72 protein-coding genes and 1 tRNA gene (1 of these 73 only partly in view) are annotated in these 54,573 nt (G+C 38.3%); 17 read left to right on the top strand and 56 right to left on the bottom strand.

All coding sequences use genetic code 11. The annotated features are described in order from the left end of the window. Nucleotides 1–31 precede the first annotated feature (31 nt). The 39 genes from AC4CUY_RS12055 to AC4CUY_RS12245 form a co-directional block, all read right to left on the bottom strand. Nucleotides 32–676 (bottom strand): tail assembly protein, encoded by a 645-nt coding sequence (locus tag AC4CUY_RS12055; protein ID WP_490774164.1) that lies wholly within the window; start codon nt 674–676, stop codon nt 32–34. Beyond that, nucleotides 669–1,412 (bottom strand): C40 family peptidase, encoded by a 744-nt coding sequence (locus AC4CUY_RS12060; RefSeq protein WP_419314376.1) that lies wholly within the window; start codon nt 1,410–1,412, stop codon nt 669–671. Before AC4CUY_RS12060 ends, AC4CUY_RS12055 begins: the two co-directional genes overlap by 8 nt. A 2-nt stretch (nt 1,413–1,414) precedes the next feature. Further along, entirely contained in the window at nt 1,415–2,203 is a 789-nt protein-coding gene (locus AC4CUY_RS12065) for a phage minor tail protein L (protein ID WP_490774165.1), read from the bottom strand. After that, entirely contained in the window at nt 2,187–3,125 is a 939-nt protein-coding gene (locus tag AC4CUY_RS12070; protein WP_490774166.1) for a pyocin knob domain-containing protein, read from the bottom strand. The genes AC4CUY_RS12065 and AC4CUY_RS12070 overlap by 17 nt, the downstream gene beginning before the upstream one ends. A gap of 49 nt (nt 3,126–3,174) precedes the next feature. After that, nucleotides 3,175–3,513: a phage tail protein gene (locus AC4CUY_RS12075; protein WP_490774167.1), complete on the bottom strand. Its 339-nt coding sequence runs from the start codon at nt 3,511–3,513 to the stop codon at nt 3,175–3,177. Next, the gene (locus AC4CUY_RS12080) at nt 3,510–7,739 is read right to left on the bottom strand and encodes a tape measure protein (protein WP_490774168.1); all 4,230 of its coding nucleotides are present in this window, start codon (nt 7,737–7,739) and stop codon (nt 3,510–3,512) included. The genes AC4CUY_RS12075 and AC4CUY_RS12080 overlap by 4 nt, the downstream gene beginning before the upstream one ends. A 66-nt stretch (nt 7,740–7,805) precedes the next feature. Then, nucleotides 7,806–8,249 (bottom strand): hypothetical protein, encoded by a 444-nt coding sequence (locus AC4CUY_RS12085; RefSeq protein WP_180644721.1) that lies wholly within the window; start codon nt 8,247–8,249, stop codon nt 7,806–7,808. After that, nucleotides 8,246–8,782 (bottom strand): hypothetical protein, encoded by a 537-nt coding sequence (locus tag AC4CUY_RS12090; protein WP_180644722.1) that lies wholly within the window; start codon nt 8,780–8,782, stop codon nt 8,246–8,248. Before AC4CUY_RS12090 ends, AC4CUY_RS12085 begins: the two co-directional genes overlap by 4 nt. A gap of 77 nt (nt 8,783–8,859) precedes the next feature. Beyond that, on the bottom strand, nt 8,860–9,180 hold the full coding sequence (locus tag AC4CUY_RS12095) for a hypothetical protein (RefSeq protein ID WP_373996374.1): 321 nt from the start codon (nt 9,178–9,180) through the stop codon (nt 8,860–8,862). Then, nucleotides 9,111–9,527 carry a hypothetical protein gene (locus AC4CUY_RS12100; protein ID WP_419259456.1) on the bottom strand — a complete coding sequence of 139 codons (417 nt, stop codon included), beginning with the start codon at nt 9,525–9,527 and terminating at the stop codon, nt 9,111–9,113. Before AC4CUY_RS12100 ends, AC4CUY_RS12095 begins: the two co-directional genes overlap by 70 nt. After that, entirely contained in the window at nt 9,527–10,000 is a 474-nt protein-coding gene (locus tag AC4CUY_RS12105; RefSeq protein ID WP_490774169.1) for a phage tail tube protein, read from the bottom strand. Before AC4CUY_RS12105 ends, AC4CUY_RS12100 begins: the two co-directional genes overlap by 1 nt. Before the next feature lie 61 nt (nt 10,001–10,061). Then, a complete protein-coding gene (locus AC4CUY_RS12110) occupies nt 10,062–10,256 on the bottom strand; it encodes a hypothetical protein (protein ID WP_234622636.1) in 195 nt (64 codons plus the stop codon). Between the two features lie 76 nt (nt 10,257–10,332). After that, the gene (locus tag AC4CUY_RS12115) at nt 10,333–10,695 is read right to left on the bottom strand and encodes a DUF3168 domain-containing protein (RefSeq protein ID WP_490774170.1); all 363 of its coding nucleotides are present in this window, start codon (nt 10,693–10,695) and stop codon (nt 10,333–10,335) included. Next, nucleotides 10,692–11,156, bottom strand: coding sequence for an HK97-gp10 family putative phage morphogenesis protein (locus tag AC4CUY_RS12120; RefSeq protein ID WP_314341388.1), 465 nt, complete (start codon nt 11,154–11,156; stop codon nt 10,692–10,694). Before AC4CUY_RS12120 ends, AC4CUY_RS12115 begins: the two co-directional genes overlap by 4 nt. 2 nt (nt 11,157–11,158) lie before the next feature. Then, on the bottom strand, nt 11,159–11,491 hold the full coding sequence (locus AC4CUY_RS12125) for a phage head closure protein (RefSeq protein ID WP_314341387.1): 333 nt from the start codon (nt 11,489–11,491) through the stop codon (nt 11,159–11,161). Between the two features lie 8 nt (nt 11,492–11,499). Further along, complete coding sequence (locus AC4CUY_RS12130) at nt 11,500–11,790, bottom strand: head-tail connector protein (protein ID WP_004817444.1); 291 nt, start codon at nt 11,788–11,790, stop codon at nt 11,500–11,502. Continuing rightward, nucleotides 11,787–13,217, bottom strand: a complete 1,431-nt coding sequence (locus AC4CUY_RS12135) for a phage portal protein (protein ID WP_314341386.1) — start codon at nt 13,215–13,217, stop codon at nt 11,787–11,789. The genes AC4CUY_RS12130 and AC4CUY_RS12135 overlap by 4 nt, the downstream gene beginning before the upstream one ends. 11 nt (nt 13,218–13,228) lie before the next feature. Beyond that, nucleotides 13,229–13,393 (bottom strand): hypothetical protein, encoded by a 165-nt coding sequence (locus AC4CUY_RS12140; protein ID WP_314341385.1) that lies wholly within the window; start codon nt 13,391–13,393, stop codon nt 13,229–13,231. A gap of 85 nt (nt 13,394–13,478) precedes the next feature. Then, a complete protein-coding gene (locus AC4CUY_RS12145) occupies nt 13,479–14,810 on the bottom strand; it encodes a phage major capsid protein (protein WP_234622629.1) in 1,332 nt (443 codons plus the stop codon). After that, nucleotides 14,807–15,403, bottom strand: a complete 597-nt coding sequence (locus AC4CUY_RS12150; RefSeq protein WP_234622628.1) for an HK97 family phage prohead protease — start codon at nt 15,401–15,403, stop codon at nt 14,807–14,809. Before AC4CUY_RS12150 ends, AC4CUY_RS12145 begins: the two co-directional genes overlap by 4 nt. A gap of 57 nt (nt 15,404–15,460) precedes the next feature. Beyond that, nucleotides 15,461–17,119 carry a terminase large subunit gene (locus tag AC4CUY_RS12155; protein ID WP_419259761.1) on the bottom strand — a complete coding sequence of 553 codons (1,659 nt, stop codon included), beginning with the start codon at nt 17,117–17,119 and terminating at the stop codon, nt 15,461–15,463. A gap of 7 nt (nt 17,120–17,126) precedes the next feature. Next, the gene (locus AC4CUY_RS12160) at nt 17,127–17,666 is read right to left on the bottom strand and encodes a terminase small subunit (RefSeq protein ID WP_490774171.1); all 540 of its coding nucleotides are present in this window, start codon (nt 17,664–17,666) and stop codon (nt 17,127–17,129) included. 191 nt (nt 17,667–17,857) lie between these two features. Next, the gene (locus AC4CUY_RS12165) at nt 17,858–18,628 is read right to left on the bottom strand and encodes an AAA family ATPase (protein ID WP_490774172.1); all 771 of its coding nucleotides are present in this window, start codon (nt 18,626–18,628) and stop codon (nt 17,858–17,860) included. Further along, a complete protein-coding gene (locus AC4CUY_RS12170; protein WP_315075545.1) occupies nt 18,570–18,860 on the bottom strand; it encodes a hypothetical protein in 291 nt (96 codons plus the stop codon). Before AC4CUY_RS12170 ends, AC4CUY_RS12165 begins: the two co-directional genes overlap by 59 nt. Further along, nucleotides 18,853–19,017 carry a hypothetical protein gene (locus tag AC4CUY_RS12175; protein ID WP_315075547.1) on the bottom strand — a complete coding sequence of 55 codons (165 nt, stop codon included), beginning with the start codon at nt 19,015–19,017 and terminating at the stop codon, nt 18,853–18,855. The genes AC4CUY_RS12170 and AC4CUY_RS12175 overlap by 8 nt, the downstream gene beginning before the upstream one ends. Before the next feature lie 67 nt (nt 19,018–19,084). Further along, on the bottom strand, nt 19,085–19,264 hold the full coding sequence (locus AC4CUY_RS12180) for a hypothetical protein (RefSeq protein ID WP_490774173.1): 180 nt from the start codon (nt 19,262–19,264) through the stop codon (nt 19,085–19,087). Nucleotides 19,265–19,306: 42 nt separating this feature from the next. Next, a complete protein-coding gene (locus tag AC4CUY_RS12185) occupies nt 19,307–19,531 on the bottom strand; it encodes a hypothetical protein (protein WP_004725001.1) in 225 nt (74 codons plus the stop codon). Nucleotides 19,532–19,586: 55 nt separating this feature from the next. Further along, entirely contained in the window at nt 19,587–19,757 is a 171-nt protein-coding gene (locus AC4CUY_RS12190; RefSeq protein ID WP_314341063.1) for a hypothetical protein, read from the bottom strand. Between the two features lie 12 nt (nt 19,758–19,769). Continuing rightward, on the bottom strand, nt 19,770–19,913 hold the full coding sequence (locus tag AC4CUY_RS12195; RefSeq protein WP_490774174.1) for a hypothetical protein: 144 nt from the start codon (nt 19,911–19,913) through the stop codon (nt 19,770–19,772). Between the two features lie 453 nt (nt 19,914–20,366). Continuing rightward, the gene (locus AC4CUY_RS12200; RefSeq protein ID WP_490774175.1) at nt 20,367–21,329 is read right to left on the bottom strand and encodes a hypothetical protein; all 963 of its coding nucleotides are present in this window, start codon (nt 21,327–21,329) and stop codon (nt 20,367–20,369) included. 199 nt (nt 21,330–21,528) lie between these two features. After that, nucleotides 21,529–21,605, bottom strand: a tRNA-Arg gene (locus AC4CUY_RS12205). A 379-nt stretch (nt 21,606–21,984) separates the two neighbouring features. Further along, complete coding sequence (locus AC4CUY_RS12210; protein ID WP_490774176.1) at nt 21,985–22,290, bottom strand: hypothetical protein; 306 nt, start codon at nt 22,288–22,290, stop codon at nt 21,985–21,987. A gap of 210 nt (nt 22,291–22,500) precedes the next feature. Continuing rightward, the gene (locus AC4CUY_RS12215) at nt 22,501–23,031 is read right to left on the bottom strand and encodes a hypothetical protein (protein WP_490774177.1); all 531 of its coding nucleotides are present in this window, start codon (nt 23,029–23,031) and stop codon (nt 22,501–22,503) included. Next, a complete protein-coding gene (locus AC4CUY_RS12220; protein ID WP_419259018.1) occupies nt 23,028–23,222 on the bottom strand; it encodes a hypothetical protein in 195 nt (64 codons plus the stop codon). The genes AC4CUY_RS12215 and AC4CUY_RS12220 overlap by 4 nt, the downstream gene beginning before the upstream one ends. A 95-nt stretch (nt 23,223–23,317) precedes the next feature. Further along, complete coding sequence (locus tag AC4CUY_RS12225; RefSeq protein WP_490774178.1) at nt 23,318–23,758, bottom strand: hypothetical protein; 441 nt, start codon at nt 23,756–23,758, stop codon at nt 23,318–23,320. 2 nt (nt 23,759–23,760) lie between these two features. Next, a complete protein-coding gene (locus tag AC4CUY_RS12230; protein WP_490774179.1) occupies nt 23,761–25,206 on the bottom strand; it encodes a replicative DNA helicase in 1,446 nt (481 codons plus the stop codon). Then, nucleotides 25,203–26,201 carry a hypothetical protein gene (locus AC4CUY_RS12235; RefSeq protein WP_490774180.1) on the bottom strand — a complete coding sequence of 333 codons (999 nt, stop codon included), beginning with the start codon at nt 26,199–26,201 and terminating at the stop codon, nt 25,203–25,205. Before AC4CUY_RS12235 ends, AC4CUY_RS12230 begins: the two co-directional genes overlap by 4 nt. Further along, a complete protein-coding gene (locus AC4CUY_RS12240) occupies nt 26,201–26,476 on the bottom strand; it encodes a hypothetical protein (RefSeq protein WP_490774181.1) in 276 nt (91 codons plus the stop codon). The genes AC4CUY_RS12235 and AC4CUY_RS12240 overlap by 1 nt, the downstream gene beginning before the upstream one ends. 50 nt (nt 26,477–26,526) lie before the next feature. After that, a complete protein-coding gene (locus AC4CUY_RS12245; protein WP_490774182.1) occupies nt 26,527–26,766 on the bottom strand; it encodes a transcriptional regulator in 240 nt (79 codons plus the stop codon). 125 nt (nt 26,767–26,891) lie between these two features. On the opposite strand from AC4CUY_RS12245, the gene AC4CUY_RS12250 reads away from it, so the two are divergent. The 12 genes from AC4CUY_RS12250 to AC4CUY_RS12305 all read left to right on the top strand — a co-directional run bounded on the left by AC4CUY_RS12250 (nt 26,892) and on the right by AC4CUY_RS12305 (nt 32,460). Then, nucleotides 26,892–27,584, top strand: coding sequence for an XRE family transcriptional regulator (locus AC4CUY_RS12250; RefSeq protein ID WP_490774183.1), 693 nt, complete (start codon nt 26,892–26,894; stop codon nt 27,582–27,584). A 223-nt stretch (nt 27,585–27,807) separates the two neighbouring features. Next, entirely contained in the window at nt 27,808–28,287 is a 480-nt protein-coding gene (locus AC4CUY_RS12255; RefSeq protein ID WP_490774184.1) for a hypothetical protein, read from the top strand. Then, nucleotides 28,280–28,573: a hypothetical protein gene (locus AC4CUY_RS12260; RefSeq protein WP_490774185.1), complete on the top strand. Its 294-nt coding sequence runs from the start codon at nt 28,280–28,282 to the stop codon at nt 28,571–28,573. The genes AC4CUY_RS12255 and AC4CUY_RS12260 overlap by 8 nt, the downstream gene beginning before the upstream one ends. Then, the gene (locus tag AC4CUY_RS12265) at nt 28,570–28,812 is read left to right on the top strand and encodes a hypothetical protein (RefSeq protein ID WP_490774186.1); all 243 of its coding nucleotides are present in this window, start codon (nt 28,570–28,572) and stop codon (nt 28,810–28,812) included. Before AC4CUY_RS12260 ends, AC4CUY_RS12265 begins: the two co-directional genes overlap by 4 nt. After that, the gene (locus AC4CUY_RS12270; RefSeq protein WP_419318441.1) at nt 28,805–29,038 is read left to right on the top strand and encodes a hypothetical protein; all 234 of its coding nucleotides are present in this window, start codon (nt 28,805–28,807) and stop codon (nt 29,036–29,038) included. The genes AC4CUY_RS12265 and AC4CUY_RS12270 overlap by 8 nt, the downstream gene beginning before the upstream one ends. Next, the gene (locus AC4CUY_RS12275) at nt 29,035–29,616 is read left to right on the top strand and encodes a hypothetical protein (RefSeq protein ID WP_490774187.1); all 582 of its coding nucleotides are present in this window, start codon (nt 29,035–29,037) and stop codon (nt 29,614–29,616) included. Before AC4CUY_RS12270 ends, AC4CUY_RS12275 begins: the two co-directional genes overlap by 4 nt. Then, entirely contained in the window at nt 29,616–29,972 is a 357-nt protein-coding gene (locus tag AC4CUY_RS12280; RefSeq protein ID WP_490774188.1) for a hypothetical protein, read from the top strand. Before AC4CUY_RS12275 ends, AC4CUY_RS12280 begins: the two co-directional genes overlap by 1 nt. Beyond that, nucleotides 29,962–30,510: a hypothetical protein gene (locus AC4CUY_RS12285; RefSeq protein ID WP_490774189.1), complete on the top strand. Its 549-nt coding sequence runs from the start codon at nt 29,962–29,964 to the stop codon at nt 30,508–30,510. Before AC4CUY_RS12280 ends, AC4CUY_RS12285 begins: the two co-directional genes overlap by 11 nt. Before the next feature lie 13 nt (nt 30,511–30,523). Beyond that, on the top strand, nt 30,524–31,099 hold the full coding sequence (locus AC4CUY_RS12290; RefSeq protein WP_490774190.1) for a hypothetical protein: 576 nt from the start codon (nt 30,524–30,526) through the stop codon (nt 31,097–31,099). A 10-nt stretch (nt 31,100–31,109) separates the two neighbouring features. Beyond that, on the top strand, nt 31,110–31,922 hold the full coding sequence (locus AC4CUY_RS12295; RefSeq protein ID WP_490774191.1) for an ORF6N domain-containing protein: 813 nt from the start codon (nt 31,110–31,112) through the stop codon (nt 31,920–31,922). Between the two features lie 2 nt (nt 31,923–31,924). After that, a complete protein-coding gene (locus AC4CUY_RS12300; RefSeq protein ID WP_419259040.1) occupies nt 31,925–32,212 on the top strand; it encodes a hypothetical protein in 288 nt (95 codons plus the stop codon). Continuing rightward, nucleotides 32,209–32,460, top strand: coding sequence for a hypothetical protein (locus AC4CUY_RS12305; protein WP_314341034.1), 252 nt, complete (start codon nt 32,209–32,211; stop codon nt 32,458–32,460). Before AC4CUY_RS12300 ends, AC4CUY_RS12305 begins: the two co-directional genes overlap by 4 nt. Here the strand turns inward: AC4CUY_RS12305 and AC4CUY_RS12310 are convergent. Both AC4CUY_RS12310 and tkt read right to left on the bottom strand, forming a co-directional pair. Further along, the gene (locus tag AC4CUY_RS12310) at nt 32,435–33,385 is read right to left on the bottom strand and encodes a tyrosine-type recombinase/integrase (protein ID WP_490774192.1); all 951 of its coding nucleotides are present in this window, start codon (nt 33,383–33,385) and stop codon (nt 32,435–32,437) included. The two genes, AC4CUY_RS12305 and AC4CUY_RS12310, sit on opposite strands and share 26 nt — an antisense overlap. Before the next feature lie 171 nt (nt 33,386–33,556). Continuing rightward, nucleotides 33,557–35,545: a transketolase gene (gene tkt / locus AC4CUY_RS12315; RefSeq protein ID WP_490774193.1), complete on the bottom strand. Its 1,989-nt coding sequence runs from the start codon at nt 35,543–35,545 to the stop codon at nt 33,557–33,559. 569 nt (nt 35,546–36,114) lie between these two features. Here tkt and metK point away from each other — a divergent pair. Beyond that, complete coding sequence (gene metK, locus AC4CUY_RS12320) at nt 36,115–37,281, top strand: methionine adenosyltransferase (RefSeq protein ID WP_004719464.1); 1,167 nt, start codon at nt 36,115–36,117, stop codon at nt 37,279–37,281. A 258-nt stretch (nt 37,282–37,539) separates the two neighbouring features. On the opposite strand, the gene AC4CUY_RS12325 is transcribed toward metK, so the two are convergent. Further along, nucleotides 37,540–37,791 carry a hypothetical protein gene (locus tag AC4CUY_RS12325; RefSeq protein WP_336954235.1) on the bottom strand — a complete coding sequence of 84 codons (252 nt, stop codon included), beginning with the start codon at nt 37,789–37,791 and terminating at the stop codon, nt 37,540–37,542. A gap of 294 nt (nt 37,792–38,085) precedes the next feature. Between AC4CUY_RS12325 and AC4CUY_RS12330 the strand changes: the two genes are divergently transcribed. Next, nucleotides 38,086–38,274: a hypothetical protein gene (locus AC4CUY_RS12330; RefSeq protein ID WP_336954290.1), complete on the top strand. Its 189-nt coding sequence runs from the start codon at nt 38,086–38,088 to the stop codon at nt 38,272–38,274. Here AC4CUY_RS12330 and AC4CUY_RS12335 read toward each other — a convergent pair. Further along, complete coding sequence (locus tag AC4CUY_RS12335; protein WP_166782296.1) at nt 38,271–38,900, bottom strand: LysE family transporter; 630 nt, start codon at nt 38,898–38,900, stop codon at nt 38,271–38,273. The two genes, AC4CUY_RS12330 and AC4CUY_RS12335, sit on opposite strands and share 4 nt — an antisense overlap. Before the next feature lie 475 nt (nt 38,901–39,375). Next, nucleotides 39,376–39,942 carry an FxsA family protein gene (locus AC4CUY_RS12340; RefSeq protein ID WP_336954236.1) on the bottom strand — a complete coding sequence of 189 codons (567 nt, stop codon included), beginning with the start codon at nt 39,940–39,942 and terminating at the stop codon, nt 39,376–39,378. Between the two features lie 311 nt (nt 39,943–40,253). Here AC4CUY_RS12340 and ruvC point away from each other — a divergent pair, with 311 nt between their 5' ends. Next, nucleotides 40,254–40,799 (top strand): crossover junction endodeoxyribonuclease RuvC, encoded by a 546-nt coding sequence (ruvC, locus tag AC4CUY_RS12345; protein ID WP_336954237.1) that lies wholly within the window; start codon nt 40,254–40,256, stop codon nt 40,797–40,799. A 110-nt stretch (nt 40,800–40,909) separates the two neighbouring features. On the opposite strand, the gene AC4CUY_RS12350 is transcribed toward ruvC, so the two are convergent. The 4 genes from AC4CUY_RS12350 to AC4CUY_RS12365 are packed head-to-tail and all read right to left on the bottom strand — an operon-like array spanning nt 40,910 to nt 43,934. Continuing rightward, the gene (locus AC4CUY_RS12350) at nt 40,910–41,251 is read right to left on the bottom strand and encodes a hypothetical protein (protein WP_336954238.1); all 342 of its coding nucleotides are present in this window, start codon (nt 41,249–41,251) and stop codon (nt 40,910–40,912) included. Beyond that, the gene (locus AC4CUY_RS12355) at nt 41,244–42,128 is read right to left on the bottom strand and encodes a hypothetical protein (RefSeq protein ID WP_490774194.1); all 885 of its coding nucleotides are present in this window, start codon (nt 42,126–42,128) and stop codon (nt 41,244–41,246) included. Before AC4CUY_RS12355 ends, AC4CUY_RS12350 begins: the two co-directional genes overlap by 8 nt. A 50-nt stretch (nt 42,129–42,178) precedes the next feature. After that, nucleotides 42,179–42,451: an acylphosphatase gene (locus tag AC4CUY_RS12360; protein WP_336954241.1), complete on the bottom strand. Its 273-nt coding sequence runs from the start codon at nt 42,449–42,451 to the stop codon at nt 42,179–42,181. Between the two features lie 7 nt (nt 42,452–42,458). Then, nucleotides 42,459–43,934 (bottom strand): NAD(P)H-hydrate dehydratase, encoded by a 1,476-nt coding sequence (locus tag AC4CUY_RS12365; RefSeq protein WP_490774666.1) that lies wholly within the window; start codon nt 43,932–43,934, stop codon nt 42,459–42,461. 46 nt (nt 43,935–43,980) lie between these two features. On the opposite strand from AC4CUY_RS12365, the gene queG reads away from it, so the two are divergent. Together queG and bioB are read left to right on the top strand one after the other, a co-directional pair. Then, nucleotides 43,981–45,075 carry a tRNA epoxyqueuosine(34) reductase QueG gene (gene queG, locus AC4CUY_RS12370; RefSeq protein WP_419359587.1) on the top strand — a complete coding sequence of 365 codons (1,095 nt, stop codon included), beginning with the start codon at nt 43,981–43,983 and terminating at the stop codon, nt 45,073–45,075. Between the two features lie 305 nt (nt 45,076–45,380). Continuing rightward, entirely contained in the window at nt 45,381–46,370 is a 990-nt protein-coding gene (gene bioB / locus AC4CUY_RS12375; RefSeq protein ID WP_336954246.1) for a biotin synthase BioB, read from the top strand. Nucleotides 46,371–46,480: 110 nt separating this feature from the next. On the opposite strand, the gene AC4CUY_RS12380 is transcribed toward bioB, so the two are convergent. The 8 genes from AC4CUY_RS12380 to AC4CUY_RS12415 form a co-directional block, all read right to left on the bottom strand. Beyond that, nucleotides 46,481–48,373 carry a M48 family metalloprotease gene (locus AC4CUY_RS12380; RefSeq protein ID WP_490774195.1) on the bottom strand — a complete coding sequence of 631 codons (1,893 nt, stop codon included), beginning with the start codon at nt 48,371–48,373 and terminating at the stop codon, nt 46,481–46,483. Nucleotides 48,374–48,458: 85 nt separating this feature from the next. After that, on the bottom strand, nt 48,459–50,003 hold the full coding sequence (gene purF / locus AC4CUY_RS12385; RefSeq protein WP_336954248.1) for an amidophosphoribosyltransferase: 1,545 nt from the start codon (nt 50,001–50,003) through the stop codon (nt 48,459–48,461). A 24-nt stretch (nt 50,004–50,027) separates the two neighbouring features. Then, a complete protein-coding gene (locus tag AC4CUY_RS12390) occupies nt 50,028–50,621 on the bottom strand; it encodes a CvpA family protein (RefSeq protein WP_336954249.1) in 594 nt (197 codons plus the stop codon). Nucleotides 50,622–50,624: 3 nt separating this feature from the next. After that, nucleotides 50,625–51,629: a quinone-dependent dihydroorotate dehydrogenase gene (locus AC4CUY_RS12395; protein WP_336954251.1), complete on the bottom strand. Its 1,005-nt coding sequence runs from the start codon at nt 51,627–51,629 to the stop codon at nt 50,625–50,627. Between the two features lie 89 nt (nt 51,630–51,718). Continuing rightward, nucleotides 51,719–52,198, bottom strand: coding sequence for a type II secretion system protein M (locus AC4CUY_RS12400; RefSeq protein WP_419820286.1), 480 nt, complete (start codon nt 52,196–52,198; stop codon nt 51,719–51,721). Continuing rightward, nucleotides 52,198–53,340 (bottom strand): type II secretion system protein GspL, encoded by a 1,143-nt coding sequence (gene gspL / locus AC4CUY_RS12405; RefSeq protein WP_336954254.1) that lies wholly within the window; start codon nt 53,338–53,340, stop codon nt 52,198–52,200. Before gspL ends, AC4CUY_RS12400 begins: the two co-directional genes overlap by 1 nt. A 38-nt stretch (nt 53,341–53,378) precedes the next feature. Next, entirely contained in the window at nt 53,379–53,834 is a 456-nt protein-coding gene (locus AC4CUY_RS12410; protein WP_336954255.1) for a SixA phosphatase family protein, read from the bottom strand. A 91-nt stretch (nt 53,835–53,925) separates the two neighbouring features. After that, nucleotides 53,926–54,573, bottom strand: the 3' portion of a protein-coding gene (locus tag AC4CUY_RS12415) for an NAD(P)H-dependent glycerol-3-phosphate dehydrogenase (protein WP_336954256.1). Its footprint extends 426 nt past the window's final position; the window shows 648 of its 1,074 coding nt (coding positions 427–1,074); the start codon falls outside the window, past its right edge; its stop codon occupies nt 53,926–53,928.

Here is a 54,573-nt window from a genome sequence, read left to right on the forward strand (position 1 = left end):
AAAAAGCGCTTAATGCGCTTATATTCTTAAATTATTTCTTTCCACCGCTGCTGCCACCGCCTGTAAAACCAGCATCTGCAGAACTAAAAGTATCTACTGCAAATTGACCAGCATTTACAATGAATCCACCGACTTCGCGCTGACCATAAAGAATAGGAACTGGATTGCCTTGTGCGATTGTGGTGACTGCTCCACCAAATCCCTTGTTTGCCCTGTTTCCATCTTGATTTTGATCTTCCTCGTCCATCTTTGGCATCATCATTTGAGCAATACCACCAACCATCATACCAACGCCAGCAGCAATCATACTCACACCAATCTGAGCCCCGATACCTGTCCATCCTGCAACATATCCAATTACCGCACCAGCAACCACCATCACAGCACCCAATATAGTTTGCAGAACTCCATTACCACCAGCACCAATGACTTTAGGCACAATCTTGATAACTTTGGCACCAGTTTCAAAATCAATCTGATCCTCACTGATATTTTCATCATCTTGAAAAACAGCAAAGCTAAGTCCGTGTTCATGAGCGGTTAGCATGAATTGTTCAAAGCCGGGCACTTGGACTGATAGTGCTCTTACAGCTTCACGGGTGCTTTCAACAGCAAGCTTAAATTCCTTACCAAACTTCTTTCCCAGTACGCCATATAATTTGATCGTTTTAAGCATTCTTATGCCTCACAATTTTAACAACACGCTCTTGCCATTGTTGCCCAAAGATTTCACGCACTGACTTTCGACCATAAGGATGATGTAGGATTAATGGTCCACCAAAACAACTCGTGCTTTCTTCTGATTTGAGTTGCCATTGATCACCCAGCCAAATTACTGCGTGGTTCGGGTGTTCTGTACGGCCAACATTGCACACCAACATATCGCCATACTGCGGTTGACTGACTTCATAAAATCCCGCTGCATCTAGGTTTTCTATATAAAGCGATTTATGATCTTTATCACTCCACCAATTATCCAAACGCTCAAAATCAATGAGTTTGATATTCAACTCACGACGATAAAAATCACGAACAATTGAATAGCAGTCTTGGTAGCCATGATGATAGTCACGACCAATGAGTGGGGCTTTATAGCCACAGGGTTCATAGACTTGAAAATCAACTTCAGGATATGCACAAATTACCCATGGCATTTCATGAAGCTCAATTTGTAATAAATCTAAATCAGAAGCACGTGCTGTAGCATTGGGATGTGAATGGACATAGGCTTGAATCTCACCTTGATCTTCAGCATTCGCCAAGTCTTCATGATGAATTTGAAACTGACCTTTTTCAGCGACATTACGGCATGGAATATACTCACCAGAAACAATAACCCCGCAACATTCTGCGGGGAAACATTGTTCAGCATGAGATAAAATCGCTGCTTTTAGTTTTTTATTTAATTTCATTTTTACACCATTGAAGATGCAGGGAATCCACCAAAATGAAGCTCATTCTCTCGGCAACGACAGCCTGATGTTCGGTAGTTACATCGATCTAAAGCTGGATTGTCTGTTGATTCATCTTTTTCAGTAAACATTGCAGATCCGATATATCCACACTCTTCACTTCGATATTCCCAATTGCAGTAGTTTGAGATTTGCCGTGTAGGGATTTTTAGCCCTTCAAAATCCACGGGATTAGAAAGTTCAAACGTCACTTGCTGAGCATTTTCAGAAGTCTTTTGTTCAATGAACCAAATCTGCTCGCGCTTCTCACTTGGATTAGCCGTAGCATTACCAGCACTAAAGTTTTCAGCATCAAGATATTTGGCTAATGTAGTAATGACTTTGATTTTTGCACCAGCAAAATCACCAAACTGTAAACAATATGCAGTTACCGCACCTTGAATACCTTTGATATTATTTGCCATGCTGAGTGTCGGTGCTGAGGCTTTTCCATCACTTCGCATTTCTAAGCCTGATACTTGCAACGCCATTGGCTCAAAAGTCTGACCATTAAAAATAATATTACGATGCCATACCTTTTCATTACCAATATCAAAGGCTTTGCCGATTGAGCCAGTATCAGAACCAATTAATCCATCTGATCCAATCGAGCTGTAAATCTTTTCCCAGTCTTCATAAGAAATATGTCCGTGGAAACGTAAAACGCCAGCTCCTAATGCGCTGGCGTCTAACTCAAATAATGTGATTAATCCATCTACATAAAGCTTTTGAAAATCACTGTTCAGAGTCATTTTTCAATGCCTCCGCTACAGCTTGAGCCAAGTTAGTTGGTTGAAAATCTGCAGGTGTATTTGAAATTTCAATTTCAGGCTTTGGTAATTCTTTTAATCGAATGTCGATCCAACGCCCCATTGGAATATCACGAGGCTTTTCAAGATTAGGGACAATATCACCTGTTTCTTCATCAAACTTTTTAGCAAAGGTTTTAACTTCAATGGTTTTATCTTCAAGTTGCTGATATTGCACGGCTACCAAAACATTTCCATTAGCATCTTTTGGCATCTCGATATACCAGCCATTAACAGAGAAACCTTCTGTATTTTTTAACAGGTAATGACCAATATCTACTTTTTCAAATACAGGTTCTTGTTCTAATGCCTCATCATTGGGTTCTATTTTTTCCGCAAAAAGCTTAACAATGGGTGAAGCTGCTTTAATAAAGCCATTTGAATCAGTAGATGTATTTGAACTTGTTAAAAACTTGAACCAAGCACCCCATGTTGTTGCGCTAGATGCTGAGCGAATGTAGTGGTTTTTTCCATCAACACCTGAAAATATTTGCCAACTGTATGAATAATTGTTATTTGTAATGTGATAACCACGAATTGCACCATATCCCTCTGGAGTTCCACTACCTTGCCCATTATTTACATTGTAATAGCAATCATACCCACCACCTTTACCTACTAAAAAGTTATAGAGCTCTGTTGGGTTTTTCGGAGAAACATCAGACATTGATAAATCACCAATAATCTTTTTACCTAGTCCAAACGCCCCAACCTCCATCACATTTCCAGCGGCTGTACCAACCAATCGACTCGCAGCATGCGTGTTATTGGTGAAATTTTCATTTAGTTTGGTGCCAGTCGAACGAAAGGTATCACCACCTGCGCCACTCGGTGCAGTGCCTAAATTAATTGTCTGGATTGTCATATTTTTCTCACTAAAAAGCCCCAGCTAGTGGGGCGTGAATTTAACTGCATTAAAATTGCTGATAGAAAGTTGTAGAAATTCGCCAAATATCACCACCAAGTTTGACTTCTTGATATTGCACATCAGTTTTTACACGGACTAGACCATATTTAGGATGCTGCCAAAGGAATGAATCAGCGCCTTGGTGATCATCAAAAAACTGTTTAATCTCTAAAATTTCTGCTGCATTTGAAGTTCTCTGATAGGCCCATTCACCTTTTTTATTGTTAATTCCAACACTAACATGTTGTTCATAACCATCACCGAACTGATTTGAAAGTACCTTAAACTTTGTTATAGAACTGTTTCCCTCAAAATCAGTACAGTGTTCAAATAATCTATTACTCATTTAGATAATAATCCCCCTTGCCGCTTCTCTTTCATAATCACGGCTCGTACAGCATTGCCAATCGCATCACCAAGTTGCTTTTGGTTTTGAGTATTGCCGCCTGAAGTATTTACGCCTGAGTCGGTTACGTTTACTTGGATTGTGATGTCTCCACCTCCACCGCCATTATTAATCATATTGGTAAGTGCTTTATTGTCTTGTGGATTTAAGACACGCTCACCCTTGCTCAATAACCATGTGCCTTCTTCAGGAACATTAGCGATACCATCGTGGGCCATACCAGTTAAGGCAACACCTTGGATTGCAGACATTAGATCATTGGTTTGGACGACTGTAGCTGCTGCCGCTGCCATTTTCTGCCAAATGGTTGTATTGGCTGGATCATTCCAAGCCGCCATTACAGCGCCTTTAGCATTCAAAATTGCACTTGATAAGACAAAGGCTTTCTGCATTGCAAACGCAACCTTATAACCTGTACTCTCCTTATCACCGTAAGCATCAAACATTGATCCCATCATCCCAAACATTGCGCCATATCCTGCTAAGGATGCGGCTTGAGTTTGGTTTTCAAGGTCTCGATGTTGTTGGTCATAGGTTTGTGCAAGAGCAAGTTTTGCATCCTGATATTCTTGCTCGATCTGAAGTAATTTATCCTTCTTCTCTTGTTCACTCAAAATGTCACTTTTGCTTATTGCTAAAGATCCAGTATTTAAATCATCACCAAGTTGAGAAAAACCATCCTGCTGCTGTCTATTTAAATCCCATTTCTGATAAGCGAGTGGACTTAAAGAAGATTGAGCAATTGCCTCAACCCCTTTATCTCTTATTGAGTAAAGAGGATTATTGATGTTGTCGAATGCAGCTTGACGAGCATCAATAATATCTTGAGTTGCTTGATAGTCAGCTTTTACTCGATCGTCACCAGCTTTAATGTAGTTTTCTACATCTTCCTGATATTTTACCTCCTGAAGAGCTAAATGATCTTCCATCGCCTTTGGATCTTTAGCAAAAGTCTCTCGAATCTTCTTAACTTGCTCTGAGTTATTGTTTTCAAGCTTTTGCCAGTCATTGTAGAACTCAATCAAAGCAGTTCTTTCTTGAGCAAGTTTTTCTTTATAACTGGCTAATTTCTCCAAGCTCTTTTGCTCGTCAGAACCCTCAATAAAAGATATAGATCCACTAAATGCAGCCTTCCATGCCTCTTCAGCTGATTTACCAGAAGCAATCGCTTGTGTATAAAGCTCACGACTAGCCTTTAAAGCGTTTTGAGCTTCTTTAACGCTAATACTTGCTTTATTCCCAGCCTTACCATCGTAATAAGACTTACCAGTCACAGGGCTGGCAACAGAAGCAAATTCTTTCGCTAAATCTAGATTTGCAGCATAAAGATTATCACTCTTACTCTTAATGTAATCTTCAATACTTCCACGGTCTTTCTTGGCAGTAAGCAGATACTGCTGAACTATACGCTCTTGAACATTTGCATTAAATTTTTCAGCAACAGATACAATACCAGCATCAATAGCACCTTGAAGTGTAGAGGGTATATTTTGATATTTTCCAGCTGCGAATATAGAACCATTTTTTTGCAATGCTCTAATTTGCCCAACAGTCATATCAACTAGATTTAATTTTGATCCAACGCTGTCGCCTGCCTTGCCCTTGTTGAAAGAGTTATAGTTCCCCTCTCCACGAGCAATCACAGAATCAATTGTTTTGGAGTTAATGGTTTTTTTGCGTAGTTCATTTTGCTTTTCAAGCTCTTTATTTTGAGCTTTAATCGCATCAGCTTTGGCATCCTCTGTATCTTTCATTTTTGCAGATATATCTGCAATCTTCTTCATCTCAATGCCAGTTTTAGAGTGTGCAAGGGTTGGATCAAAATTAAGTGCTTTTAGAACTGCCATTCGTTCTGCAATTTTATTTTCACTAAACCCCATTTTCTGCATTTGTGCTCTAGCAGCCATTTCCTTAATGTTCGATAAGGCGGTTTTACTATATTCAGCATAAGCCTTTTTAGTTCCTTCAATGGCGCTCTTTTCTCGCTCATGTGCTGCCGTTCGCTCATCTGTAGATTTCACTGAGTTTCCAGTTAATCCATTTAGTTCCTTAACCTTACCAGCAAGAAGATTCACTTCTACTTTAGACTTGTCTGTTTTGGTAGCATAGTTTTGCAAACTGCTCAGAATACTGTTTGGTAATTCAGCTATACCATTAAACCGCTTAACAGCATTTGTTGCTGAAATTTGGTTTAGTGAATAATCTTTAATTACTTTATTTAGGTTAGTAATTTGCTGTTCACTGCCACCATTTAATCTTACATATTCAACTTGAGCTTCAAGAGAATCAACAAGACCGTTTTTTAAGTCTAGAAAGTCTTTAGTTGCGATTCTAGTTAATTCAGATTGAGTTGCTATTTGTTGGTTTAACTTTTCATTAACAACAGTGTGAGCACCTGATGTCTGAGACAGTAAATCTAAAGCTGTTTTATTTTGATTGATATTTTTTCTTGCATCAGCTACAGCACCCGAATACTCAACAAGTTTATCAATCTGATCTTGAGAAAACCTCCCTGAAATTACCATTTTTTGCAAAATAGCACTTGCATCACCAGCACCAGTTTTAATGGATTCAATAGCCTGCTTATATTGAACATAATCATTACCAGAGATTTTAAAAAGTTCTTTTTGAAGATAAGCAAATCTAGTCATTGAGCTTGCTGCGTCATCAATTGAATCATTTTGACTATCAATCTCTTTGCGCAAACGAACACTTTCAACCTGAGCTTGTACAGAATTTAACTCTAGATATTTCTTGGTTAAATTTTCAACTGAGTCAGATTGAGTTGCTAAGGACTCTTTGACCTCTTCTGCACTACTGCTCAAATAATAAAAAGCCGCAGCAGTAGCGGCTATAGCAATACCCATTGGACTAAATAAGGCCATTAGTGCAGCTTTACCTAACGCTAATCTACTTGTAACTGCTGCTTGAGCTGTAAGTGCGGCAGATAATCTGGCAGAAGATGCCGTTTGTGCTGTTTCGGCAGCAGCGATTTCTAGCGCAACCTGTGCTTGTAATTGTCCAAGTTGAGCCATACGAGTCATGGTTGCCATGCGACCCTGATTCGTAATCTGCTGTGATAATCTAACTTTTTCAAGTTCGATTTCAGCCATGATTTGCGTATGCGTTGCCTTGGCGTTTATTAATGTGATTTCAGTGCTTCGAGCCTCTGCAGTTGCAGATGCTACTTCTGCCTGAGTTGCAGCAATGTTTGCTTGTCTTTCTGAAAGAGTCGCATCAATTTTCGCAAACAACGAGTATGTTGCATTAGTTGCGGACACTGTCGCGCCTACCATTGCTTTTGCTAAAACCCCAACTGCAATAGCCGCACCTGTGTTGGCAATCGGCTCAATATTATCAGCAACCATTTTTATAGATGATGCTAAAGTTTTTGCCGCCCCTGAGCCTGAACCAGCCTCACCAACAAATTTAGTGACAGAATCATTTAACTGTGTAAATGATTGAGCAATTGTAAAATCTGTTTTAGAAAATAGATTGTCTACAGATGTTTTGGCATTATTAAGGGCTTTGATTACAACATCACCAGTTAATTGGCCTTCGCCTGCCATTTTACGCAGTTCGCCAATGTTTACCCCTAAGCCTGTTGCGATTGCTTTTAATAATGCTGGGGCTTGTTCTGCGATACTGTTAAATTCTTCCCCACGCAATACACCTGAAGCTAAAGCCTGTCCGAACTGCATCAACGCTGCTTCTGCACTCGCTGCGCTCGCACCTGAAATTGAAATGGCTTTTGAAACCGTATCAGTCAATGAAGCTGTTTGCTGCATGGTGATACCAAGACGTGAAGAGTTTTCAGCAAAACGTTGATAAACTTGCGCAACCGAACCCCAAGATTGCGCTGTGGCTTGAGCGATATTAAAGGTATCTTGTGTTGCAGTACTTAACTCTTGCTGAGAATTAGTAACAAGCTTTAATCTGTTTTGTAAGTTTGTATAGCTATCTGTATAAGCAATAACTTGATGAATTGAGAATGATCCTAATGCTGCAACTGCTAACCCTTTTATTGCTTTAGTTGCGCCATTTGTGCTTTGCTCAATACGTCCTAATTCTCGACTAGCTGTATTGGAAGCGTCACGCATACCCTGAGTAAAATTGCCTGTACGACAAATCAAATCAAGTGTTAATGATCCTAGTTTTGTTGCCATTTACTTTTCCTCAGGCAATAAAAAACCACCTTTCGGTGGTTTTGGTTTATTTAAAATTAAATGGTATTAATATTTAAGCTTTAGCTTCACTTGATCTACATTTATCAACTTTAGGCAAATTGATTCTTTGTCAGCAACTTTTCTATTAATCCATTGATTATCAAACTTTAATTCTTTAAATGTTTTTTTTGAGAGTAGCTCACCAGTTGCATTTATAGTGTTTTGAAGAGTGGTTGCATATGCAATTTTATCCAACTTTATTAATGATGAATCTGAGCACGTTATTTTCTCATAATTTGTTTTTGGCGTTTTGCAGTTAGTTGGGGATTTTAATTTCCAAGCAGAATCATCATAAAAATAATCCCAATCCTTCGAACTATCCTTAGCTATTGTTTTGTCTAAAATTAAATTTTTATCAGCTTCTTTTAATAATGGCAAACACTCATTATCAAACGCAAAGGCAGTGCCACTTAACCCCACCAACAAACCTAAAAGAAGAATCTTTTTCATATCAAATCACTCACATTTTTAATAGCCAGTTTAACACCATATTGACCTTCATCAATATCATCATCCCAACCACCATTAATGACAGCATCTACAGTTCTATTTATTCTTTTTCCTGCAAGTTTTTGCGCATCACCACGAGATAAGTAACCAACTAACAAACCATTGATTTCCACTTTTACAGCATTCTTATCAAATTTATTGGTAGGTTCAGATGTTATTCTTGCAGTACATTCATGAAATTTTGATATTTCTTCTTTTGGTCCAGCAATTTTTTTTAAATTTTGCTGATAAGACCCTTCACCCACAATGTTAAAATTATAGGTTGTTGTTGATCTTGATTTTATTTTCGGACTATTAACCCTATTAATTACATTATCAGGCAGACGACTACCTGAGAATGCATCATCACCATCTATTTTTGTTAAGTCAGTAATACGAGAAGTGTCAAATTTTATTGGTTTAACTTTAGCTCCGTTAAAACCAATAAAAACCAAAACTGCAATAATAAAAACTACAAGAATGATTACCCACATACCCCACCCTAAATTATATATTTAGACCAAGATACTAATTATTGGGTTAAAAAGAAACCTCCCGAAGGAGGTTAGATTTACTCTGCACAAAGGCTTTCCATGTAATCCTCAAGCGTGACTTCATCTTTTTGCATTTTACTTTCTTCGTGAGGCATGAAATCAAAGGCATTAATACTAGTGCCTTCTTTCACTTTAAATCTTGTGTAATGCGCTATCCAGTTGCCAAACGCTTGCTCAATCCGACGACCAAAAAATAGAGATCCATACTTTTTACGGTAGGATCTCCATAACATCAATTCAGGGTTTGAGATATTGGCTTTGGCTTCAGCTATTGTTCTTCCGCCGATGCCGTTGATGACAAGCTCACACCAGAATTCTTCTCCTTGGTTGAGATCCAATTCTTTCCCGAGAAGTTCACCACCGAATCAGCTGCTTCATACAAGGCATCAATCACTTCTGATGAAACTAAACCTGTGTCATTAATTTTTGGGAAGAATTTAGTTTTTTCATCTTCATAAATGATTTGATGAAGTAAAGCTTTACGGTACTGATCAACAGTTAGCCCAGTACTATTTTTCACCTTCCAAACATCGGTTGCAGTGGCCACTTCATCATGGGTGAGAATCTTTACAAGAACTTCTCCTGTAAATTCTTTGCCCTCTAAGTCAAGAAATTTAATAGTCTTCTCAACAAAAGTACCAATGCCAACAGCCTTTTGAGTGGCCTGTAATGTCAACTTTGCCATTATGGTGTCACCTCACGACGAGTCATAGTCACCTTAGAGGTACGAACAATGGTGAAGTCATAGTTAATCACCGCATCAACTTCAATGTCATTTGGCGCAGTATCATTCATATAACCTTTAAATGACCACCAGTTACGATCTTCAGGAAGATCAATTCCACTTCCAACTGTGTAAGTTGGTGGTGTTTTTGAGTGGCTCGAGCCAACATACCAGTCTTTAACTTCACCTGATTCCGCAATTTTCAACAATTCGATGTGACTTGCATTTTCATCATCTAAATTGATACCAATGCCTGCCTCACCCGGATCACGAATCCCACGGACATATTGCTTACTTTCCGCATCAAGACAAGTAACATCAATCTTCCCAAAGGAATCCTGACCAAATTTAAAGTTTTTAGGGCAGACAAAACGAACAATCGCCCCGTTGACTACAGTGAATACTTGCGTACCCTGCGTTTTAGTTTCTGCCATGAGTAGATCTCCTCTTTAGGCATAAAAAAACCACCCGAAGGTGGTAGTTGGTTTAAATAATTTAGTTTTCTGAATTTGGTTTAACTGCTTCATTAAAGTTCTTAGAAGCATTGTTTAAAGTATTTTTTGTACGTTGAAACACTTCGCCATCTTCGGTGGCATCAACAGGAATCATTACAGCATCAACAACAGCGGTCACAGGAGTTACAGCAACTGAAACGGCTGCTTTGGTTAAACTTTCAAGCATTCCAAACATGGGTTTCTCCGAGATTTAGGTATAAAAAAACCTCCTCTTAAGGAGGTCTAGGTTAAAAATTCTTTGTGTTTAGCGTTTATCGATCAAACCACCAGTTCGCATCAAATCCACGACCAAAAATGTTGGTATCAGCAACACGTTCGACATGGTTTGGATGCAAGTTGGTGATTGTGCAAAGTGGGTCTAAAACAACACTGATTGCTTTTCTAATTTCAGATGCTCGTGCTCTCTCGATGTCATAAACAACAAGCTGATAAGTTAGATGATCAATCTTTGGTGGACAATCCAAATTGTGATTAGGTACACCACCTACCAATGACCACACCACATAAGGAAATTTTGTTCCATTTGGCGCAATATCTTCATAGATTCGATTGTTAACTAATGCAACAACATCAGGTGACGCTTGTAGTGTTTTAAAGATTGGTAAAATGTTCATGTGGAACTCGCTAAAGCTTTGTCGATTTCGTCATTCAACATTTGAACAAACTTATCTGTGACTGGTTGGATATTGTTTGCCAGAGCTGGGCGCATGAATGGTACGGCTGGATTATTTACAGATCCAAATTCAACCCAACGCCAGTGCCTTGTATCACCACCACTTAAATTAGGTGGGTTTGGGTTTGAAAACGATGCACCACCTCTCACACCTACTCGGATTTTAATATCGCTGAAGTTTCTTGTTTTTCCATCTCGAACAGAAATGTTTTTCCAAATTTTCTCACGTGTTTTAGGATCATCAATCAGCTTTGCATTATTACGCGCTGCAGCTCGAACAATATTCGCGGCTTGTCTTAATGACTTGCGAACCATTGATTTTACTTTGCGCGGATTATTGAGGCGTTCTAGTTTGGATTGGAGTTGATCTAGTCCTTGGATATCGAATTGAATATCAGCCATATCTACCCCAATAGTTTCAGCTCAAACGTCACATAAATTTCAGCGTTTTCATTGTCAGGTTTAGGTGGTGAAACGATCTGAAAAGTCTGACCTTTCCATAACACACGCATTTCTGTTGTGATATCGGTACGTTTGCGAATCTTTAAGCGCGCATTCGTTTCTGATCCTGCTGCTTTGGCATTTATTGTGTCTTTTACAGAAAGGAATTCCACCTTAGACCACAACTTTTTGTATTCAGACCAAATAGGCTCAAGTTCATTGTTATATTCATCAACTGGCGTGATTTTTTGTTGGATGGTTACTCGGTGGAGTAGTTCGCCTGCTCGCTGTCCCATAGATCACCTCAAATTGCTGTAGGTTTTCGATAATGAAACAATAAGGACTGCACAGGCATTGGAAGATAATTACCGTTTACTGGTGTTTCACTCTCAGCATTACGGTGCTTATCCCAAAATCCACACAACAACAAAATGGCTTGATGAATTGCCTTAGGATATTCAGATTCAAATTCATCTGTGATGTAGTTTTTAACCACTGAATCTGCTGCGTCTAAATACCCCTGCAACATCATGTCATTGTCATCATCGTCATAGCGCAAATGTTCTTTTAGGGTTTCTAAACTAACAATACTCATTCATCACCCCATTTCTTTTGAGCCAATTTGAAATTTTCATGATTAAACTCGCCAGAATGTTCATTTTCGCAGTGCCAAAGTGAACCATTCTTTGTGACAAAATCACCTACTTCATAACTAGATTTTTGATTAAATACACCTTTATACAGAGATTTTGGTTCTGCTACTGGCTGATTTGAAGTGTTGGTTTTACTAAATGGATCTTCTTGTGCATCACGTTTGGCTAATGCTTCCAGTGAGAAGTTTTGCTGTTGAATCATTGGTGAGTCACCACCAGTCACAGGCAAGTATCCTAATTTCTGTCTCGCTTCATTTGGCGAGAAAATACCAGCACTTATACCATCCTTAAAATATGCAATTTTACTGGTTGAATCCATGCGAATAAGAACATCAAGATCAAGGAACGCTTCAACTTTATAGTCTTGCAGATTCAAACCCTCATCGAGTAGATTTTCCCGTGCTTCAATATATGACTGTAAGCAATCTGAATAGTAGATTTCATTCAAATCTGAAACTTTGGTTGCACCTTGCACATCCGTTACACCAATCTTGAAAGGTGGGACATTAAAGGCTGTACAAACGATTCGGGCTGACATATTAAGTTGTTCAATGAGTTGGCTATCTGTTGCCTTCATGCCAATGCTGACATACTTAGCACCATCTGATAAAAGGCCAGTTTTACCAACATTAGCGCCACCATAATTAATATCCCATTTAGTCTTAATCTCTAAAGCTTTTGAAGCATCCAATGCACCAGGTACTTCAATAACCCCACCCGGTCTTGAGCCATTTGCAAAGAAATTTTTGGAGTTTCTGAGAATTGAAATACCTTGCTCAGATGCCAATGCACAAGCCATGATTGGGGTTAATCCAACTAATGGATGATAAAGCGCATTAATACGATCATGGATTATTTCAGATGCTGGAATAATCACATTGTCAGTCTGTGTTAGTCGATCATTACTGAGTTGATAAAAAATCTCTCCATTATCATCGACCAATGTAGTCACAAAATCAGGATTTAGAATAACTAGCCGATATAGTTCACCAAATGCATCACGCACTTTAAAAATATAGGTGTTTCCACGTAACAATAAGCTTTGTGTCCATTGCTCATTGAACTGTTGCCAATTCTGATAATGATTTGGCTTTCTAAAAACACGAACTAACTCTTTTGGTGTTAAGGCATCAACTAAAACACCATCTTTTTTCTTTTTTAACAGTACTGGCATCTTGCCAATATCTTTAGAAATAAGACTGATACACGCAAATACAGCATAAAAGGCTGTCATATCTTCACGTGTAATTTCTTTATTTTCCTGCCATGCGCCTGAAAATGGCTCTTGAACAAAAAGACTATTCCAAGTGCCAGCATTACGGGCAGTTTGATAGCTCTTTTTGCCTCTAAACCAGTCAAAAATACCCATAATTAATGCCTTTATTCTTCGGTTTTAGATGGTTTTGCCTTTGATGCTGGCTTCTTTTGCTCTTGATAAATCTCAGCAAAATTCAATTTAATAAGGACATTTGCTTGATGATCTTGAATTTCTTTCACATCACCCACTTTTGAGTCATGTGTATCTTTTAAATATTTAATTTTCATAGACTGTTCCCATAGCTAAACATTTTGATTGCTTAGATATGAAAACAGCCCCAATTAAGGAGCTGTTTTGTTTAATCATTATCGATTAAGGCGTGTAATCGATATAGGCTGCCGCAATTGCACGACGTTTAGCCCACGTGATGAACTTCTCTACACGAATGGCAAATTTGTTTTCTTGCCATAAGTTGTGAGTCGTAGATCCATCAACCAATGTTGCTTGATCACTGTAAGCCACATCAACACCGCCATCTTGAGCAACCAGTAATTCACTCATTTTCACAAGAATTACCTTGTCTCCAATAGACTGTGAAGTGATAACTGGAATACCAAGAAGTGAACGGGCAGCACCAGCAAAGGTCATGCCGTTAAAATACGTATTCCCTAAAGGATCACGAAGCAAAGCATACTGCATTGCACGTGTTTCACTCATAAGGAAATATGCATTATCGGTGGTAAGATTCGCAGCAACGAACGTGGTGATAAGTTTTAGCAAATCAGCTTCAATTTGAGCGCCACTTGTGCCTGATGGTTCAATTGCAGTCACCCCATTCAAGATGCCTGCAGGTGTAACATCTGTTTGTGCTTGTGCACCAAGGAAAGTTGTATCAATTAGAACTTTACTTGCTTCAATCAAATCATTTAACACAAGTTGGTCAATTGCTGGATCTGCTCGACGAAGAAGTTCTTGCGTGTAAACAGTGATTGCAGCAAGTTTATGCTCTTTGATTTCAATACTGCCAAATGTTGGATTGGTTAAAGGTTTTTTCTGACCTTCACCCACCCAAGATGCGGTGCCACCCGTTAATTGGCCATTAATTTTCACATTGAATGGAACAGAGCGAAAACCTTTCAATTTATCGAAAATTGTTGCATTGCGAAGCAATTCAAGGAAATCACCCTTATATGTATCTTGTTGGACTAAAGGCGCTGCAAATCCAGCATCAGTCGTTGTACCAAGTGTTGCTTTTTCAATGTACTGAATCGTGTCTTGGCTATAACCAAGTTGTTTGGCGGCTTCCACAACTGTAAGAATGTTGCCTTGCTTTTGTTCATGGCATGCAAGCATTTTTGCTCGGGCAAATTGAGCGAACGGAACGCCTTTTGGAAGATTTGACGAAACTTCAATTACAGCTTTTTTAGGATTTGGATTTCCGCCAGCAGAATTTGCTGCTTCTTCAGGATTGGCACCTGCCACTGGTGTAGCGGTTTGAGCAGCTTGTTCGGATTGCTTGATCATATCTTTTACACGATCAATGTTTTTCTGAATAGTCGCAATTTCAGCGTCTATAGCTTCAATTTGCTTTTCATCTTCTTCACCTGGTGTTGAACCACCATCCAACGCTTTAGTGACAATGTTCTGCTTTTCAAGATTCTTAGCAGCCAAAGCATCAAGAAGTTGTTTTAAATATTTATTCATACTAATTTTACTCCACCCTTTGTTGGGCTATTAAGTTTTACAATTACGTGTTTTTGCTCAGATGAATCGCCATCTGAAACGGTTTTCTGAGGTTGTTCGCCCAACGCGGCTTTGTATTCCTCGAAAGCTTTTGAATAATCTGTTGCACTCTCGCGATTGCATGGGATAGTCACAAGTGAAAGCTCGTACCACTCCCAATCGTTGAATTGGATGCCACCACCTTTGATGAATTCGGCTTGTTCCCAATCAGCCAAGAAGCCAACAGATAAACCTTTGACTAATCCATATTTAAGGCTTTGATAGGCTTCATCGACTCGGGCTTTTAAGTTGCCTTCTTCAGCAATTTCAGGAAGATGAATTTCAACTTCAATGCCTTTATCTGTGACTTTGGCATCAATTACCTGACCAATTGGTGCACTATGTTCATGATGAAAAAGTAATGGCAGTGGCAATTCAAACTTGGCACCACTTGGAACCATGATGTCTTTTGCTCGATCTGAATTAGGTGTGCTTGCTATACCTTTGAAGGTTCGCTTTTCATCATTTGTGCTTTTGATTTCAAAAGAGCCAAATGATTTTTTTAGAGCTGGCATCTGGCTCTCCTTAAAATGAAAAACCGCCAATTAAGGCGGTTATTGAGTTGGATTTATTTAAAAGAAAAAAACGTTATATTCTTTTTGGACTGGTTCAGGATTCATACTCATCAAAGCCACAGCATTAAATGTCGCAATTAATGGATCTATCTTTCCGACACCTGATTCCTGTTTGGAAATCATCATGCCATTGCCTTTGACAACTGCCCTTGCATTACCGACGCACCAGGTCATTAACTGCGAACCTTGGTGATATAAATTGCGTTCTGCCAGTTTTCGTTCGGTTGTTAGGATATAACCCATTAATTTAAAGCCTTGGGGTACTGCAATCATTTGTTCTTCAGGAATACCCACTTTAAGCAGACCATCCAAAAGCCCACCTAAACCAAGTGGATCAAGGCCAATTTTGTTTAACTTGCCTGAATCAAAAACTTGCTTGGCGATTGCTGCCAGTTGGTCAATATCATCACCAATTCGCTCAACAATGGTTAAACTATTTTCTTGCTGAAAGTCTTGATACTTTGGCGCATTCTCTTTACGTCGATCGACTGCAGTTGTATTGCACCAAGCATGATTCCATAGCCACCATTTACGGCTTTTTGCATGACGGCCTAAGACAGCAAATCCCAATAGGTCATCCAAACCACCACCATCTATGCCGATGGTGATTACATCTGATTGATCAATTAATTTATTGAGTGTGAATTGCTTAGATTGTGGTAACCAAAATTCTGAGCCAGCCCAACGATTAGCACGAAGATTCATGCCGATTTCGACATTCAAACGTTTGGCTAGAAAATCCCGAAAGTTTTCTTCATCTGAATCTTTAGATTGCTCAAAGTCATCCTTTAACTGTTCTGGATCTACACTGGTACCGTAATTAGGATTAGGGATGTGAAAGTTTTCAGGATCAAGATGCTCATTGTCCTCGATCATCTGTTTAGGAAATTCATAAATCAAAGGTAGAAACTTTCTATTCTCCTTGATTCCATCCCTCACATCGCGTGCATAATCCAATTTTTGCTTAAATACACCGCAAGGCACTTCACTTGCTTGGGTTGTTAAATAAATGATGCAACCTTCTGGACGACTCGCTAAACCACCAGTCGCCTCACGAAACATTGATGCGGCACGAGCATTCTTTTGGAATAAATGAAGCTCATCAATTAATATCCATGACGCCTTTTTACCACCAACCGTATTAGAATCTGCTGCTACAACTTTTAAAGTGGCATTCGTTTCCCGGTGTTTAATCGTTTTTTCGTGTTCAGAAACATTAAGCAATGCCTTTAATTCAGGATCTGCACTAATCGCCTCTTTAATAGGTCCAAAGCTATTGTCGGCAACTTCTTTGGTAGGTGCCAAAATAATGAGTTCTGCTGCCTGACGATCATTCATAATCAAGGCTGTAAGCATGATAAATGCTGCCAACGTTGATTTAGAATTCTTCTTAGGAATAAGTAGGAAAAACTCAGTTATCAGTCTGCGACTATCCTCTTCGCTATAAGCACCGAAGATTGCAGAGACGAATTCAAATACCCAAGGCCTTGTAATTTCACCCATGGTGGGCTGACCCATTACATCCGTGACTATCAAGCTCTTAAAAACATCTAAAGCCATTTCAGCTTCATCTTCAAATAGTGGCTTGCATGGAATCAAGGATTGACCTTTGACAATCTTCTTTTCCCAGTCTTTGCAAGAAGTTGTCCATTCCATAAATCACCTAACTATATCGTTTTCGAGCTGCCCTTGTTGCAAACTTGCCTGCACCGCCCGCAATGTCTCTTGCTTCATCTTTTTGAGTTTCTTTTTTGCCTTTGGTGCCGACTTTTCCATGAACATATGGCATAGCTGCTTGTGCGGCCTTGAGTCTTAAATCAGGGTCTTCAAGCTCATTGGTCCAAACCTTTTTTAAATATTCCAACGGATCGTCAACACCGCCAACAGCAATATCATCTCGACCAACGAATTGACCATTCGCCTGTTCAACTTCGGGTTCAATACGCTCAACACTCACAACTTCAACAAAGTTTTCAGCTTTAACTTTTTCTTTATCAGCTTTAACTTTTTGAGTGTCAGAAGTTAACTTTTTGTCAGCCTTTAACTTTTCGATATAGCTGATAATGTCGGGATTTTTAGCAAGTTTTGCACCTGCTTGCGCTGCTGTTTTTTCTGCATAACCTGCTGTAATTGCAGAATCTTTATTGCTTAGACCACTAACTACAGCCTGAGCAAATTTTCTCATTTTTGCAGTTAATGACATAATTCACCTTTAACTTTTGAGTTAACTTTTTGATTAACTTTTTTTGAAAACAGAATTTTTTTTATAAATGAGATGGTGGGCGGTCAGGAATATCAAGATGCTTGAAACTTTCAACCTCCCCCCACACATTCATAAACACATGTAAATGTCAATAAATATATTAAAATAATTAATATTTTTCATATACTTAATCAAAATTTCCATTTATCAATTGATTGAATTTGTTGACGCTTCACCTGCATTGTTCTGCGGTCATCACTCATGATTCTAGCTATGCACTCTTCATGTGGTGTTTGCATTATCTTGACCTTGCATGGTTGGAGTTTAGATATCCACCAATTGCGCTGTGTTGGTGTAGAACCAGTAAGAATTAAATAACCACTCAGATTTTGCTTGGACATTTCCAGAAGCAAGCTATTGCGCTTCCTTACTGCTAATGCATAGTCCTTTCTGCTGCCTTTATAAATTAGCTTCCCACTTATTTCAGCAATCAATTCATCTAAATCAAGCACCACATCATCTGGCTTAGCATTCTCTTTAACCCAAGTTGATTTACCTGAACCAGAACAACCAAATACAATTGTTAATCTTGGTACTGGCTGCAACCACTCAGGCATAAACACATAAGCAATAGACTTGCCGCTGCCTTGCTCTTCTTGCTGCTTAATGGATGAGTGGCATGACATGCATAAACTCTGGTGATTATCTGCATTCCAGAATAAATCCTGATCACCACGATGCGGCACAATATGATCGACCACCTTTGCTTCGGTTACTCTGTTTTGCTCCAAGCAATACACGCACAATGGATTCGTTTGCAAGAAGCTTAAACGATACTTCTGCCATCTATAACCATATCCACGCTCGCTAGTAGTCTTGCCATCACGCCATGAAGTTCTTAATTCACTCTTTGGATTGGGATTGATTGTCTGTAGCTTGGTTTGGAGTCGCTGAAGCTTCATTACTATCTACCACTTGGAGTTCTGATAGAACCGCATCTATTTGCTGTTGATTGGTTGGATAAACTTCAATAACAGCCTTCCAAAGATTGTCGTATTCTGCAACAAGAGTAACCTTTACAACACCTTGGAGATAAGAGCCATCATCAAGTAGAACCTTGGTGCCATTAACTAAGTGAGATTGATGTTTAGAATTGTTGTTGGGTGCAGGGATTACAGATACAACTCTAGGCATTGTCATTCTCCAAATACTTACCAACCAAATCATCAATATCAGAAGCACGTACTTTCACTGCTTCTTTAGTGTCATGTGGAATTCGTGGATCCAATCCCATACCACGCATGAAATTAGCAACTGATTCAAGCGCCTCTAATAATTCATCGTTATTCATCTCTCACCCATCCAAATATCCCGAACTCTCACCCTCACTATCCAAATCAAGATGCTCAAGCAAGTGATTAATCTGTGCTGCCTGTTCGTTGTTGATCTGAATGAGTTGATTGTTCTGTTCGATTAGTTTGTTGTTCTGCTGGATCAATAACACCAAGACCTCGCAGGACTTTCCGCATTCGTTCTTTTGCTCGTTCACTTTGTTTCCTCAACCATTCTCGTCGTTGTTCACAGCCTTGGCATGTCATAATCTTCACCCAATAAAAAACCTCCCGAAGGAGGTTTAGTTATTAACCAACTAACTGCTTACGAAAGGATTTATGGATCATCTCTTTTATGTCATCTTCTAAGTTGGCTTCAAATATAAGAATAATACTTGCAGATTCAAATTCAAAAGACGACTTATCATATTCTTGACCAGATAGATAAAGTTCTAGATTCCCGCTATTACTTATATCTGAGAATCCAAATTTATCTCCACAAATATTTACTAAGATATATTGTTTTGATTTCATTATTATCTCTATAATTAATTTAGAAACAATAAATTATCAAATTATCCAAGTAAGATCAATCACTCAACATACTTCTAATTGCTTTAGTTCTTTCTTTTAACTGACTAATCTTTCGATCAATGACAATCATTTCATCACGAGTCATCAGACCACGAGATAGGCTTTGATATTTACTGATCTCTGATTCGTACCGCTTAAGATTGCTTAGTGCTTCGGTTCTGTCCATAATCTTTCTCACTCAAATCTCAAGCATGCCATCTAAGGTTTTGTAGATTGAAATAAACCAGTATTTACCATTCCACACATAGTTACATGTAAGTCCTTTCTTGTAGAAAGTGTCTGTGAACTTAGAATAATGTGTTGCACCAGTTGGTTTATTCATCCCACTTTCCTCTAGGCATTAAAAAACCCCTTGGGAGGGGTTTTGTATTTTGTTGTTTATCGCTACTGAGCATGATTACTTTTTATTAGGATTCTCATGCTTACAAATATGGTAATTAATGATTGTAAAAAGCTAGATATAAATATCCAGATTAATATTTTCAATAATACTGTCACTGTAACTAATTCCGTTTTTGCAAAACCTAAAAGTGAGATAAATCCAGCAAAAGTCAAAAGCGCTATACAGGAGCCCCATAGAAAAGCATATTCTGTCCCAAACTTTTTTAAATAACTCTTTGGACCAGGTAGATTCAATCCATAAACTAATGTAACCACCATTGCAATAATACCAAACATTGCAATAGAGAAACTTAAAATTGCAGTAGATAAATCTTTAAAGTATTCGTAAAAACTAAATGTTATATATTGTTTTATATAACAAAAATATATAATCTCAACGATTACCCCAATTATCGGCATTACCAAAAGAAGAAATGCGATGATCAGCTTGTTCGGCGATCTGTTGCTCATAATCATCTACCTTTGCTTCTAATTCAGAGTTGCTTTCAATTTTCAACTTGATCTCATCAAGAATTTTTGATTCCTCATCACTCTTGATCTCATCATATAGCCCGCCAGCACTGTGAATGTAATAATCTTTTATATTATCTTCTAAATTTTGTCTCGCTCTTAAGACGATACCTTTTACACCTTTATCATCTAAATCCATTATCTTGTGCTTAACAGTATCTGTAAGTGATTTTCTTGGAGCTGGTTTTATTACAATTTCTACGCTTTCAATAATTTCCATATCATTTTGATTGGTAGACCCTAAGAAAAAATCAGTAAACTCTTTACCAATTGAACTCTTTGCATCAATTTGAATCCTTGTTGTTCCAATAAAATTCAGCTTCATAGCATCTTTTTTTGTTATTTGCGTTTTTAGGGGATGAATCAGAAAATAAATATCATTTATGTTCAACATTAACAAAAAGTTGTTAATAAAAGTCTGAAATACCGTTACTTTGGGAGACAAAACTCGTGCTGCAAATCCAAAAACCTCTTTCGTTGGATGGAAATAAACATATGATGCAAATCCAAGACTTTCATCTTGGCTTAATAAGGACTGAATCTCATGGGCTTTAATTTCACTTGAATTTTTTTCAATTTTCTTAATGATTTCTCGGTCTTTTGTTTGTACAAATAGATAAAAATCACCAAGCACAGGGAGTAGGTATAAATTCTCTCCCGAATGTCTATTCTTCTTTGCCAGAGGTAAAGCTTGTGAAGATGTAGAAGCCTTAATAAAAGACTTAATAGATGTTCTAAATTGTGTTCTATCATCATAGCGTTCAAAGCAATATGTAAAATAAGATAATTTCAAAGTATTCCCCTCTTTATTTTTTAATAAGATCATTTGTTACACAATTGATCACAATTACATCAGGAATTCTAACTCATTTACATAATTGACTATATAGCTTTCTACAAATTAAAGTTTGATTCAACCACCTTCCCACACTTCCGACACTCTCTCACCGTAAAGAAATCTGAATATTCCCAAACGTGGCGGCAGAAGATTTGTTTGATTCGGAGCATGCTGTTCTCCTGAAATATGGCACGCCATGTAGGGCTCGAACCTACAACCATTGGTATAGAAAACCCATGCTCTATCCAGTTGAGCTAATGGCGCATAAAACAACCCAACTATCCGGAAATACCAAATAGTTGGGTTGAGTAGTACTTCGCTGTTAAGGGCTGACTGAGTGTGTTAAGGGGTCGCCAATCCACATGGTAAATACCCACGTCTTTAGGAGGTCAAACCAAGGGTAGTGTTTATGCTTACATCAAACTCCGCACCCTTCTCTCACTTTATTGACCAAATAAAGCGCTTATCAACATTTAAGAACTTGATAAGTAGCTCTCGGTTTTGCTTGTGTTCGACCACATACAAGCGAATGTGTGATTAAGGATAATGAATCCTTGTCTAACCCTTTACGCCCCTATGATGTGCTGGGTAATTAGCCCAATGCCAAGGGTTGAGGCAATAAAAAAGACGCCTAAGCGCCTTATTAAAAAACGGACTGCATGCTTTTTTGTGTTTCATGTTCTTTATTGCAAGCCTGATAAGCCCTAATAAGCGCATCAATTGCTAAATCCACTTGCTTATTAAATTCAGGATTTATTTTTTGATCGTAGTAATGGTGGTTTTGAAGATGCTCACCAACCATCTCCATACATACACTTGCTGTATGAAGAGCTTCATGTCTAAAATATTTCGGTTTGACTTTTCTTCTTTTCAAATTGCACCACCCAAAAAAAGCAAAAAGCCCACCTAAAGTGAGCTTAATGAGGATCTTGGCTTGGACTTGCACCAAACTAAAGGTTTCCACTCGGAATTTGTTTCTATGTTTCCACCAAGTAATTGTTTACCTGCTTTAACTGGATAAGCTACAAGATCAAAAAAATACCCACTTATTGGAGTAGGTTGGTATGGAAATCAAAAACTTTAATGCACTGTATTAATTCTATACACTGCGTTAACTATAACACGAATATGCCATATACCCTGCGCAAGGTCAACTGATTTATTTATCTCTATTCTTTAAATCAAAGCGAATGAATGGATATCTGCAATGCATTGCAGCCAAACCGCAACGAACATCTTCACGTGCATCATGTTGAGTGCGAATGATTGTCGGATTGGCAACAAGATCAACTTTAATAACCATCTCAGCCCATGATTTACCATAGAAATACCGATCAATTATCGCATCCAGCCACTCATCTAAAATGTATGATGTACCTTGCATATCCAAGATAAGGCGCTGTACAGCTCTTGCCTCATTGTCCGATATCTCGCAACAATACTTATTCTTTTTGGGATGTAAAGCTTTCGAATCATCATTGATCCAGTCAGCAATAATTTGCTCCTTACTGGTAATCTTCTTTGCTTTGCGCTTAACAACAGCCTCATCCATAGCCACAGCGATTGGATTTATGCTTCTTCCACAAGTACCTGTATTGGAATGTTGCCATGCTCCAAATTGATAAAGCCACTCTTCTAAACTGTATTTGTTCCAGTCTATTGCCTGCATAATCGTTACTTTTGAGTTCATTTAGTCACCACTGGAATTTGTTGGAAATCACAACGAGCTGTACTTACACCACGTTTTAAATGTTCAGCTTTCCGTTTTTCACATATAGCTTGAGTTGCATACTGAAGTTGAAAATTACTAGGACGATAATTCCCCATGTATTCACTTCCAGTGAAAACCGTCAAAACCCAAACTGTCACCCATGTAATCACTATCAGTCACCCCGCTAAAAACTTGGTAATAGCTTCTTGAAACATGGAAGCCAAAACAAAAATGGTTAAGCAAACATATAAAACTGAATCACTATTCATTGCGCACCTCGTAAGGCTTTTTCCAAATCTCGAATAATGTAATCCGTTACAACTCGAACACCTTTGTCGTACAGATCCATTTCTTTAAAGTTGGTCATTGATTCTTTTAGATCAATCAATACCTGCTCAACTGCTTTAACTTTTTTACGTTCAAGTAAATACAGGTCTTCGATTGATTCGCTAACCATCTTGTATTCATCAACCTCAGCCTGTCGGGATTGCCAGCACTGATACCAAATGACCCATTTATTATTAAACTCAACTAGATATTCAGCTTCCACCTTTGAATTTAAAGCTTCATACAAGCCAAATTCGCCAATCTCACTTTTAAAAACAACGTCAGCTTTAAAAACTCCAATCCAAAACCTATTTTTCTCAAACGCCTTTCTGCATTCATCCATTAAGTCGGCATTTAAATTTTGGTCATTATTTGTCATGTTCATAGCCCTGCCATCCCAGATTTAAATTTAGACTTTTGGTCCACATTGGCTAGTTGCTTTTGGAAGTACTCCAAGTTTTCATTCGAAACATTTGAGAAGCGACTGTATTGCAATTCAGAAAATAAGAAAGTTTCACCTGTCTCACCATCACGTACCTTTGAGGCAATAACCTCAAGCATTCCCTTAAACTGAGATTTGTCTTTGTTGTAATACTCATCACGATAAAGAAATAGGATTACATCAGCATCTTGTTCTATTGCACCAGATCCACGTAAATCTGACATAACAGGTCTTTTGTTTGGTCGCTTATCAACATCACGGCTTAATTGACTAAGGGCAAATACAGGGCAATCAAACTCCATAGCGATATTTTTCAACCCCTTAGAAATCACAGTCAAACGCTCATGTTCGGATATGTTTGGGTTTAAGTGAGGTGTTGCTATCAATTGTAGATAATCAATGAAAATAGCCCCTAATGAGCCAAATTTCGCTTTGGTTTTCCTAGCATGTCGTCGTACATCAGCAAGAGTCACAACGCCATCTTTAATCTCAAATGGTGCTTGTTGCATAAGCTTCACCGCGTCTGCAAAACCTGTCCAATCATCAGGATCCATGGTACCGTTTTGCATTCTTTTTAATTCAACACTGCCCATTGCTGCGGTAATACGTCTTGAGATTTTTTTCTTTTTCATCTCAATCGATTCAAATAAGACAGGCTTAACAAGATTGGTTGCAATGTGAGTTGAGATGTTTTGGGCAAATGCTGTTTTGCCCATACTTGGACGCGCTGCAACAATGACTAAATCACCATTTTGAATTTCACCAATTTTATTATCAAGTGCAATGAAACCAGTATTCACACCACGTACTGCATAAGTTCCATCCATCTTCTCAATCTGTATTTTGTTAACCTCGTCATAGAGATCAACCAATGAGTTAATTAATGGTTCTGGATCATCATCACTGGTAGCGGTACCAATATCGCTCAAAACACTATTTGCCTTTGCGATTGCGTCATCTGCCTCACCATTACTCAAATCATTGGCAATCTTCTGAATGCGAATAGCAGCCTCTCTGAGCTGTCTACGAGTTGCCAAGTCTTGCAATGTTTTCAAGTAAGACGAAACATTGTTGCTCAGTGTGACTGGTGCATTCTGGAATAAATCCAAAATGTATTTTTCGTTTACGCCCTGTTTTTCAGTGCCTAATGTTTTCAAGGAAGTCATGATTGTGACTTCGTCAATCGGTTCACCCTTTTCGTGAAGTTTTTTCATAGCACGAAATAAAACAACATGGGTTTGGATGGTGAAAATTGACTCGTTTGTCTGTGAAATTAATTCACAACACTCCCGGTATGTGAACAACGAAACCAAGAAAGCCAATTCGCAAGCTGGATCGGACAACTGGTCCTCAGTCACTCCCGAAATGTTAAATTGGGTATTCACTTACCACCTCCCAGACCTTGGCCATACTTCACAGGTATTGGTTTGATTTCAGGTGGTGGTATTAAATCTTGTTGTTCAGCAGGTTGATCATCAGGTGTTTGGTTATACAGACGTGGATCACGCTTAACCCATTTCACAAAATTTGAATACATCTGATTTGATCTAATTGATCCAGATTCAAGTTTGGTTTGGTAGTAAGCGTTTATCTCGGGCAAGATTTGATTAATCAATTCAGGTGTCATTGGCATCAAACCAGATTGTTTTAACCAGTCATTGAGTTGTTTTACATCAGGTGTCCAAACTTTTAAAACTTGATCAAGAGAATTTTCCTGATTTTCATTTTTTGGATTTTTTTCGTGTGTGAGGTTTTCACTCTCACAATCAGGATTCAGTTTAAAGGATTCAGGAATCAGGTTAAGGGAATCAGGAATCAGGGCGTTTCTTACTGGTATAGAAACAGTTTCATAACTGTTATCATCCTGCTCAATAACATTGTTAAAACTGTTCACATTAGTTTCATAACTGTTATTTATGTTTGGGTGAGTAGCCTGTTCAGTTGAATTTATGGGATTTTCACCATAAAAATCATTAAGTTGATCTTTAGTTAATAGTATCGACTTACCAATGACTAACTTATTTTTTGGGTTACGTTTGTAGACTGTGTACATGCCATTTTGATCAGGAAGGTCACTATCCTTTTCCAGTCCATGCGGTTTTTGATGTTTTGAAAAGTTTATTATCTGGATAACATCAGTTCCATCACAGTTATATAACGCTATAAAACCTAGTTTAGAAATGTTCAATAACTGTTCTGAAACGTTTATTTCATCTGCTGGGAAAAGTGACATTTTGATTTTTTTGGCACGATTCTCTAAACGTCCCTCACGATCTGCTAATGTCCAAAGTCCAATAAACAAAAGTCGAGCCTCGAACGGCAATTCAACTAGATCTTCATTTGAGAAAAATGAAGGTTTGATATTTCGTGATCTAGCCATTACAACTTTCCTTTCGCTTCAATCATTTTTCTGTGTGCTGACTTAAATCGATTAAGCAATCCAAACTCAGCCCTGTTTCTTTCCAGATCCTCAAGGATGTCACCAATGAAAGCGCCCTCACCTGGTTTGCATTTTCTCACCACACCCAGAGCATTCTGTAGTTCAATCTCTATGGTGCGAAATTCCTCAAGTGCATCTGCATAAGCATCATGATCAATCCACCATTGGTCATCATTTGCATTGTCTAAATCTTGTGCTAATATCGGTTTATTCATTTTGGTTTGCTCCAAATGTAAAACCGCCTCTGCTGTAACAGATGGCGGTTTTATTTTTTTGATGAATTAATTTCTTCCAATTCTTTCAATGAAGGGCAAAGATCAGCAGCTTTAAACTTCCCCTCTGTCACTTTTTGAGTGCGAATTGCAACCCTTTCGGACATTTCTGTCAGCCCCTTAACCCATGAGTGAACGGAAGGTTGAGACACCCCTAGGGCTTTTGCCGTCGATGACTGTGACCCAAAGTGAGAAACTATCTCTTCATATTTAGTAATTAAGTAATTTTCCATATTCACAACCAATAGGTAATTAAAATAAATATTATAGGTTAAACTATAAAATAGCAATAGTATAAACTATTTGATAGTTTATAGCTTCACCTATAATATATATCCAAACTCATTGGAAATTCGTTATGCAAGATTTAGCAAGTAGATTGAGAGCGACAAGGCTAGATAGAGGATTAAGTCAGGCTGATGTAGCTAAGGCTGTTGGAATGAGCCAGCCCTCTTATCACTCATTAGAAAAAGGTTTTACTTCAAGGTCTGTCTACTTAACAGAGATAGCAAAAGTGCTACGAGTGGATTCCTACTGGTTGCTCACAGGGAAAACTGCGTCAGATGTTGACGCTGAAGTAACGAATTTGCTTGAAAAGTCTTCGAAGGTAGGAGTAACTTCTAATGATAATAATGAAGAGCGTATATGGATTGACTTAGTGAATATTAGATTTTCATGTGGTGATGGGGAGTCCATTGAATTCCATTTTGATGATGTTATTTCAAAAAGGGACTTCTCTCCTAGTTTCTTTAAAAAACATGGTGTTAAGCCTGAAAATGTAAAACTAGCAATTGCCAAAGGTGACTCACAAGAACCCTATATCTGCAATGAAGATGAATTTGCTATTGATATTTCTGATACGGAAATTAAAGAAGGTGAGTTCTACGCTATTTATTTTGAGGGTGAAGCTATGCTGAAGCAGATTTTTAAAGAAGAAGGTGGTAAGTTGACTTTGCATAGTCTCAATCCCAAATATAAGGATAAAATTGTCTCTGATACTAATGGGGTAGGTTTCCGGGTGTTGGGGCGCCAGTTTTATAGAGCAGGCTAATAAAACGTTCACTTAGAACCGCCGGTTGAGGCGGTTTTTTTACGCCTCTAAAAATAGTTTAAAATAATTCGATAGGCTTACTTGACTAAAATAATAGGCTAGACTATAGTTTTAAATAGAAACACAAAAAGCCCCACACTGTGGAGCTAATTTTAAAACTTAATGCTTTTCTCTGTTACCTACCAAAATTCCAGAGATGCATTGTTATAACTGGTGATTTATTATGAACCAAAAAACCAATATTAGTCAAGTTCGTGATTCAAACTCACTTGCTTTACTCGCAAAGAAATTTGATGAAAGTTACGATGATCAAGAGATTCCTTTAAAAGCTCTTTCGTTTTCAGCAACACTTAAAGAAATTGAAATCTTATTTTCTTCTGATTGTGCTTATCTTTCTGAGGGTGCACGAAAACCAACCCGATTAAGCCTTATTAATATTGCGTCCTTGCTACTTCTCAAAGTTGATCTGTTTGTTGCTGAGTTGAGTGAATCTGAGCTTGGTAATGAAGATATTGAGTCGATAGTGACCATTGTTCATGATCTATCTTTTGCTTTGAATGCTCTGACAGCAACAACAATGGTAGACCGCCTTGCAGCAGCTTTAGCACGTGGAATTTATCTTATTAGTGAAGATCTTATTAAGCTTGTAGAAAGTATTCCAGACTTCCTTAAAGCAATTGTTAAGGAGAATGGAAATGTCTAAATCTCTTTCAAAAACCGTCACAATTGACGATTTGCAATTTGCAAATGTTGTTGCTCGTCAAGACCTTGTTTGGGTCGTTAATATTCTTGAGGATATTAAACACAAGGTTAAGAACATTAAAGACGAATGTGTGAAAAAAGGTGCACATCCTTACACGTTCAATAACCTTGAAACGTTCCTTGATCTCAATCATTTTACGATGCAAAACCGCTGTGATTATTACGATCAGGAATTGGAAGAAATTGGATTGAAAATTGATGCTTTGAGCAAAGGAGCATTGAAATGAGATTAGATATTTACGATGTTATCAAAGATGAAATTGAGCGTTGCAAAAATATAAATCACACACTTGAGGATCTTTACACTCAAATCAGGTCAACTCAAGAGCTTGTTGATAATGATGGTCTTTATTTTACAAGTTCTTTTAGATCGTTTGCGGTCGTAGAGCAATTAGCTAACTGCAACTTGGATAATCTAAGGAATTTATTAAAAAAATTAGAGTTGGAAGGTGACTCCAATGACTGACCTTTCTAACTTACCAATCAAAACTAAGCAACTGGCTTTTGTTTTGTGGCTTCACAAGATTGGCTATAAAGGCGTTATTCGCCCATGTGGAACTTTTGAGTTTCAATGCCACGTTGTAAATAAACGCTTCCCACGGAACGTGAAAATCGTTCCGAACTGGGGATTCAATAAACCTGCTAAGCAGTTGTATGCAGAATTTTTAGAACACTTGAGGGCTCCAGAATGAAAAGATTAATTTTGCCGTGGGCATTATTGCAATCAGCTTCAATTTGTTCGGCTAAAAATGACCCACGTAAATACTTAAATGGTGTCACATTGATTGATGGCCATATTGTAGCTACAGATGCAGAACGTGTTTTTTACTGCAAATATGATGAATTACCAAAACTTAAAAAGCCTTTAACTATCCCACTCAAGGCAATTAAAAACCTTGAGAAAAAACTAGATAAAACACGCTCAAGTTGTTTTGTTGAAGTTGTGCATCATTCCGATGGTTTGGCTTTGAATGTAATTGATATTGATCCAGAGGTATTTACCCCTGTTGAATCTATATTCCCTACTGAATGGCACCACATGATCCCTCAAGATGATGGAATGCAATACAAAGGCGCATCACCTCATTTTCAATGGCGCCATATGGTTGATTTTCAGAAGATCAACAAGCTATTGGGTGCAACCAATCCTGACGACACATATTTAAAGCCAACAGGTGTAGATACCCCTGCTCATGTTTATTTTTATGGCAATGATTATCCATTTGCTAAAGGTTTGATTATGCCGATTGTTGAAAGGAGTGTTGCGTGATGGATATTCAAAAAGAACGTGAAGCATTTGAATCAGCGCTTATCTCTAAGAGAATTTTTGATAAAGCTGATATTGAAAATTATGTAGTTTTTTATGCTGATCAGAATAAATACAAGCCATCAACAACCTGCACTGAAGGTGAAGTATTTGCAACCGAATGGATAAATGTTGGCTGGCGAATGTGGTGTGAAGCTAAAAAGCAAGCCATTCCCAATGGATTTGTTTTAATGCCTAAAAAGCCAACAGATGAAATGATCAAATACGCTCATGAACATCATGAAGGTGAATATTACCTACCTCATAGCTTATACGAGGCATTTGTAATAGCAGCACAGGAGCAAAGTAATGGAATTTAAAAAAACTATTGAGCTTCAGTACGACAATCTTAAAGCTACTGCACTGTGCAAAGCTAAAACAGATGTGCGTTTTTACCTTACTGGTGTTTATGTGGGTGATGGTTTTATAGCTGCCACTAATGGACACATGGCTTTGCTTTGCAATGAACCTGATTCAGTTGGTATGGATGTAATCATACCAGGTGATGCAATCGATTCGCTAATTCGCAAAGTTGGAAATAAAAGCAAAATCAAAACCACCCTTTTGCATCAGATTGATGATGAATTTTGGTGCTTAAACCACGGCGGAAATTTTGAGATGTTTAGGCTTATTGAGGGGAAATATCCTGATATTAAACGTGTTGATATTCCTAAACCTGTTGAAATCCAATTTAAACATTACCCTAAGTTTAATCTTGATTACTTAAGCATTTTCCAGAAAGTAGCAAAAGTTTATAAACAGGCTTTCCCTTCTTTCTACCCAACAACTGAAAATCATAGTGCATATGTAGAAATCACGAGTGATGTTCACGGCATTTTGATGCCTTGCAGAATTTAATAGGAAAAGAAAAATGAACGAATTTATTAAACCGAAAGTTACTCGTAAAAACGTAAATAGCATTGAGACCTCAGTTGATGATGTTGTTGAATATTTTTTTGAACTAATTGAGCAGGAGCAAGAACCAACTATTCTTGAGACTTTTGCAATGGGTTGTCTGGCTTCAATGAATCCAACATTTAATGAAGTGTTTAAGAATGCAAAAATATCGAAGACTGAAAGAAAAACCTTTCCGCCTGAATTTACTGCTGCAATGGAAAAATACAAATCCATGCTAGATGAAAATGGTGAAGAAAATTCAGATGAAGCGCGACTGCAGTTTCAAAAAGCAATGCTGCTTGCACCTGATTGGTTTAAGGATGAAGCACATCAAATGGCACGTGAGATGGGCTTATTGCCTGAACCCACTGAATGTCTAGCGGATGGCACACCAGTTTTCACAGCTGAACAGATTGCTGCAAATTTGGGTGTTCCAGTTGAAGAAATATTAAAACATATGGATGAACTTAAAAAGTTGCAAGAGGAAGAAGGATTAAGCGGATCTAATGCTTATCTAGTTGATTCCTCAGAAGTGCATAAAATTCAATAAGGGGAATTGCATGAACGCATTAGTTAAACCAGCAATCCAGATCGCAGACAAACAAACCGCAATTATTGAATACAACTCTGTGCCAGTAATGCTCACTGAACAATTAGCGGATTTTTATGGAACTGACTCAGTTCGTATTCGCCAAAACCATGATCGTAATAATGAACGTTTTGTCGAAGGTAAGCACTTCTTCAAAATTACAGGACAGGAATTAAAAGATTTTGCGAGTAGCTTAAAGATACTCGCAAATTATCCTGAAATATCTAGTAAAACTCGATCCCTAATTCTTTGGACAGAAAAAGGCGCTTCACGTCATGCAAAAATACTAGATACCGATCAAGCTTGGAATGTATTTGAGCAATTGGAAGATTGTTACTTTGCCACCAAATCACAGGCTGGCTTTGAATTAGCAATCCCTCAAAACCTGCCTAGCGCATTACGTGCCTATGCGGATCAAGTTGAGCAGAATCTAATTATTGCCAAAGAACGTGATCATGCTATTGCAACCAAAGCTGAAATTGGTGAACGGCGTGAAGCTACCGCAATGGCCACAGCATCCAAGTTCAAACGTGAATGTGAAAGCCTAAAGCAGAAACTAGGTGAATCCACAACCTTTGCAGCAGTAGCAACAATCAACTCAAAACTAAAAACCAGCTTTGGAAACAAAGAAGGTCGCCAGCTTTCTAAATATAGCCGAGAGCATGGTTTGGAAATTAAAAAAGCCACTGTGCAAGATCAGCGTTTTTCAGAGGTGAATTCATATCACCGAGATGCTTGGCTCGCACTTTTCAATATCAACTTAAATTCAGTCTTTGGAGTATAAACATGAAACAGCCATCTAAACTTATGTGTCAACTTGCCTCATTAACTCGTGGGCTGGATAAAGAAGGTTCTGAGGCTAAGCCAAAACCACGCCACAAACTTGCTTTAAAACTCCGCAAGGTGGTGAAAAGCGCAGAAAAATTAGAAGAACAGGAGTTCGAGTGGTTCTGTCGTATCAATGGTGCAAGAGATATAGCATTAGATCTCATGGATGGACTAGGGCTTAAAAGTGGTGCTGAGATTGAAAAGCAATTAATTCATATTCTTGAAGCATTGGATGGTGTGGAATGAGTGAAACTAAAATGATAGTCATGCAAGAATCCGAACTTGAATCCCTGCTTGACAGAGTCTGCCGAAAGGCAGTGCTTGAAGCTTTTGCGGAAAAAGATGACGAGCTTCTAAATATTGATCAGCTTTGTAAAAAGATACCTGGATTGACCAGACATCTATTTAAGAAGCTTTCCGAAGAATCAAAATTGAAATGCGTTAGAGGGAAATACTCCCTCAAAGCGGTTAAAGACGCGATGCAATCTCGGTAGCAGTTGGATTGTAGTAAACCATAGCCCTTTTAGGGTTTGACCAACCAAACATCTTACATAGATCCAACAGCGGCAACTTTAGAGCAATTCGGGTTGCCGCAGTATGTCTTGCATCATGAAAAGTAAAACCCTCTAACCCTGCTTTTGATCGAGCATTATGAAACGCCAGACTAGCCTCATTCGGTGAATATTTAAAAACTTTCCCTGTTTTATTTTCACTAATATTTTCAAGAATTGTTAAAGCGATAGCACTCAATGGAACTTCTCTTTGTCTGCCATTTTTTGTTGCTGTTAATCTTAAATACTTTTGGTCCAAGAAAATACGATTCCATTCAAGACCGCAAATTTCCGAAAGACGCATACCAGTTTCAAGTGCAAGAATGAATAATGCCTTTAATTCATTATTTAAATGCGGTAGTAAGGTTTCTATTTCTTCTAGAGCAATAACACGCTCTCTATGCTCTGATTCTTTTGGTAGTAACACTTCCTTCAGTGGGTTATCACTCAACCATAATTTAGTTTCTATACACCATGCAAAGAAGCCTTGAAGCATGATTAGATCACGGCGGACAGTTGCTCCCTTAACAGTTCTTAAGCGCAACTCCCTCCATTTAACAAGCATTTCTTTATCGACATTTATTAAGGCTTTTGAGCAGTCCATATTTTTAAGGATGTAATTTATCCTAGTGATTTCTTGGGATGCACCTTTTTTATTTATAGATACATTTTCTCGATATTCAATCAATGCATCTTTAAAAACGATGTGTTCAAAATTTTGCACCTTTTCATTTTTTAAAGTGACTTCAAGTTCTTTTGCCCAAGCTTTTGCATCTCTCGCAGTATCAAAAGTTTTAGATTTAGGTGGATGGGGTTTTATTCTAACTGTTGCTGTTACCCTTCCATTTCTCTTCTGAAAAGTCGCCATCTCGTTGCACTCTTGTGACACTAGAATTAATAATTCATTGTAATTCAATTTCAATAGAATGAAAAACAATTTATAAACCACTGTTTTTAATAAATTTAATAAATCACACTTTAACACATACAAATAAAAAACGCCCCTGTTGGGGCGTTTTATATTTAAACAATGTAAGAATTAAGCTGTCAATTCTTTTACAGCGCCAACAACTGCTTCAGTGGTAATACCAAAGAATTGGAACAAATCTTTGGCTGGTGCAGACTCACCGTAAGTTGACATACCAATGACTTTGCCGTCTAAACCTACAAATTTCCACCAGTAATCTACATGTCCAGCTTCAACTGCAACACGTGCACGGATATTTGATGGTAATACCGCTTCACGATATGCAACATCTTGCTTAACAAATTCTTCCGCACATGGCATAGACACCACACGCACACCCTCAAGTTGTGCATATGCTTCCATCGCCAATGAAACTTCTGAACCGGTCGCAATGATGATCGCTTTTAATTCACCTTTTTCTTCAGCCAATACATAACCACCTTTCACAACATTCTCAATCTGAGCTTGAGTACGTGTTTGGAATGGTAAGTTTTGACGAGAGAAAATTAACGCTGTAGGGCCTTCGTTACGTGTTAAAGCAGATTTCCAAGAAATAGACGCTTCAACTGTGTCGCATGGACGCCACGTATTTAAATTTGGTGTACCACGTAAAGATGCAATTTGCTCAACAGGTTGATGTGTTGGACCGTCTTCACCTAGACCAATCGAATCATGGGTATAAACATGGATCACACGTTGTTTCATCAATGCAGACATACGAACTGCATTACGAGCATATTCCATAAACATAAGGAATGTAGCTACATAAGGAATGAAACCACCATGCAATGCTACACCATTGGCAATTGCAGTCATACCAAACTCACGCACACCATAATGTACATAGTTACCCGCAGGATCAGACTCAACCCCTTTCGCGCCTTTCCAAAGTGTAAGGTTTGAACCAGCCAAGTCAGCAGAACCACCTAAGATTTCAGGTAGGAAAGGGGCAAATGCTTGAATCGCATTTTGGCTTGCTTTACGTGTTGCAATGGTTTCACCTTTTGCATTCACTTCAGCAATATAAGCATCCGCTTGTGCCAAAAATTCTGCTGGCAAGTCACCATTGACACGGCGTTTTAACTCAGCCGCTTCTGTTGGGTATTTTGCAGCATAGGTTGCAAAAACGTCATTCCAAGCAGCTTCTGAGGCTGAACCCTTTGCTTTTGCATCCCAAGCTGTATAAACATCGGCAGGAATAACAAACGGCTCTTCTTTCCAGCCCAATGCTTCACGAGTTAATGTAATTTCATCATTACCTAGTGGCGCACCGTGGCAATCTTCTTTACCTTGTTTGTTTGGCGAACCTAAACCAATAATCGTTTTACAGATAATCAACGTTGGTTTCGAGCTTTCTGCACGCGCAGCAACTGTTGCAGCTCGAATTGCATCTGCATCATGACCGTCTACACGAAGTACTTGCCAACCATAAGCTTTAAAGCGTTCTTCTGTATCATCAGAGAACCAGCCTTCTACTTCACCATCAATAGAAATACCGTTGTCATCATAATAAACAACGAGTTTTCCAAGACCTAATGTTCCAGCAAGTGAACATGCTTCATGGGAAATACCTTCCATTAAGCAACCATCACCCAAGAAACAGTAAGTGAAGTGATCTACAACTTGAATATCTTCTTTATTAAATTGTGCTGCTAAAGTTTTCTCAGCAAGTGCAAAACCTACAGCATTGGCAACACCTTGACCAAGTGGACCTGTTGTCGTTTCAATCCCTGGTGCATAACCTAATTCTGGGTGACCAGGAGTTTTAGAATGTAACTGGCGGAATTGTTTAATATCTTCAATAGAAAGATCATAACCCGTTAAATGAAGCAAAGCATATTGCAACATTGAACCATGACCATTTGACAATACAAAACGGTCGCGGTTTGCCCATTGTGGGTTGCTTGGATTATGGTTTAAAAATTCACGCCATACGACATCAGCGATATCTGCCATCCCCATTGGAGCACCTGGATGTCCAGAATTAGCTTTTTGCACAGCATCCATAGCCAATACACGAATTGCGTTAGCTATACGACGTTCATTCAGCGGGGTTGTCATAAATCAGAGTCCAATAAATTAAAATATAGGAAGATGAATAGAAAATTCAAAAACTGGGATGTATTGTCTTAAAAAAAGCGATCAGGGTAAAGACTTAAGTCTATATTTATCCGCTTAGGTTGCAAATTAATTAAAAAATATACTGAATAGTCTTAAATCAACGTTAAAAACGGTCTTTTTTCTTATTCACATCGAACATCTCAACATCAAGCAAATCAAATTTGATTATGTTTAAGCGATGCAGTTACATTCGGACATTCTTTCACCATCCAATTCAGTCTAAATTTTGAAAATTTCATGCTGATCATTATTCAATAGAACAAGATCTCGCTAAAGCGTTTCACGCGATAAAAAATCATGATAACTTGAATTCAAACTGCCACACTTTTGGTGATTTGCCCAGAAACAATACCCAATCGCAATCTTTTATCAATTTTACTCATGAGCATATCAATTAAAAACACATGAAAATGAATTTAATTCATGCATTTTAGTCAGGTAATGCTAGTCCTCAGGCTGAAGTCGATGTAACATATTGCGTCTTTATAAATTACTGTGATAGGACTTTCATGCGCGAGTATGCTGTTTTTACTTCGGAATCTGTGAGCGAAGGCCATCCAGATAAAATGGCTGACCAAATCAGTGACGCTATCTTGGATGCAATCTTAAAAGAAGACCCATACGCTAGGGTTGCATGCGAAACATTAGTAAAAACTGGTGCAGTCGTTCTTGCAGGTGAAATTACAACGACTGCAAATGTCGATTTTGAAACTATTGTCCGCAATACCGTAAATGGAATTGGCTATCACCATACCGATTTAGGTTTTGATGGTTCAACTTGTGCTGTGATTAACATGGTGGGTAAACAATCACCTGAAATTGCACAAGGTGTAGACCGTCAGAAACCAGAAGACCAAGGTGCAGGTGACCAAGGTTTAATGTTTGGTTATGCAAGCCGTGAAACTGATGTGTTAATGCCAGCACCGATTTCATATGCACATCGCTTAATGGAAAAACAAGCTGAATTACGTCGTAATGGCGCACTACCGTGGTTACGCCCAGATGCAAAGAGCCAAGTAACATTTGCCTACGAAAATGGCAAACCTGTTCGCTTAGATGCAGTTGTTCTTTCAACTCAGCATGATCCTGAAATTTCGCAAGCCAATCTTAAAGAAGCTGTGATTGAAGAAATCGTGAAAAAAATTATCCCTGCTGAAATGTTCCATGCAGGTACTAAATTTCACATCAACCCAACAGGGTTATTTGTGATTGGTGGTCCAGTGGGAGACTGTGGTTTAACCGGTCGTAAAATCATTGTAGATACTTACGGTGGTATGGCGCGTCATGGTGGCGGTGCTTTCTCGGGTAAAGACCCATCAAAAGTTGACCGTTCTGCAGCGTATGCAGGCCGTTATGTTGCAAAAAATATTGTTGCAGCAGGTTTGGCGGATAAATGTGAAATTCAAGTGTCTTATGCAATTGGTGTTGCTGAGCCGACTTCCATTTCGATCAACACATTTAATACCGGTAAAGTATCTGATGAATTGATTATCCAATTGGTTCGTGAGCATTTTGACTTACGTCCATACGGTATCACCCGTATGCTTGACTTGATTCAACCAATGTATAAGCAAACCGCTGCTTATGGCCATTTTGGTCGAGAAGGTTCAGATACTGCATTTACTTGGGAAAAGACAGATAAAGTTGAAGCGCTTAAAGCTTCTGCAAATTTGTAATTCTAGCCTAAGATCTAAATCTAAAAAAGCTCGCAAATGCGAGCTTTTTTATTGAATTAATGTTATCGGGATGAATACCTCAAAATTTTTCCTCCTCTACACCACTGAATTTCTATATGTTAAATATCCTATCGATATTTATAACTTAAAACAGCTCTAATGGTTTGTTTATTTTAATCATTAGCATGATCTAATTTTATTGTTTTTTAAAAAATCAAACCTTTATACAATTAAACCTACCATCTACACGTACATGAATTATTGACCATCTGATTTAGAATCTGGCTGTAACACACTCAATAAAGAAACTTGTGCTGGGGTTTCTGTATTGTGATTTTGCAAATAAATATGTCCCACTTTAAACGTTACTGCTGCAATCAAACAAGCAACCAGACAAAACGTCCATAATCCATATGGGCTTTTAATATGTTGAGAGCCACATTTTGGACAAACTTTTTGTGTTGAACTGACCGCTTCATCACAACAAGCACAATGATATTGTAGAATCATATTCAGATCTCCTTTTAGGCACTATTATTGTTTTTAATTATTACACTACAATTATATCCATATATGTAATGCAAAAAATCTGTTTCTTTTTTTAGTGTACATGATTCGCATCTTTTGACAAGACAAATTTGTTTCAATATATTCTTATATAAATTCAACAACTTAAATTTACATAATAAAAATAAATGATTATAAATCAATACTATCTAATTGTGGATCATTCATTCAATATTCTGTATCACACTGATTCAGGCTATAATCTACGAAGTGAAAGAAATTGTTTTGGAGATTATTTTGGTACAGCTGATTAAAAAAGGCGGATTAAGAGAACGTGCAAATCGCAGTCGTAAATACACGCAATCTGAGAATAATATGAAAACCTTAGATCCGCATCGGTATACCACTCAAGATCCGAACCACAGTCGCAATGATCAACCGTCACAAGAACAGCTTTTAAAATCTCAACCACATCCTGACCATTAAAACATTTTCAAAACATCGACCCACAGGAAAATAGCAAATAATAAGAAAAAGCTTCCTGAAACAATATCGATATAACTTCCAGATTTTTGATAAATGCGCTTAATTTTAGGAATTGACATGATCATCATCAATAGGCTGAAAACTAAAAATGTTTGAATGGGAATAATCACTGCCAATTGCGGTTTTAAATCTGCACCTGCTGTTGAACTCAATGCCAATGAAAAAACACTACTGAAATAAATCACAATCTTAGGATTAGCTAAATTGGTATAAAGCCCTAATAGAAAATAGTTTTTAGGGGGCTGCTCGATCACGCCATCTAAATTGGTATTTTGTTTAAGTGTTGCAATGCCGCCTCTCAACATTGCATAGCCCATTTTGGCAAGGAACAGGCCTCCGATCAGCATCAAGACCTGTTGAATCCACGGCCATTGTTCCAATAAAACCGTAAAACCAAGCAAAGTTAAAGCAACCCATACCACCACACCGGCAGAGATGCCTAGAATGATTTTTAAAGTATTGGCACGTGTTGTCGATGCTGAGCTTTTAGCGACAAGTAATACATCTGGACCAGGACTCAACTGTGCAACAAAGTGTAGTGCACAAATAGTCAATAACATCGACATAATAAAATCTTAGAAATTGTGACTCAGTGATTATATCGTTTGATCAAAAATATGTTTAAGAAATTATGCTTGCTTTAGGGTTTGTTGACATTTCATAAATGGCTTGCGTTGTAGGTTAAAATTGAGCATGAGACGTATACGTCGTAAAGCATGAAGAGAATAGCGAGACTATTTTCGAGTTTCATAACGAAGGCTGAGATAATTTTAGCCATAACCCTGAGCAAGAACAAAGCACGGCTTTGTTTGCAGCGCAAGGCGCAGCGGGGACTAGCGTGTTTTTTGCCTCTACGTCGTTACCTTGCGAAACGATGTTTCTTATCATTTAGAATGACTAAATTTCGTATTGCGTGCCTAGTATCGCCTAAAAAAACTCATAGTCGCAAACGTAGACGAATTGTCCACAGACCCTATGATTTCAGGCATAAAAAAGCCGAATCATTGATTCGGCGTTCTATTCAACATCGTAGACTGTATTTTACTTTTTATTTATATCTTTCAATTCAATTTGTTTATGCTGCGGTTCAACTTCATGCGCTTCACCATCAATAATGGTTGAATCACGATGTTGCCCAGATTGCTGGTTTTGCATATCCTGCATTTGACGCATCAAATCTGCAAATGGGTTTTGACCTTGAGCACCACCCATGTCCCCCATTCCACCCATCATATTGTTCATCATGGCTTGTTGCTTTTTCGCCATATATTTCATACCTGCATTTTTAATTGCATTCTGTACAGGTGGAAGAATAACCAGTAGCGCCAAGACATCGGTGATTAAACCTGGAATCATCAACAAAATACCCGCAAATGCTGTCGCCATTTTTTTGGCAATTGCAGGATCATTCCCCATCATTCCTGTCATTTGCATTTGTTGTAATTGCGGCATAATTGTTGCGGTACTTGAGCGCAATAAGTTTAAACCAATTACAAAAGCAATGATAAACCAGAAAAATACGTACCAACCGCTAATGAACTGGGCTACACCAATCCATACAGCAATTTCAAGAATCGTACCAATTAAAATAATAGGAAAAAGTTTCATCGAAACAAGGCATCTCAAAGATAAATTAAAAGTGAGCTTGAAAATTCACATATAAAAACAATGAATTTCGTTGCTTCTATCATTTATATGGGCAGTTAAAAAATTTTAAAGGGTAATTTTGTGTTCTAACAGCGATTTTGTATATTTGTGCAATTTATTGACTAAGGTTTTACAAATAATGAGCACCCTCGCACTGTGCTTATAGGAAATAATACTGATGTGTACTTTGATTATACAACTTAGTGAAAATTTTACTTACAATTCATTTTTAGAATCATATAATTGAAGCAAGACTTACGATAAGCAGTATTATGCCTTTAATTATTGGAATTGACCCCGGTTCACGCTTAACAGGTTATGGCATCATTGAAAAAGATGGTCAAAAACTTACTTTTGTTGATGCTGGTACAATTCGCACTGAAACAACTGAAATGCCTGAGCGACTCAAACGAATTTTTGCTGGAGTTGAACGCATTGTTCAGTTTCATGGCCCTACAGAAGCTGCTGTAGAGCAAGTATTTATGGCACAAAACCCTGATTCTGCTTTAAAACTTGGGCAAGCGCGTGGTGCTGCAATTGCCGCATTGGTCAATTTAGACTTACAAGTTGCAGAATATACAGCTCGTCAAATTAAACAATCTGTTGTGGGCTATGGTGCTGCAGACAAAGAACAAGTTCAGTTGATGGTGATGAAGTTACTCAACTTATCAATCCAACCCCAACAAGATGCTGCCGATGCACTCGCTGCAGCAATTTGCCATGCCCATGCTTCTGGCAGTATGAGCAAACTAGCTGTACTGAATGCTTTAGGCGGTATGGCTCGTGGGCGGAGTCGCAATAGTAGTCGTCGACGTTAATTTATATACTCCACCAAAACGCCTCGCTCTACCCATGTCTAAGCCCAAGCTATATCAGTCATAAAGGTGAATTCAAAGCGTTTTTATTTATTGAGATGGTACAGCCCATCTCAAGTTAAATAAGGCAAAGTATCTTTTCGAATCTCACGAATACTGGGCTGCTTCGTATAGGTTGCAATTAACATTTTTCCAGAAGTTCTTAAATTTTTCTTCTGTTCAGAATCAACACGAATCAACACCAACTCTTCAGGGATACGTGGATTACTCCCTTCTCGACATATTATGAAATTTTGATTCCGTTCAAGAATGGTATAACTTGGAAATTCTTTTTGCAACTTTGCTTTAAATGACAAAGACTTATCTTCTTTTTTTCCACTATCGAGTTGGGTATAAATAATCAATACCAAACACGCAGCAAATACAATTCCAACAACTAAATATTTATCAATCATGTAATTTCACTCGAATATACTTCTGCTGTTTTTCATTATACTGATAAACATGGGTTTCATTTATAGGCACAATTTTAGCGATATCACCAACATAGATTTGTTGCGTACCAGAATAGTGAATTTCAATATCGTACAAACCCTCATGCTCAGTGCTTAAAAAACGATAATCAGCTTGTGTATTGTAGATTTTATCACTTCCTGTCACTTCATTGTCATTCCCAATTTCTGCAACTTCCAATTTGACCATTGCAGGGTTTTCATCAAATGGGATGATATAGAGCGTGCTCGTTGAATAGCCTTGTCGACTATAGGCTTGTTCTTCAACATAGCCTTTTATTCTCGGACCAATTTTTCGAATATTTTTAACTATATTTTCAGTCGGATAAGGCAAATAATTAAAATCTGCATTCATCCAACTATTTTCATCCTGACTCTGGCTCACTAACTCAAATTGACCTAAAGCATTTTTCTTAAATAGGTAGATTTTAGTAAATGTTGCGCATACACCACAAAAGTTTAGTAGTTCATTATTTTTATCTATCGAAACTTCTGTCGTACTTATAAGATAGCGCAACTCATTTTGAGCATTTTGATAAGCACTCGCAGGGCTAAATACAATTACAGCATCATCACGATCAAAGACATGGGTATATTCGGGATTTTTAATCCCGACATACTGTATGTTACTCTGATCTAATTGAGGGATTTTGACATATTGGATCTGTTTTTGATAAAAAGACTTCATCACAGTTTTAAAGTCCAAATTTTTTAAAGCAATCTTATTCTTATTTGTCACAGCATCTACTTGTTGTGCGACAAGCTCAGTATGAATACCGCAAATCAAAATACAGCTTAATAAAATTTTGTTGATCATCATATGTAATATTGATTGATATCAGTATGTGGTTGCTATTCTAAATAATCTCTTTAACGAATCATCTTAAAATCAGTATAGTCTAAACCATGATTAAGGTTTTGTTGTTCAATACTGCTCACTTCAGCACGTAACGGACCAACATAGCAATGACGAATCAAACTTAAAATCGCTTGTTCATCTCCGATCACAACAGCTTCAACCTCTCCTGTAGTTAGGTTTTTCACATAACCTTTTAAATTCAATTGTAAAGCTTCTTTTTCAAACCACCGACGGTAACCTACAGCTTGAACTTTACCACGAATTAACAATTTAACCGCTTTCATCGCAAACTCACTCCTCACAATGATTGACCACATAGTACACAGCATCACGCATTTGCTGTGCCTGTAAACCGCGCATACCGTTTTTTGCGAGCCTATCACCTGCCAAAGCATGCAAGGTGACAATTTCATGTAAATGAATATTTTCATCAAACTGTGCTTTTAAACTAGCAATCATTCCTGCAAGAACATCCCCCATTCCACCAGTGCCCATGCCTGCATTCCCCGCAGTACAGATCCATAAATGTTTTTCTAAAATCAAACTTCCAGAACCTTTAAGTACCCACTGGCCTGAATATTTTTGCTGAAGTTTTTGAATCGCAGCAATACGATCATGTTCAATTTCTGCCACTGAGCAATTTAATAATTTAGCAGCCTCACCAGGATGAGGGGTCAGGTAAGTTCGTTGATTGATTTGAACAGCTTGTTCAGCTAAAAACCATAAAGCATCAGCATCTAAAACCACTTGTAGCTGTGGGTTTAATTGAATAGGTGAAAACCATTTTGAAAATTGTTGTTTTGCCCAAGCATCACGTCCTAAACCCATGCCAAAACTAACAGCATCCACATGGCTTAATAAATCTTGAATATCTAAATCATTTAAAGCATTGATATCTCTCAGCATGATATTAGGAGAGCGTGCCAGAATTGCAGTGTGATGTTTGGCATGGCATACAATCGTGACTTTTCCTGCACCCGCACTAAATGCAGATTCAGCAGCTAACATGACTGCTCCCCCCATCTCTGCATGCCCACCAACTACCAAAACATGCCCATAGCAGCCTTTATGACCAAACGCTTGGCGTTGTGGCAATTGGATCTGTTTGGGTGACAACTGTGCGACTGCTTTTAATTGCGAGTCTACTGGGACGACTGAAATGAGCTCAATTTGCCCCGTATATTCTCGACCTTGTCCTGTAAACAAACCCGCTTTAAGGCCTAAAACAGTCAATGTTTGATCTGCTTTTACCGCCACAGGTAAAGGTTGTCCTGTATTGGCACTTAAACCGCTCGGAATATCAATGGCTACTTTTAAACCTGATTGGGTATTATAGTGTTGAATAATCGATTGCAATGCATCATCCAAATCACGATTTAAACCAATACCAAACAATGCATCAATATGACAATCAAACCGCTTTTGGATATTAAAATGTGGATGGATTTTGAGTTGATCTGCCTGTGCTAATTCAATTGCCGCCTTCAACTGCTGAGAATGCCCTGCTTCAGTTGCAAATATTTCGACTTGATAACCGTATTGATGCAAATAATGAGCAACACAATAGCCATCACCAGCATTATTTCCCGCACCGCACCACAGCGCAACAGTAGTAATTGGGGGAGAAGCTTGTTGAAACAAAATATTTAAGTGTTGCGCAATCGACCAAGCCACCTGTTGCATTAAACCAAAAGTGCTATTTTGCTGAGCAAACCAACGCGCTTCCCATGCTTGTATTTCACGGCTGTGATAAACTTGCTGATGCATCATTCTGTCCTTTTCTTCTCACTATTTTATAGCGCATTGATTCATTATGTCGGCAACTTTAACTTCGCAATCCATTCCCTTGCAACAGCTTGATCTTCAAGAACTAAAGTCTTGGATCAAACAACAGGCTTTGCAACTGGGCTTTGCTGATTGTGTCATTGCTCGTCCTGATGCTCAAGCTGAATTACCACGATTTAAAGAATATTTAAAACGCGGATACCATGGCGATATGAAGTTTTTAGAAGAAAATTTAGAAAAAAGAGCGGATCCCACACTACTGGTTCCAGGCACGAAAAGTATCATCTGTGTACGAATGAACTATTTGGTTGAAACACCAAAACCACGTTATGTCCCAGATGAACCCAATTCAGCCATTATTGCCCGTTATGCACGTGGACGTGACTATCATAAAATCATGCGTGGTCGGTTAAAAACCTTGGCAACCCTCATTAAAGAAAAAGTTGGTCCGTTTGAATCTCGCCCCTTTGCGGACTCGGCACCAGTATTTGAAAAATCACTGGCAGAAAGTGCAGGAATGGGATGGACGGGTAAACATACTTTATTGATTCATAAAAAATCGGGTTCCTTTTTTGTTTTAGGTGAATTATTTACTTCACTTGATTTACCCTTTGATGAACCGTCAACGCCTCATTGTGGTTCATGTTCAGCCTGTATCGATATTTGCCCAACACAAGCGATCGTTGAGCCATATATGCTGGATGCGCGTAGATGTATCGCCTATTTAACCATCGAATATAAGGGAATTATTCCTGAAGAGTTAAGACGTGATATTGGTAACCGTGTTTTTGGCTGTGACGATTGTCAACTGATTTGTCCTTGGAACAGTTTTGCCAAAAAAGCCTCAATTGAAGACTTTAATCCACGTTATGGCTTAGACAATATTAATTTATTAGATTTATGGCAATGGGATGAGCAAACCTTCCTCAACTGTACTGAAGGAAGTCCCATCCGACGTACAGGCTTTCAAAGCTTTATGCGCAATATTGCAATCGGCTTAGGTAATGCACCGTATTCAGCCCAAATTATTACAGCTTTGACCCAAAATAGAGCCCTACATGATGAAGTTGTGCAAGTCCATATTGATTGGGCTATTAAAGAGCAAAGCTCTAAACAAGGCTAAATTCAAGCTCATTTATGCCCTTAATTTGTGCCAAATTATAATTTTCAGATCGTTACAAAGTTCGTAATTTTTGAATATTTTAATAACCAATACACTGAAGTTAACAAAAATTAAAGTTAAAATTTTGTGAGTAAATCACAAGAAATGTGATTAACTTTGCAACTATATTTATAATTTTAGTTCTCTATACTCTTGATCATTTTAATCGTAAGATACCATCATATTTGTACTTTTTTGCCCTATAGAATTGGCATGAATTATGTATTATATACAGGGATAGATAATGATTATCATGGATTTAATTAATGACAGTACGTAATGACTGGGCTCGTGAAGAAATTCAAGCTTTATATGAACAGCCTTTTTTAGACTTAGTTTTCAAAGCACAGCAAATTCATCGTGAACACTTTGATGCCAATACCATCCAAGTCAGTACTTTACTTTCAATTAAAACTGGTAAGTGCCCTGAAGATTGCAAATATTGTTCGCAATCTGCACGCTATGATTCAAAATTAGAAGCTGAAAAACGTATTGCGGTTGATAAAGTAATCAGTGAAGCAAAAGAAGCCATTGAATCAGGTTCTTCGCGTTTTTGTATGGGTGCAGCATGGCGAAACCCACATGAGCGTGATATGCCTTATGTCCTCGAAATGGTGCGTGAAGTTAAAGCCTTAGGTTTAGAAACCTGCATGACACTGGGTATGCTTAACCAATCACAAGCTGAACGTTTACATGCAGCAGGCTTAGATTATTACAACCATAACTTAGATACGTCTCGTGAATACTATTCACATATTATCAGCACCCGTACTTTTGATGATCGCTTAGACACCTTGGATCATGTTCGTAATGCAGGTATGAAAGTCTGTAGTGGCGGTATTGTTGGACTGGGTGAAAATCGTAATGATCGTATTGGATTATTACATGAATTAGCAACCTTGCCTGTTCATCCTGAATCTGTACCGATCAACATGCTTGTCCCAATTGAAGGTACGCCACTTGCAGATGTTGAAAAACTTGATGTCACAGAATGGATTCGTACTATTGCGGTTGCGCGTATTATCATGCCACACAGCTATATCCGTCTTTCTGCTGGCCGTGAATCTCTCACTGACTCAGATCAAGCTTTAGCCTTTATGGCAGGTGCAAACTCGCTATTTAGTGGTGAAAAATTATTAACCACACCGAATGCAGGCGAAGGTAAAGACAAACAACTGTTTAATAAGTTAGGTTTAAAAGCAGAAAAAGCCAAACCAACAGTGGCTGAGCTTTCTGTCGATGCCATGGCGAGTTAATTCAAAGTTTCGTGAACACCACTTCAGAAAAAAGGGGTGTTCGCGTTTCCCATTTGATTCTTTTTATTATACTTTCTATGATTACGTCACTACAACTTACTTTACATTTGTTAAATAATCATCACACTATTCTTTTTCTGCATTTGATCTACGATATCATCTGTGGCAAAGCCAAGTCGCCAATACAGCAATTGCAGTACATCTAGTTCATCTTGCGTAATAATTCGATCATTCCACAAACAAATTTCAGCCACGCCCAAAATACTTAGGCGATCACGTAATAATAACCCTGCAATATCATTTAAGATTTCTCCCAAATCAATAGGTTCATCTGAGATTTCCTCAAACAGTTCTAACTCATCCTTAGACAAAACCCGTTCTAAAATCTCATAACGTACATCAAGCTGATTGGCACTGTTAATTTGCTGTACGTGCAGTAATGCATCAATCAAGCGCACAATTTGCGGCTTCACCGTTTCCAATGATGAGGGTGTATGCATCGGCAGCAAATGCAATTCAGCCTTTACACGTTCAATCAGCAATGCATCTAACAAACCAATCTCGCCATCTTCTTGAATAATTTTCGCTAGCTTGGTCACAAATTGACGTGCACTGGTCGCAGGCATATTACCAAGATTTTCACAGGCATCATGGAAAATTTGAATATGCACCCGACCATCTAAATTCAAAAGTGAGTCAATAATTGCACGACTCACCTCTGCATCAGATGGAATAAATTCGCGATACTGTCGAATCATTAAGATGGCGACCATCACCTCACGAGAACCCGTTGCTGTTTGCATAGCGCGCTGAATCAAGTCAGAACGCTCAATTTGACGGCGTACTTCTGGATTTAAAGGCTTAATTGCATCGTTTAAAGCAAAACTAATCGGCGATAATCGTAACAGAGGTAGCGGCTGTGGAGATACCCACGGGTTATAAACATCCCCTGTTGATTCTTCCAAAGGTCGCAACAAACTAAATAAAGGCTGACTGCGTAATTTTTTTAAATTTTCGAGCTGTAAATCCTGTAATAGTGTTGGATTTAACTCATAAATACGGTCTTCAATACTTGGATGGATATTTAACCAACTTTGCGGACTTAATGAATTAGCAAAACACATATGCGCAATGGCTTCTGAAAACTCACTATGAATTTGAGAACCTGCGTGATGCACATAGATCCGTAATAACGTTTCTACATTGGCATTATTTAACAATAACTTTTTAGTTTTATAATCGTTATAAAAAGTACGCCCCCCTAAAGTGAAATATTTAATCAAACGATTAATTAAAATCCCCATACTACCTAACAGCCAAATCACGCCACCAACAGCAACAAAACTGGTTTCAAATTTATGCTGATTTCCCTTGGCGTTATAACGATTAAAACCCTGTTTTGCGATTTTACTTCCCAACTGGCTAAAGGTAATTAAACCACTATATAAAATTTTAAGTCGGGTATTTTCACGTGCTTCACCTGACAAAATTTGATTAAACTCATGACCGAGCAAACCATAAAGTTCTAATTCATCCAAGTTCTGTAATGCACCCCAAGTCAGGATAATCACTGTATCTCTTGGATGGAATCCAGCAGTTAATGCATTAACCCCAACTTCATCTGGCAAAACATATAATGTAGGTGCATCAATTTCAAAAGTCTCCGCAAATTTATCTGCTAGTTTTAATGCTACACTTTCTTCAGGTGTGCTTTCAATTTGACTTAAACGACGGGCTTTTAATTGCTTTGCAAGTGAATGACCACCTGTACGGAAGACATAAAATTCATATGCGATTGACCATCCAATAATGACAATGATCAAGCCTACACAGTATGGGCTGAGAATATTCCACCAAATCTCTTGATCTGGGTCTGCATAGTGAACCAGCAACCCTAAAACAGTATTTAGAATAAAAATCGTCAAAATGACCGCAAGTAAACAAATACTTGCAGACCACAACATATTTTTGTTTTTTATCAAATAATGACTGACATCTTTCAATGTAAAATTCCTCATTACATTGCAAAATACTATAAATGAAAAAAGCGGGAACTTCCCGCTTTTTCTCAATGTAAATCAAAGTTGATTACATTTCTTCTTTGATACCACTCAAATCAACAGATGCAGCATCGATATTGACATCAATATAACCATCTTTCTCTTTTTTAGCAGTATCACTACGACTTTGCTCCAGATCAGTTAAATATTGTTCATCAATATCACCTGTCACATAAACACCATCAAACACTGAACAATCAAACTCTTGCACTACAGGAACCTTACTGGTTCTTACTGCAGCTTTTAGATCATCCAAGTCTTGAAAGATTAAACGATCGGCGCCAATGATTCCCTGTATTTCTTCGACACTACGATGTGAAGCAATCAATTCTGCTTTTGCTGGCATATCAATACCATACACATTTGGATATTTCACCATAGGTGCAGCAGAGGCAAAATAGACTTTTTTTGCACCAGCATCACGTGCCATTTGAATGATTTCATTACAAGTCGTACCACGTACAATCGAATCATCAACTAACAAAACGTTCTTACCTTTAAACTCAAGCTCTACAGGGTTGAGTTTTTGACGTACGGATTTGGTACGTTGTTGTTGGCCCGGCATAATAAAGGTACGGCCAATATAACGGTTTTTCATGAAACCTTCACGGAATTTCACACCCAGCATATTCGCCAACTCTAAAGCAGAAGTACGACTTGTATCTGGAATTGGAATCACCACGTCGATGTCATGCATATCACCCCATTCATGAAGAATTTTCTTCGCAAGGGTTTCACCCATTTTCAAACGTGCTTTATATACCGAAATACCATCAATTATTGCGTCTGGACGCGCAAAATAAACGTATTCAAAAATACATGGGCGGTAGCGCGAATTTGCAGCACACTGTTGTGAAAAGAATTCACCTTTTGAATTGATAAAGATCGCTTCACCAGGCTCAATATCACGCTCTACCTTAAATCCTAATGCTGTTATTGCAACAGATTCCGATGCGATGATATATTCTGTTTCACCATTTTCAGTTAAACGTGAACCATAAATAAGTGGACGAATACCATTCGGATCACGAAAACCAACAATGCCATGCCCTGTGATCATTGCAACGACGCCATAAGCACCTTTACAACGCTCATGCACACGTTTAACCGTATGAAAAATATCATCAGGCATTGGCGTTAATGATGCACATTTTTGCAATTCATGAGCAAAAACGTTTAACAATACTTCTGAGTCCGAGTCCGTATTCATATGACGTAAGTCAGTTTTGAATAAGTCATCGTGAATATCAGCTGCATTGGTTAAGTTACCATTATGAGCCAAAGTAATCCCATACGGTGAGTTTACATAGAAAGGCTGCGCTTCTGCACTACTTGAAGAACCAGCAGTTGGATAACGCACGTGACCAATACCATAGTTACCGAGTAACGCACGCATGTGGCGAGTATGAAATACATCACGTACCATACCATTATCTTTTCTTAGAAAAAGACGTCCATTATGACAAGTCACAATCCCAGCCGCATCTTGCCCACGATGTTGTAACATCGTCAACGCATCAAATAACATTTGGTTTACAGGTGCTTTACCTGCTATACCAACGACTCCACACATAACTACCTCGCAGACCAGCTAGGACTAATAAAACGGATTCTTTGTCGAATGTGCTGATTTTTCATCGTTTTGAATATCCGATGATCGATCAGTCTTCGTTACAGAAGCATCATCGGAACGATCTTCTGAATGTATATGATGTAATGCTTCATTTGCAGCATCTTTAGAGATTTCAGATGCCAAAGGTGCAAATGGTAAAAGCGTCTGAATGAATTTGGATTGTTTCCAAGTTGGAGAACTTTCAACCCACGGCCCTAAACCTTGCATAGTAATGAGGACGATGAACAAACCTTTCAAGGCACCCAAAGCACTTCCAGCTAAACGATTTAATGGACCGAGTTTTAAAGTTTTTAAAATCTGATTAAGTAAAGCAGTGACAATCCATGTTAAAACAATAATGACCAAGACAATAAAAGCAAATGCAGCAATCTTCTGCACCACAGGATCCTGACTGAGTGCAGACATTGAAGGTGCGATGATATTGGCATATTTGGCACCGACAATCAGTGCAAATATCCATCCTATCAAGTTCGCAAAGGCTTTCACGAATCCTTGTCGCAAACCGTTTAGCCCTCCAATGAGCAATAGAATCAGAATAATAATGTCTAAGGTATTCATATTTTAAATCATAGCGTCAACACAGTCTTTAATGAGTATAGGACCTGTATAGATCATACCACTATAAATTTGGACTAAGCTTGCGCCGGCTTGTTGTTTTGCAACAGCTTGTTCACCAGATAAAATTCCACCAACACCGATTAAAGGAATTTTCCCCTGCAAAATTTTTGAAAAAGCCGCCAAACATGCCGTGCTCTTTTCAAATACTGGCGCACCGGATAAACCACCCGCTTCATCACCAAATGGTAAACCTTCAACCCCCTCACGGGATAATGTTGTATTGGTCACAATCAATCCATCAATTTTAAACTGCAACAATTGTGATGCAATAAATTCAATATCTGAAGCTTCTAGATCTGGTGCAACTTTCAACACTAAAGGAACATAGTGTTGCAATTCTTCTGCCAACTCTAACTGACGTTTTTTCAGTGTTTCCAAAAGTTCAGTGAGGGCATGGCCACTTTGTAAAGAACGTAAATTCTTGGTGTTTGGAGATGAGATATTAACAGTAATATAAGATGCGTAGTTATAAACTTTTTCAAGACAAACTAAATAATCAGAAACTGCATCTTCAACTGGTGTTGTGGCATTTTTACCAATATTGATACCAAGAATGCCTTTAAATTTTGCGGCTTTAACATTCTCAACCAATTGATCCACACCATCATTATTAAACCCCATACGGTTAATAATTGCTTTGGCTTGGGGAATACGGAAAAGGCGTGGCTTGGGATTGCCCTCTTGTGGTTTAGGCGTAATGGTTCCAATTTCAATAAAACCAAATCCTAAACCCGCTAAGGCATCGATATAAGCGCCATTTTTATCTAGTCCTGCTGCTAGGCCAACTGGATTTGGAAACTCAATTCCCATGCAAGTGACTGGTTTGGCAGCAACAGTTTGACGAATCGCCCCCATTCTATGGGCAGATTTAAGCATGGATAATGTGAGTTCATGTGCACGCTCTGGTGCTAAAGAAAACAACAAAGGGCGAGCAAGTGAATACATCATAGCTACAAAAGTCTACTGCTTTTTAAGTTGCCATATTATAGGCACAGTATGTTGAAAAGGCTATGCTTGAACTGTGTTTATTTTCGCTACTACTGTACCGTCGCTGTTAATTTAATCTGCCCACCTTCTTTGGCTAACTCCATCTTTTCCAAACTTACACCCATTTGGGCAATTTGGGTTAAAAAGTTTGCTAAAACGGCATAGTTTTGATGTTGTGCAATAATCTGAAATTGCTCACCCACTTGCTGCGAGGCAACCGAAAGCCCTTGTTGTTGTGCTACACGTTGAATTTTATCTGCGGTGGTTAAAGCCAAGTCATCTGCAGGCTTCATAGTCACCACATTACTTTGCATCCAAACCACAAGATCTTTCATCTGATTTAAACGTGCTTGCTGTTTTTCGGCAGCTTTATGGGTGTACCACAATGCCGCACCCACAATTGCCACAATGACAAAAATCGTAGTGAAAATAACCATGACACGTTCACGTGGTGATATTTTTTCTAAATTATCTGCGATTTTCTCAGACCATATATCCAGTCGATTTTGCACATTTTCCATTGTTTTCATTATTGTATCTTCACCAAACCAACGACAGATGCACCTTGCGTCTGAACATTACCTAATTCCGCTTTAAAGCCCTGTTGATTCAGTTGCGTTACCAAGGTCTGTAAGCCTTCAGCATTTTTCGCCACCAGATCCATATTTAACACAGCTGTATCATAATTCACACGACTGGCAATGATCTGATGTTGCATCAGAATAGGCCCAACACGGCTGAGTAATTGTAAAGCTTGCGTATTGGCACTCTGACTAAGTGCTAATTTATTTTTAAACTGACGCTCTACAGACTCTTCTGTAATCCGTTGCTCATTTGGAAACCACTTTTTGTACTGATCCACTGCAATTAAAGCAGTTTGATCCGCAACTTTCTTTAGTTTAATCCAACGCAAAGCATCATAACTCAATTGCGCAATGATCAACACAACCACCAATACTGCACAGGCTTGCCAATAACGAGAAACACCTTGATTGGCTTGCTTGGCTTTTGGCAATACATTATAAGGATGTTGTTTAGTTTTTTTGATTTCACTAAATTGATAATCAAAAGGCTCACGTTGATCCGCTGTAGCAATGGCAAATAAGCTGACCGCTTGCTCATCTGTCAATCCACTATATAGATAATTTTTTTCTCGATCAGCAAAATCTAAATATACACTGATATCATCAATCGAATTACCAAGAAACTCACCTTCTCGAACCAATAATTGCCCATTGATATTGGCCAAAATCGTCTGTCCAGCTTCTGGTGCGGGCAGCATCAAAAAGTCAGGTAATAAAGATACGATTTTTAACGGAATCAATGACAAGGAATGCTGCATTGTTGTGACAGCATATTGATGAATCCCCAATATTGAAACCTGATCCGGTTGTTGAAAGTATGAAAACACTTTCATCTGATCAATCGGCAAAATCACATATTCTTCTAATAAATATTTGACACCATCTACACCCAATTGTTTATATTGAGTTTTACTAAATTTCTGTTGAAGAATTTGCACTTCACGACTGGGGAAGAAAACCACAGCTTCTTCACCTTGGTAAAGTTTAATATCTTGTATTAATTGTTCTAGGGTCGAAGATTTAGTCCAATCACTTCCTCGAGACCACTGCCAAACCCCATTGGCTTCAGGCATCCATAAGTACAACATTTATCGTTTTCTGCCGTTAAGTTCTTTTAACAATGCTTTTATACAGTTGGAATAAAGGCTTTATCTTGTGTAGATAGACCATTTGCAATCACAGTTTGCTCATAGATACGAGCCTCTGCCAAGGCAAAAGGATTAAAATGTTCATGTGTCAACTGTTCAGCAATATGTGCAACAACATTCATATGACATACCACAACAATACGTTCAAATGGCAATTGTGACAACCACTCGATTGCTAATTTTGCATCATCATCTGGCTTTATTTTATCACAGACTAATACTGATACATCTGGGAAGTAAGTCTGTATGTGCGCCAATGTTTCTTGTGCTCTCAATAAAGTACTTACAACAAATACATCAGGCTGTACGTTTTGTTTTAAAAAATTAGCCGTTTGTTCTGCTTGTAAATGCCCGCGTTGTGTTAAAGGTCGTTTACTGTCCACCCCATTGACGGGTGGAGCTGCTTCACCATGACGCACCAAAGTCAGTTGCATAAGATTTCCTTTTAAATATTGCACTGATTATAACGAGGCTTTGTTACAAATCCATCTCTAAAGCTTGAAATATTGTCCTAACAACATGCCATTAAACTTCGTTATGTGGAAGGACAAACTCTACATCACTACGATGCCCATTCTTCATTAAAGAAACAGCAATATTGAGTGGTGGTGCACCGTCAAAAATAACCTCATACAACGCAGTTGTAATTGGCATATAGACATCCAACTCCTTTGCACGTGCATTGACTTGTACAATGGTATTGATCCCTTCAGCGGTTTGACCCAGTTCAGATGTTGCTTGTTCCAGTGTCTTTCCAGAACCCAAGGCAAAACCAACTTGATAATTTCGGCTCAACGGGCTATTACAGGTCGCAAAAAGATCACCAACACCAGACAAGCCTAAGAAGGTTAAAGGATTTGCACCCAACTTAACTGCAAAGCGGCTCATTTCAGCCAAGGCACGGGTTAAAATCATACTCTTGGTATTTTCACCGACTTTATAAGCTGCCGCCATTCCCATTGCAACAGCATAAATATTTTTAAGTGCCCCCCCCAATTCGACACCATGCACATCGTCACTGCCAAATACTCGAAACAAGGCACTATGCAGTGCTTGTTGTACGGCATAACGTACTAACTCACTATCACTGGCAATCACTGTACCCGCAGGTTGTCCTGCAACAATTTCTTTGGCTAAATTTGGCCCTGAAAGAACACCATAAGGAACTTCAGG

The sequence above is a fragment of the Acinetobacter sp. 778_lipA genome (genome assembly GCF_058242985.1).

What these genes read in the sequence shown, in the direction of transcription:
- AC4CUY_RS12055 (WP_490774164.1), bottom strand. Translation starts at nt 676, where the DNA reads ATGCTTAAAACGATCAAATTATATGGCGTACTGGGAAAGAAGTTTGGT.
- AC4CUY_RS12060 (WP_419314376.1), bottom strand. Translation starts at nt 1,412, where the DNA reads ATGAAATTAAATAAAAAACTAAAAGCAGCGATTTTATCTCATGCTGAA.
- AC4CUY_RS12065 (WP_490774165.1), bottom strand. Translation starts at nt 2,203, where the DNA reads ATGACTCTGAACAGTGATTTTCAAAAGCTTTATGTAGATGGATTAATC.
- AC4CUY_RS12070 (WP_490774166.1), bottom strand. Translation starts at nt 3,125, where the DNA reads ATGACAATCCAGACAATTAATTTAGGCACTGCACCGAGTGGCGCAGGT.
- AC4CUY_RS12075 (WP_490774167.1), bottom strand. Translation starts at nt 3,513, where the DNA reads ATGAGTAATAGATTATTTGAACACTGTACTGATTTTGAGGGAAACAGT.
- AC4CUY_RS12080 (WP_490774168.1), bottom strand. Translation starts at nt 7,739, where the DNA reads ATGGCAACAAAACTAGGATCATTAACACTTGATTTGATTTGTCGTACA.
- AC4CUY_RS12085 (WP_180644721.1), bottom strand. Translation starts at nt 8,249, where the DNA reads ATGAAAAAGATTCTTCTTTTAGGTTTGTTGGTGGGGTTAAGTGGCACT.
- AC4CUY_RS12090 (WP_180644722.1), bottom strand. Translation starts at nt 8,782, where the DNA reads ATGTGGGTAATCATTCTTGTAGTTTTTATTATTGCAGTTTTGGTTTTT.
- AC4CUY_RS12100 (WP_419259456.1), bottom strand. Translation starts at nt 9,527, where the DNA reads ATGGCAAAGTTGACATTACAGGCCACTCAAAAGGCTGTTGGCATTGGT.
- AC4CUY_RS12105 (WP_490774169.1), bottom strand. Translation starts at nt 10,000, where the DNA reads ATGGCAGAAACTAAAACGCAGGGTACGCAAGTATTCACTGTAGTCAAC.
- AC4CUY_RS12110 (WP_234622636.1), bottom strand. Translation starts at nt 10,256, where the DNA reads ATGTTTGGAATGCTTGAAAGTTTAACCAAAGCAGCCGTTTCAGTTGCT.
- AC4CUY_RS12115 (WP_490774170.1), bottom strand. Translation starts at nt 10,695, where the DNA reads ATGAACATTTTACCAATCTTTAAAACACTACAAGCGTCACCTGATGTT.
- AC4CUY_RS12120 (WP_314341388.1), bottom strand. Translation starts at nt 11,156, where the DNA reads ATGGCTGATATTCAATTCGATATCCAAGGACTAGATCAACTCCAATCC.
- AC4CUY_RS12125 (WP_314341387.1), bottom strand. Translation starts at nt 11,491, where the DNA reads ATGGGACAGCGAGCAGGCGAACTACTCCACCGAGTAACCATCCAACAA.
- AC4CUY_RS12130 (WP_004817444.1), bottom strand. Translation starts at nt 11,790, where the DNA reads ATGAGTATTGTTAGTTTAGAAACCCTAAAAGAACATTTGCGCTATGAC.
- AC4CUY_RS12135 (WP_314341386.1), bottom strand. Translation starts at nt 13,217, where the DNA reads ATGGGTATTTTTGACTGGTTTAGAGGCAAAAAGAGCTATCAAACTGCC.
- AC4CUY_RS12140 (WP_314341385.1), bottom strand. Translation starts at nt 13,393, where the DNA reads ATGAAAATTAAATATTTAAAAGATACACATGACTCAAAAGTGGGTGAT.
- AC4CUY_RS12145 (WP_234622629.1), bottom strand. Translation starts at nt 14,810, where the DNA reads ATGAATAAATATTTAAAACAACTTCTTGATGCTTTGGCTGCTAAGAAT.
- AC4CUY_RS12150 (WP_234622628.1), bottom strand. Translation starts at nt 15,403, where the DNA reads ATGCCAGCTCTAAAAAAATCATTTGGCTCTTTTGAAATCAAAAGCACA.
- AC4CUY_RS12155 (WP_419259761.1), bottom strand. Translation starts at nt 17,119, where the DNA reads ATGGAATGGACAACTTCTTGCAAAGACTGGGAAAAGAAGATTGTCAAA.
- AC4CUY_RS12160 (WP_490774171.1), bottom strand. Translation starts at nt 17,666, where the DNA reads ATGTCATTAACTGCAAAAATGAGAAAATTTGCTCAGGCTGTAGTTAGT.
- AC4CUY_RS12165 (WP_490774172.1), bottom strand. Translation starts at nt 18,628, where the DNA reads ATGAAGCTTCAGCGACTCCAAACCAAGCTACAGACAATCAATCCCAAT.
- AC4CUY_RS12170 (WP_315075545.1), bottom strand. Translation starts at nt 18,860, where the DNA reads ATGCCTAGAGTTGTATCTGTAATCCCTGCACCCAACAACAATTCTAAA.
- AC4CUY_RS12175 (WP_315075547.1), bottom strand. Translation starts at nt 19,017, where the DNA reads ATGAATAACGATGAATTATTAGAGGCGCTTGAATCAGTTGCTAATTTC.
- AC4CUY_RS12180 (WP_490774173.1), bottom strand. Translation starts at nt 19,264, where the DNA reads ATGACATGCCAAGGCTGTGAACAACGACGAGAATGGTTGAGGAAACAA.
- AC4CUY_RS12185 (WP_004725001.1), bottom strand. Translation starts at nt 19,531, where the DNA reads ATGAAATCAAAACAATATATCTTAGTAAATATTTGTGGAGATAAATTT.
- AC4CUY_RS12190 (WP_314341063.1), bottom strand. Translation starts at nt 19,757, where the DNA reads ATGGACAGAACCGAAGCACTAAGCAATCTTAAGCGGTACGAATCAGAG.
- AC4CUY_RS12195 (WP_490774174.1), bottom strand. Translation starts at nt 19,913, where the DNA reads ATGAATAAACCAACTGGTGCAACACATTATTCTAAGTTCACAGACACT.
- AC4CUY_RS12200 (WP_490774175.1), bottom strand. Translation starts at nt 21,329, where the DNA reads ATGATCTTATTAAAAAATAAAGAGGGGAATACTTTGAAATTATCTTAT.
- AC4CUY_RS12215 (WP_490774177.1), bottom strand. Translation starts at nt 23,031, where the DNA reads ATGAACTCAAAAGTAACGATTATGCAGGCAATAGACTGGAACAAATAC.
- AC4CUY_RS12225 (WP_490774178.1), bottom strand. Translation starts at nt 23,758, where the DNA reads ATGACAAATAATGACCAAAATTTAAATGCCGACTTAATGGATGAATGC.
- AC4CUY_RS12235 (WP_490774180.1), bottom strand. Translation starts at nt 26,201, where the DNA reads ATGGCTAGATCACGAAATATCAAACCTTCATTTTTCTCAAATGAAGAT.
- AC4CUY_RS12240 (WP_490774181.1), bottom strand. Translation starts at nt 26,476, where the DNA reads ATGAATAAACCGATATTAGCACAAGATTTAGACAATGCAAATGATGAC.
- AC4CUY_RS12245 (WP_490774182.1), bottom strand. Translation starts at nt 26,766, where the DNA reads ATGGAAAATTACTTAATTACTAAATATGAAGAGATAGTTTCTCACTTT.
- AC4CUY_RS12250 (WP_490774183.1), top strand. Translation starts at nt 26,892, where the DNA reads ATGCAAGATTTAGCAAGTAGATTGAGAGCGACAAGGCTAGATAGAGGA.
- AC4CUY_RS12255 (WP_490774184.1), top strand. Translation starts at nt 27,808, where the DNA reads ATGAACCAAAAAACCAATATTAGTCAAGTTCGTGATTCAAACTCACTT.
- AC4CUY_RS12260 (WP_490774185.1), top strand. Translation starts at nt 28,280, where the DNA reads ATGTCTAAATCTCTTTCAAAAACCGTCACAATTGACGATTTGCAATTT.
- AC4CUY_RS12265 (WP_490774186.1), top strand. Translation starts at nt 28,570, where the DNA reads ATGAGATTAGATATTTACGATGTTATCAAAGATGAAATTGAGCGTTGC.
- AC4CUY_RS12270 (WP_419318441.1), top strand. Translation starts at nt 28,805, where the DNA reads ATGACTGACCTTTCTAACTTACCAATCAAAACTAAGCAACTGGCTTTT.
- AC4CUY_RS12275 (WP_490774187.1), top strand. Translation starts at nt 29,035, where the DNA reads ATGAAAAGATTAATTTTGCCGTGGGCATTATTGCAATCAGCTTCAATT.
- AC4CUY_RS12280 (WP_490774188.1), top strand. Translation starts at nt 29,616, where the DNA reads ATGGATATTCAAAAAGAACGTGAAGCATTTGAATCAGCGCTTATCTCT.
- AC4CUY_RS12285 (WP_490774189.1), top strand. Translation starts at nt 29,962, where the DNA reads ATGGAATTTAAAAAAACTATTGAGCTTCAGTACGACAATCTTAAAGCT.
- AC4CUY_RS12290 (WP_490774190.1), top strand. Translation starts at nt 30,524, where the DNA reads ATGAACGAATTTATTAAACCGAAAGTTACTCGTAAAAACGTAAATAGC.
- AC4CUY_RS12295 (WP_490774191.1), top strand. Translation starts at nt 31,110, where the DNA reads ATGAACGCATTAGTTAAACCAGCAATCCAGATCGCAGACAAACAAACC.
- AC4CUY_RS12300 (WP_419259040.1), top strand. Translation starts at nt 31,925, where the DNA reads ATGAAACAGCCATCTAAACTTATGTGTCAACTTGCCTCATTAACTCGT.
- AC4CUY_RS12305 (WP_314341034.1), top strand. Translation starts at nt 32,209, where the DNA reads ATGAGTGAAACTAAAATGATAGTCATGCAAGAATCCGAACTTGAATCC.
- AC4CUY_RS12310 (WP_490774192.1), bottom strand. Translation starts at nt 33,385, where the DNA reads ATGGCGACTTTTCAGAAGAGAAATGGAAGGGTAACAGCAACAGTTAGA.
- tkt (WP_490774193.1), bottom strand. Translation starts at nt 35,545, where the DNA reads ATGACAACCCCGCTGAATGAACGTCGTATAGCTAACGCAATTCGTGTA.
- metK (WP_004719464.1), top strand. Translation starts at nt 36,115, where the DNA reads ATGCGCGAGTATGCTGTTTTTACTTCGGAATCTGTGAGCGAAGGCCAT.
- AC4CUY_RS12325 (WP_336954235.1), bottom strand. Translation starts at nt 37,791, where the DNA reads ATGATTCTACAATATCATTGTGCTTGTTGTGATGAAGCGGTCAGTTCA.
- AC4CUY_RS12335 (WP_166782296.1), bottom strand. Translation starts at nt 38,900, where the DNA reads ATGTCGATGTTATTGACTATTTGTGCACTACACTTTGTTGCACAGTTG.
- AC4CUY_RS12340 (WP_336954236.1), bottom strand. Translation starts at nt 39,942, where the DNA reads ATGAAACTTTTTCCTATTATTTTAATTGGTACGATTCTTGAAATTGCT.
- ruvC (WP_336954237.1), top strand. Translation starts at nt 40,254, where the DNA reads ATGCCTTTAATTATTGGAATTGACCCCGGTTCACGCTTAACAGGTTAT.
- AC4CUY_RS12350 (WP_336954238.1), bottom strand. Translation starts at nt 41,251, where the DNA reads ATGATTGATAAATATTTAGTTGTTGGAATTGTATTTGCTGCGTGTTTG.
- AC4CUY_RS12355 (WP_490774194.1), bottom strand. Translation starts at nt 42,128, where the DNA reads ATGATGATCAACAAAATTTTATTAAGCTGTATTTTGATTTGCGGTATT.
- AC4CUY_RS12360 (WP_336954241.1), bottom strand. Translation starts at nt 42,451, where the DNA reads ATGAAAGCGGTTAAATTGTTAATTCGTGGTAAAGTTCAAGCTGTAGGT.
- AC4CUY_RS12365 (WP_490774666.1), bottom strand. Translation starts at nt 43,934, where the DNA reads ATGCATCAGCAAGTTTATCACAGCCGTGAAATACAAGCATGGGAAGCG.
- queG (WP_419359587.1), top strand. Translation starts at nt 43,981, where the DNA reads ATGTCGGCAACTTTAACTTCGCAATCCATTCCCTTGCAACAGCTTGAT.
- bioB (WP_336954246.1), top strand. Translation starts at nt 45,381, where the DNA reads ATGACAGTACGTAATGACTGGGCTCGTGAAGAAATTCAAGCTTTATAT.
- purF (WP_336954248.1), bottom strand. Translation starts at nt 50,003, where the DNA reads ATGTGTGGAGTCGTTGGTATAGCAGGTAAAGCACCTGTAAACCAAATG.
- AC4CUY_RS12390 (WP_336954249.1), bottom strand. Translation starts at nt 50,621, where the DNA reads ATGAATACCTTAGACATTATTATTCTGATTCTATTGCTCATTGGAGGG.
- AC4CUY_RS12395 (WP_336954251.1), bottom strand. Translation starts at nt 51,629, where the DNA reads ATGATGTATTCACTTGCTCGCCCTTTGTTGTTTTCTTTAGCACCAGAG.
- AC4CUY_RS12400 (WP_419820286.1), bottom strand. Translation starts at nt 52,198, where the DNA reads ATGAAAACAATGGAAAATGTGCAAAATCGACTGGATATATGGTCTGAG.
- gspL (WP_336954254.1), bottom strand. Translation starts at nt 53,340, where the DNA reads ATGTTGTACTTATGGATGCCTGAAGCCAATGGGGTTTGGCAGTGGTCT.
- AC4CUY_RS12410 (WP_336954255.1), bottom strand. Translation starts at nt 53,834, where the DNA reads ATGCAACTGACTTTGGTGCGTCATGGTGAAGCAGCTCCACCCGTCAAT.